The organism is uncultured Chloroflexus sp. (genome assembly GCF_938091255.1).
Classification (GTDB): Bacteria; Chloroflexota; Chloroflexia; order Chloroflexales; family Chloroflexaceae; genus Chloroflexus.
The window spans coordinates 1-44,087 of record NZ_CALLJH010000018.1; the positions used below are offsets into that span (position 1 = coordinate 1).

Annotated in this window: 39 protein-coding genes and 2 tRNA genes; 8 read left to right on the forward strand and 33 right to left on the reverse strand. The window is 60.5% G+C overall.

Annotation, left to right across the window (positions count from 1 at the left end; genetic code table 11):
* Positions 1-110: 110 nt before the first annotated feature.
* Together Q1A00_RS07280 and Q1A00_RS07285 are read right to left on the reverse strand one after the other, a co-directional pair.
* Positions 111-196, reverse strand: a tRNA-Tyr gene (locus Q1A00_RS07280).
* A 12-nt stretch (positions 197-208) separates the two neighbouring features.
* Positions 209-284: transfer RNA gene (locus Q1A00_RS07285), tRNA-Thr, on the reverse strand.
* A gap of 196 nt (positions 285-480) precedes the next feature.
* Here Q1A00_RS07285 and Q1A00_RS07290 point away from each other — a divergent pair.
* Complete coding sequence (locus Q1A00_RS07290) at positions 481-798, forward strand: hypothetical protein (protein WP_299644457.1); 318 nt, start codon at positions 481-483, stop codon at positions 796-798.
* 81 nt (positions 799-879) lie between these two features.
* On the opposite strand, the gene Q1A00_RS07295 is transcribed toward Q1A00_RS07290, so the two are convergent.
* Positions 880-1,215 carry a cupin domain-containing protein gene (locus Q1A00_RS07295; protein WP_298405782.1) on the reverse strand — a complete coding sequence of 112 codons (336 nt, stop codon included), beginning with the start codon at positions 1,213-1,215 and terminating at the stop codon, positions 880-882.
* Positions 1,216-1,400: 185 nt separating this feature from the next.
* Between Q1A00_RS07295 and Q1A00_RS07300 the strand changes: the two genes are divergently transcribed.
* The 3 genes from Q1A00_RS07300 to Q1A00_RS07310 all read left to right on the forward strand — a co-directional run bounded on the left by Q1A00_RS07300 (position 1,401) and on the right by Q1A00_RS07310 (position 3,954).
* The gene (locus tag Q1A00_RS07300) at positions 1,401-2,807 is read left to right on the forward strand and encodes a glucose-6-phosphate isomerase (protein ID WP_298405780.1); all 1,407 of its coding nucleotides are present in this window, start codon (positions 1,401-1,403) and stop codon (positions 2,805-2,807) included.
* A 71-nt stretch (positions 2,808-2,878) separates the two neighbouring features.
* Positions 2,879-3,265, forward strand: coding sequence for a hypothetical protein (locus Q1A00_RS07305; protein WP_298405778.1), 387 nt, complete (start codon positions 2,879-2,881; stop codon positions 3,263-3,265).
* Positions 3,266-3,435: 170 nt separating this feature from the next.
* The gene (locus tag Q1A00_RS07310) at positions 3,436-3,954 is read left to right on the forward strand and encodes an adenylyltransferase/cytidyltransferase family protein (protein WP_298405776.1); all 519 of its coding nucleotides are present in this window, start codon (positions 3,436-3,438) and stop codon (positions 3,952-3,954) included.
* Positions 3,955-4,143: 189 nt separating this feature from the next.
* On the opposite strand, the gene Q1A00_RS07315 is transcribed toward Q1A00_RS07310, so the two are convergent.
* The 20 genes from Q1A00_RS07315 to Q1A00_RS07410 all read right to left on the reverse strand — a co-directional run bounded on the left by Q1A00_RS07315 (position 4,144) and on the right by Q1A00_RS07410 (position 31,224).
* Positions 4,144-7,359: a DUF6519 domain-containing protein gene (locus Q1A00_RS07315; RefSeq protein WP_298482790.1), complete on the reverse strand. Its 3,216-nt coding sequence runs from the start codon at positions 7,357-7,359 to the stop codon at positions 4,144-4,146.
* 179 nt (positions 7,360-7,538) lie between these two features.
* Positions 7,539-9,707 (reverse strand): phage tail protein, encoded by a 2,169-nt coding sequence (locus tag Q1A00_RS07320; protein ID WP_299755981.1) that lies wholly within the window; start codon positions 9,705-9,707, stop codon positions 7,539-7,541.
* 93 nt (positions 9,708-9,800) lie between these two features.
* The gene (locus Q1A00_RS07325) at positions 9,801-12,314 is read right to left on the reverse strand and encodes a putative baseplate assembly protein (protein WP_298482788.1); all 2,514 of its coding nucleotides are present in this window, start codon (positions 12,312-12,314) and stop codon (positions 9,801-9,803) included.
* On the reverse strand, positions 12,311-14,812 hold the full coding sequence (locus Q1A00_RS07330) for a putative baseplate assembly protein (RefSeq protein ID WP_299755985.1): 2,502 nt from the start codon (positions 14,810-14,812) through the stop codon (positions 12,311-12,313). Before Q1A00_RS07330 ends, Q1A00_RS07325 begins: the two co-directional genes overlap by 4 nt.
* 113 nt (positions 14,813-14,925) lie before the next feature.
* Positions 14,926-15,276, reverse strand: a complete 351-nt coding sequence (locus Q1A00_RS07335; protein WP_299755987.1) for a GPW/gp25 family protein — start codon at positions 15,274-15,276, stop codon at positions 14,926-14,928.
* Positions 15,276-15,596 carry a hypothetical protein gene (locus Q1A00_RS07340; protein WP_298405762.1) on the reverse strand — a complete coding sequence of 107 codons (321 nt, stop codon included), beginning with the start codon at positions 15,594-15,596 and terminating at the stop codon, positions 15,276-15,278. Before Q1A00_RS07340 ends, Q1A00_RS07335 begins: the two co-directional genes overlap by 1 nt.
* Positions 15,596-16,081, reverse strand: a complete 486-nt coding sequence (locus Q1A00_RS07345; protein WP_298405760.1) for a phage baseplate assembly protein V — start codon at positions 16,079-16,081, stop codon at positions 15,596-15,598. The genes Q1A00_RS07340 and Q1A00_RS07345 overlap by 1 nt, the downstream gene beginning before the upstream one ends.
* Positions 16,078-17,205 (reverse strand): hypothetical protein, encoded by a 1,128-nt coding sequence (locus Q1A00_RS07350; RefSeq protein ID WP_298405758.1) that lies wholly within the window; start codon positions 17,203-17,205, stop codon positions 16,078-16,080. The genes Q1A00_RS07345 and Q1A00_RS07350 overlap by 4 nt, the downstream gene beginning before the upstream one ends.
* Before the next feature lie 6 nt (positions 17,206-17,211).
* Positions 17,212-17,508: a hypothetical protein gene (locus Q1A00_RS07355; protein ID WP_298405756.1), complete on the reverse strand. Its 297-nt coding sequence runs from the start codon at positions 17,506-17,508 to the stop codon at positions 17,212-17,214.
* 29 nt (positions 17,509-17,537) lie between these two features.
* Positions 17,538-18,170 (reverse strand): hypothetical protein, encoded by a 633-nt coding sequence (locus Q1A00_RS07360; RefSeq protein ID WP_299755991.1) that lies wholly within the window; start codon positions 18,168-18,170, stop codon positions 17,538-17,540.
* A 17-nt stretch (positions 18,171-18,187) separates the two neighbouring features.
* Complete coding sequence (locus Q1A00_RS07365) at positions 18,188-19,129, reverse strand: DUF4157 domain-containing protein (RefSeq protein ID WP_298490397.1); 942 nt, start codon at positions 19,127-19,129, stop codon at positions 18,188-18,190.
* A 4-nt stretch (positions 19,130-19,133) separates the two neighbouring features.
* Positions 19,134-23,435 (reverse strand): DUF4157 domain-containing protein, encoded by a 4,302-nt coding sequence (locus Q1A00_RS07370; RefSeq protein ID WP_299755994.1) that lies wholly within the window; start codon positions 23,433-23,435, stop codon positions 19,134-19,136.
* 133 nt (positions 23,436-23,568) lie between these two features.
* Entirely contained in the window at positions 23,569-23,823 is a 255-nt protein-coding gene (locus Q1A00_RS07375) for a hypothetical protein (RefSeq protein ID WP_299755997.1), read from the reverse strand.
* Positions 23,824-23,840: 17 nt separating this feature from the next.
* Positions 23,841-25,775, reverse strand: a complete 1,935-nt coding sequence (locus Q1A00_RS07380) for an ATP-binding protein (RefSeq protein WP_299756000.1) — start codon at positions 25,773-25,775, stop codon at positions 23,841-23,843.
* Complete coding sequence (locus tag Q1A00_RS07385) at positions 25,772-27,085, reverse strand: DUF4255 domain-containing protein (RefSeq protein ID WP_299756003.1); 1,314 nt, start codon at positions 27,083-27,085, stop codon at positions 25,772-25,774. Before Q1A00_RS07385 ends, Q1A00_RS07380 begins: the two co-directional genes overlap by 4 nt.
* The gene (locus tag Q1A00_RS07390; protein ID WP_299756006.1) at positions 27,082-27,855 is read right to left on the reverse strand and encodes a hypothetical protein; all 774 of its coding nucleotides are present in this window, start codon (positions 27,853-27,855) and stop codon (positions 27,082-27,084) included. The genes Q1A00_RS07385 and Q1A00_RS07390 overlap by 4 nt, the downstream gene beginning before the upstream one ends.
* Positions 27,833-28,531: a hypothetical protein gene (locus Q1A00_RS07395; RefSeq protein WP_299756009.1), complete on the reverse strand. Its 699-nt coding sequence runs from the start codon at positions 28,529-28,531 to the stop codon at positions 27,833-27,835. The genes Q1A00_RS07390 and Q1A00_RS07395 overlap by 23 nt, the downstream gene beginning before the upstream one ends.
* A gap of 71 nt (positions 28,532-28,602) precedes the next feature.
* The gene (locus tag Q1A00_RS07400) at positions 28,603-29,127 is read right to left on the reverse strand and encodes a phage tail protein (RefSeq protein WP_298407979.1); all 525 of its coding nucleotides are present in this window, start codon (positions 29,125-29,127) and stop codon (positions 28,603-28,605) included.
* A gap of 47 nt (positions 29,128-29,174) precedes the next feature.
* Complete coding sequence (locus tag Q1A00_RS07405) at positions 29,175-30,722, reverse strand: phage tail sheath subtilisin-like domain-containing protein (RefSeq protein WP_298407976.1); 1,548 nt, start codon at positions 30,720-30,722, stop codon at positions 29,175-29,177.
* Between the two features lie 109 nt (positions 30,723-30,831).
* Positions 30,832-31,224, reverse strand: coding sequence for a hypothetical protein (locus Q1A00_RS07410; protein ID WP_298407975.1), 393 nt, complete (start codon positions 31,222-31,224; stop codon positions 30,832-30,834).
* Between the two features lie 1,404 nt (positions 31,225-32,628).
* On the opposite strand from Q1A00_RS07410, the gene Q1A00_RS07415 reads away from it, so the two are divergent.
* The 3 genes from Q1A00_RS07415 (at position 32,629) to Q1A00_RS07425 (ending at position 34,491) form a co-directional block, all read left to right on the forward strand.
* Entirely contained in the window at positions 32,629-33,279 is a 651-nt protein-coding gene (locus Q1A00_RS07415; RefSeq protein ID WP_298407973.1) for an AP2/ERF family transcription factor, read from the forward strand.
* Positions 33,280-33,448: 169 nt separating this feature from the next.
* Positions 33,449-34,081 carry a cupin domain-containing protein gene (locus tag Q1A00_RS07420; protein WP_298407971.1) on the forward strand — a complete coding sequence of 211 codons (633 nt, stop codon included), beginning with the start codon at positions 33,449-33,451 and terminating at the stop codon, positions 34,079-34,081.
* Positions 34,082-34,098: 17 nt separating this feature from the next.
* On the forward strand, positions 34,099-34,491 hold the full coding sequence (locus Q1A00_RS07425) for a hypothetical protein (RefSeq protein ID WP_298407959.1): 393 nt from the start codon (positions 34,099-34,101) through the stop codon (positions 34,489-34,491).
* Positions 34,492-34,822: 331 nt separating this feature from the next.
* On the opposite strand, the gene Q1A00_RS07430 is transcribed toward Q1A00_RS07425, so the two are convergent.
* The 6 genes from Q1A00_RS07430 to Q1A00_RS07455 form a co-directional block, all read right to left on the reverse strand.
* The gene (locus Q1A00_RS07430; RefSeq protein WP_298407946.1) at positions 34,823-35,653 is read right to left on the reverse strand and encodes a DUF2085 domain-containing protein; all 831 of its coding nucleotides are present in this window, start codon (positions 35,651-35,653) and stop codon (positions 34,823-34,825) included.
* A gap of 15 nt (positions 35,654-35,668) precedes the next feature.
* Positions 35,669-36,148 carry a metallophosphoesterase family protein gene (locus Q1A00_RS07435; RefSeq protein WP_298407932.1) on the reverse strand — a complete coding sequence of 160 codons (480 nt, stop codon included), beginning with the start codon at positions 36,146-36,148 and terminating at the stop codon, positions 35,669-35,671.
* Positions 36,149-36,278: 130 nt separating this feature from the next.
* Positions 36,279-36,713, reverse strand: coding sequence for a low molecular weight phosphatase family protein (locus tag Q1A00_RS07440; protein ID WP_299644415.1), 435 nt, complete (start codon positions 36,711-36,713; stop codon positions 36,279-36,281).
* An 88-nt stretch (positions 36,714-36,801) separates the two neighbouring features.
* Entirely contained in the window at positions 36,802-37,911 is a 1,110-nt protein-coding gene (locus tag Q1A00_RS07445; protein ID WP_298407911.1) for a C45 family peptidase, read from the reverse strand.
* On the reverse strand, positions 37,908-38,879 hold the full coding sequence (locus Q1A00_RS07450; protein WP_298407903.1) for a GNAT family N-acetyltransferase: 972 nt from the start codon (positions 38,877-38,879) through the stop codon (positions 37,908-37,910). The genes Q1A00_RS07445 and Q1A00_RS07450 overlap by 4 nt, the downstream gene beginning before the upstream one ends.
* 72 nt (positions 38,880-38,951) lie before the next feature.
* Complete coding sequence (locus tag Q1A00_RS07455) at positions 38,952-39,932, reverse strand: GNAT family N-acetyltransferase (protein WP_299756018.1); 981 nt, start codon at positions 39,930-39,932, stop codon at positions 38,952-38,954.
* A 163-nt stretch (positions 39,933-40,095) separates the two neighbouring features.
* On the opposite strand from Q1A00_RS07455, the gene Q1A00_RS07460 reads away from it, so the two are divergent.
* Positions 40,096-40,779, forward strand: a complete 684-nt coding sequence (locus Q1A00_RS07460) for an HAD family hydrolase (protein ID WP_298407877.1) — start codon at positions 40,096-40,098, stop codon at positions 40,777-40,779.
* Positions 40,780-40,873: 94 nt separating this feature from the next.
* Here the strand turns inward: Q1A00_RS07460 and Q1A00_RS07465 are convergent, their stop codons facing one another.
* The 4 genes from Q1A00_RS07465 to Q1A00_RS07480 all read right to left on the reverse strand — a co-directional run.
* Positions 40,874-41,239, reverse strand: coding sequence for a cytochrome C oxidase subunit IV family protein (locus Q1A00_RS07465; protein WP_298407865.1), 366 nt, complete (start codon positions 41,237-41,239; stop codon positions 40,874-40,876).
* 9 nt (positions 41,240-41,248) lie between these two features.
* Entirely contained in the window at positions 41,249-42,022 is a 774-nt protein-coding gene (locus Q1A00_RS07470; protein WP_298407854.1) for a cytochrome c oxidase subunit 3 family protein, read from the reverse strand.
* A 123-nt stretch (positions 42,023-42,145) separates the two neighbouring features.
* Positions 42,146-43,804, reverse strand: a complete 1,659-nt coding sequence (gene ctaD, locus Q1A00_RS07475) for a cytochrome c oxidase subunit I (RefSeq protein WP_298407820.1) — start codon at positions 43,802-43,804, stop codon at positions 42,146-42,148.
* 4 nt (positions 43,805-43,808) lie between these two features.
* Positions 43,809-44,087, reverse strand: a 279-nt coding sequence (locus Q1A00_RS07480; protein ID WP_299756023.1) for a cytochrome c, incomplete at its 5' end; no start/stop codon positions are given.

The window sequence follows — 44,087 nt, forward strand, 5'->3', positions numbered from 1 at the left end:
TACGACGGGACTTGAACCCGTGACCTCGTCTTTACCAAAGACGTGCTCTACCGACTGAGCTACGTAGGCATACACGAATAGAGTTGCGCTAGCGCTTCTCTATTCGATTGTGGTGGGCCGGGCAGGATTCGAACCTGCGAAGGCGTAAGCCAGCGATTTTACAGACCGCCCCGTTTGGCCACTTCGGTACCGACCCATTTCGTTGCGATGGAGCCGACGCAGGGACTTGAACCCTGAACCGGCGGTTTACAAAACCGCTGCTCTGCCAATTGAGCTACGCCGGCGCGTACCGACAGCGTCGAGCCATCGCTCAGCGCAGTGCATTCTAGCACAATCTGCGGTTTTGTGCAAATGGGATTCGGTTCGCAGTTCCGCTGCGCTTCAACAAGGGCAAAACGCCGTTGGCGGGCCATTTGCCGGCCAGCAGCTTGTGCGCTATGATGAATTGCATCGATAAGCAAAGGGCACGGGAGCGAAGCGATGCAATGGCTGCGGCGATTGTTTGGGCAGGCGGAAGAGGCCCCTTTTCTGTTGCTGCACGCGCGCTGCGCGCGGTGTGGCGCAGTGGTACAGACACGCATTAATCTCTACAATGATTTGTCGGTCGAATATGATGATCGCGAAGAGCCAGCCGGCTATTGGATCCGCAAGGAACTGATGGACGACCGCTGTTTCCGGCTGATGACCGCTGAGTTGCGGTTTGACCGCCGGCGCCGCCTCATGAGCCAAGAGGTTATCGGCGGTCAGATTATTACCGCTGAAGAGTATGCAGCGGCGCGAAAACAAACGAACGGTTAGCATCCTAGCTCAGCAATGACAGCCGATAAGAGCAGCAGAGCAGTCCTGCGACATTTGTCTAGCAAGCGCCAGAAACCTCACTTATGCCTCGGCTTGTCGCTGCAACAGATCGGCACGCACCGGATGGAAGATGTCAAAGAAGGTTGCATCCTCTTCCATCACTGCTTCGTGCTCGACCCCACCGGGAATATGGACAATGTCGAGTGGGCCGAGTTCACGCCATTCTTCACCTACCCGAAAGCGCAAACGTCCGGTGACGACCAACGTCATCTGCTCGTGGGGATGGCTGTGGGCCGGCGCGACCGCCCCTTTGGGCGCATCGATCCGCACCGCCATCAATTCATTGCCGGCAAATGGACGCAGTGTCATCGCACCGATCATGAAACTCTTGATATCGGCGGTCTGGGCAGTAAGCATCGCATATCTCCTTTCAAGCTGATCAATCCCATCTTACCGTTGCTGCCGCATGAACGCAAGCCGGAGCGGGCCAGCAGAGATGTTATACTGAGGGGGCAAGGCGGCGTATGGCCCTTCGCCAGAGGACGTAGCGGCGCTGTGTCCGTGCAGGGGATACGCTTTGATGACAACCTAAGGAGAACCGTATGCGCCACGAGGATGCAGGTTGGCGAGAAACGCAACGGATCCGGTTGGACGTGAATAATGTGTTCGGGCCGAACGGTCTTACTCCGGCGGAGTTGGAGGCCGCAGCGGCGCGGGCTGCCGAGGCGATCGCGGCGGTGCAGCGCCGGCGCGAGGAACTTGGTTGGCCGTTGTTACCCGAACAAGACGTAACGCCGTTCGAACAGTTTGCCGCCGCGCACCGCGACCGGATCGACACGTTTGTGGTGCTGGGAATTGGCGGCTCGGCGCTAGGCAATATCGCGGTGCAGACCGCTATCAACGGGCCGTTTTACAATCTCTTGCCGCGCGAACAGCGCGGTTGGCCGCAGTTGCTGGTGTTGGATAATTCCGACCCGGAACTGAACGCCAGCGCGCTCCGTATGCTTGATCTACGGCGCACGATGTTTAACGTGATTAGCAAGAGCGGCACCACCGCCGAGACGATGGCTTCGTTCCTGTACTTTCGGCAGGCGCTGGTTGAGACGGTTGGCGAAGAAAAGCTCGGCGATCACATCGTGCTGACTACCGACCCCAGCAGCGGTTTCTTGCGCCAGATTGGGCAACGCGAGGGGTGGACAATGTTCGACTTGCCGCCGAAAGTGGGTGGGCGCTTCTCGGTGTTGACCGCGGTTGGTTTGCTCTCGGCAGCGATGACGGGGGTCAATCTCCGTGAGCTGTTGGCCGGCGCGGCTTACGGAGGCGAACGAGCGGCTAATCCTGATCCATTGCGCAACCCGGCAGCATTGGGTGCGCTGGTCAACTACCTTTGCTTCCGCAAAGGCAAGCCGATTGTGGTGATGATGCCCTACGCCAACCGGCTACGCGATGTGGCCGATTGGTTTGCCCAGTTGTGGGCCGAGAGTTTAGGGAAAGCGGTTGACCGGCAAGGAAAGCCAGCACGAGTCGGGCAGACACCGGTCAAGGCGCTTGGCGCAACCGATCAGCATTCGCAAGTTCAGCTTTATATGGAAGGGCCATATGACAAGCTGATTAACTTCATCGCGGTCGAACGGTATGCTGACGATGCACCAATTCCGACAGCGTATGCTGATTTGGAAGGGGTGAGTTATCTGGGTGGACACACCATGGCCGAGCTGATCCAAGCCGAGCAGCAGGCCACAGCGATTGCGTTGAGCGAGGCCGGCCAGCCGAATATGACCCACATCTTCCCTGAGATCAACGCCTTTACGCTCGGCCAGTTCATCATGTTGATGGAGATGCAGACGGCGATTGCCGGCGAGTTATACGATATCAACGCCTTCGACCAGCCCGGCGTTGAGGCAGGCAAGATCAACACGTATGCGTTGTTAGGCCGGCGCGGGTTTGAAGAGCGGCGGGTCGCGATCGCGGCGCGGGCGCAAGCGTTAGATTCGCGGTGGGTGGTGTGATCGTAGAGCCGCATGGCTGTGCGGCTCCGCACGACCGTGCGGCTCCACCACCCAATCACAAGGATATGATTATGTCCACATGGTTCTCACCCCCATTGTGGGTATCATCAGCGGTATGCGCCGTGATCGGCTTGATCGGCGGCAGCGCCTTCTGGTGGGCATCACGGGCATGGAGCATCTTCATCGCCGCGTTTTTGTGGGCGCTAATCGGGACGGTGGGCACCGTAATCGGGCGCAGTGCCAGCGAACGGCTGCGCTATGGCGATTGGAAGCATGCCACCCGGCTGGCACCGGTGCAGACCATTGTGCCTATGGGCGGATTTCTGGGTGTTGCCTTACTGACCGGCGCGCCATTGAATGCCGACCAGATTGTGGTCGTGTGCGGGATTGTGCTGGCGCTGGCGGTGCTGTTTTGGATTGGGTTACCGCTCACCTCGCCGTTTCGGGAACGGAAGTAAGCGGAGCGCCAAGGTCGCAGAGCGCGCACAGACTTGAACCCAACGGCACAATGACAGCAGGGGCGACAAGGCTAGGCAGGCATCCCGCTGATAGGGAGGATTGCTGCGGGTGCATAGCGCCTTCACAATGACAAGAGACTCCCTGCGCACAAATACAGAGAGGCATCGTGATGGATCACCCACCCCCATTACCAATCTACCCTCTCACCGAATTAGCCGCCTTGCGCGCCGAATGGCGCGCTGCCGACTTGAAGGTAGTGCTAACGAATGGGGTGTTTGATCTGTTGCATATCGGTCATGTGAACTATCTAACGGCAGCGCGCGAGCTAGGTGATCGGCTGATCGTAGCGATTAACAGCGACGAATCCACCCAACAGCTCAAAGGACCGCTGCGCCCGATTGTACCGGCAGCGGAACGCGCCGCGATCATCGCTGCGTTGCGCTGCGTTGACGCAGTGACGATCTTTGCCGAACGCACTGCTGAGGCAGTGGTAGCGGCGCTCGCGCCTGATGTGTACGTGAAGGGCGGTGATTACGGGCACGGCGCTGCCATCGACGAAGCCCGCTTGCCGGAAGCGCGAATTGCACGCGAACGCGGCGGCGAGGTGCGGTTATTGCCGTTTCATGATGGTCACGCCACAACCCGGTTGATCGAACGGATTGTGGCGCGGTACGGCAGCAGGGTGTAGCGACAAATGTGGAAAGCCACGGATTGACCCGGATCGGGATGGATGTAATGTGTGATCCGTGAATATCCGTCACATCCGTGCCCATCCGTGACCCATGCACCAGCCATTAGTCACCGATCAGCACAAACTCGGAAAAGATAGGGCACAGATCAGCCAAGAACGATTTTGGCCCCCTTACCTCAACCCTATTCAGACAATCTGAATCTGCAAATTCGCTGCCCGTTCAGCAAAACGCGAAATATCAAACAGGCTTGCGTTTTGAGCTTGGCCCGATCCGTGATTACCAATGAATGTTGCAGCATCGGCGAGGCACCAGCCTAGGAACGAAACAGCCACTCCTGCAACGGTGGTAACGTTCAAACGACCACTTGGAGCAGCCATAGCGGTGAAGGTATTAGCCTGCACAATCACATTCCGGCTCAGTGTTAGGTTCGCTACTCCCTCGATAACGTTGCCATCAAGCAACAGACGCGCGCACACATCATCGTTCAAAGCAAAGGTTGCCTCACCGTCAGATTGACGCAAGATATCTTCTAGTAACGCAAACCCAATGCTCAATCTAACCAGATGGTTGCTACGAAGCTGAACGGTACCCATATAGGCTGTATTGATCGCCATCCGCGAGCCGCCCGGTGCGTTGGGTTGTCGATCGAGCTGGAGCAGATTGGCGGCGCGTGACGCAACCAGTTCAACCGGCGCGGGCATGCCATACAGGCTAACGACGCCGTCAATGCGATTGTGTTCGAGCACCACCATATCGTCCTCGTCGAGCAGATCGACGATCGCGCCGAGGTTCTCTTCGTCGACGGCGCGCCGCTGATGAAGCATAAGCGCGGTGCCGGGACGAGATTTGACCGCAGCGGCGCGCAGATCGAACAGGATGTCGATCAGCGCAACGGTGTTGGCTTCGGCTTGATTGAGGGCAAATTCCAGCTTGCGGAGTTGGAGGAACTCGGCAAGGGGAGATGACCCTATCATTTCCCGGAGGGGAGCTTGCAATTCGCGGAGCAAAAGCGCGCGTTGATCAAGCGTCAGTTGGGCTAGTTCCACCGCGGCCTTGACCGCCGGCTCGCGCCATTCCGGCGCAAGTGCCAATCGCTCATCGGCGAAGAGATCGGCGAGCAGCGTGATTTGGGCTTTAGCGAACAGATTGTGCAACGGCCGGAAGGTGCGCTCGGGCACTGCCGCGGTGAAGGTATTGCCGCTCAGCCGCACATCGTCGCCGCCGGTGATAGCAACGAGAGCACTGCCATCAATGAATTGCGCTTGGTTGAGCCGGCCCGGCAGAGTGAGGCCACTGATCGCGCAATCGGCAATGATCACCCGCAGGCAACGATCAAACGAGAGGGCCGCCGTCCCGGCTTCTGGGATGAAGGCGATGTCGAGCGTGAGATTACGCAGCACAACCGAATCAAGTCCGCTCAGGAATAGCGGGCCGCCGAGGCGCACACTAGTGGCCGGGCCACAGCCTTTGATTTCGAGTACGAACGGATCGTTAGCGAGCGCCGGCTCGAGACGGATACTCCCGGCAGCGTGACGGCCAGCGCGCAAGCAGAGACAGATGCGGCGTTCGCCACGAGCGAGCAGCTCTTTGAGAGCCGTTTCGAGATCGGGAAAATCGCCGCCGTCGCCGATGCTCACGCAACAGCCGCCGCCACGGGGCCGCTGGCAAAGGATGTCAAGCGCCTCTTGGACGGTGCGGGCATTGGCCAGATCGGGACACATGCCGGGATCATAGGCGACATGGCTGGCGCGGCTGAGGTTGGCGTTGAAGAAGACGCGCGGCAAGACCGGTTCGCCGGCGCTATCAAGGAACGGCTTGCCATCGATCTCGACCAAGAAGGCTTCGACACGCTGGTTCTGGACAGTGGGACCAAGTTGCCACTGGCACGCGTAAATACCGTTTGTGCCGGCAGTCACATCAACACTCTTGCCGGTGACACCGCCAGCAGAGAGCTGGCCGGCAGCAGTTTGAGGCACCATCCGAAAGCGCACGCGAGCCGTGTTCACCGGTTGCTGGCCGTTGGTAACAGCCACTTGCAGCGGTTGGGTGAGGGTCGCGCCGGGCAGCGCCTCTTGACCATCGCCACCGATGGCATAGAACTGGATCAGCTCCGTCAGAGGCGGAAAGAGCCGGCGACAATCGTTGCGTTTCGTCCATCCGCTACCATTAAAGTCGAGCAGAGCTAATTTGCAATAGGCGTGGTGGATGCCGTGCGGACGCTGCGGCACCGGTTGGTTGCCAGAGCGCGGCCACTCGATATCGCCGGTGATGGCGCGGGCCGGAATGAGCCAGTAGTCGCCGGGGCGGAACGTACCGTTCTTGAGCCGGATCTGCACCCCTTGTTCGAGGTCGGTCCACGTCGCCGCATTAGTGGTAACGATCACCTCGCCGGTATCGGCAGGCATATCCCAACGACGCAGTTTGGGGTTGGGACCGAACGTGCTATACGCGATCGTTTGCCCGCCCGGATCGATAGTGACAACATTGCCTTCAACTTGCAGCAACTTGACCAGCAGACCCGATTCGCTCCACTTGTCACGCGCATCGTCGGTTAGCTCGACCCACTGGTTGGGTGCGAGGCCCAACACCTCGTCGCGACCAATGCTAGCGACAGTCAAGCGATTGGGATTAAGCGGATCTTGCCCGATCCAGCCAACTGCTACCGAACCATTTTCGCGCGACCACTTGAGCGCGATGCGGGTAGCTGAAACGATCCGATGCACTTCAACGCGGTAGAGCTGATTTTCTAGCCCGCGAAAGCCGGCTTGGGCCGGTACGACGCAGGGATCATTGACGGCCGGATCAGGCTCGGCGCGGGCTTCGAGCATGCCGCTGCTCCCGACCAGTAACGCATCCCACGCCGCATTGGGCGAGGCGCAATCGAGGGTGGCACCGGGATCGCCGACGCGCAACAGCTTAACCTGTGCCATCACCTGCAAGCGGGTCGTGGTGTCGGGACCGCCGAGGGCAACTTCGCGGAGGTTGGCGTCTTCGAGCGCGGTCACGTGGCGCTCCCAGACATCAAGGTAGGCAAGGTAAACCCCGGCAGGCAGCGTTGCATTGGCGGCCAAACTAGCCACCTGCGTTAGGGTTGTGACGGGCAGATCAGGTTGAGCGGTGATAGCGACCGTCTGCTCGTTCTCGACGCGGATGCCGGCGACGTAGTAGCGACCGGCGGTGATGTTGAGCATGCTGCCGGCGACAACAATGTCGAAGCCGGCTTGGCCCTGCGGGCCACCACACAGACCGATCAAATCAGCGCGAGCCACGCGCTCATCGTTGAGTTCGATCGCGATTTGCTCGTTCCAATCAGCATCGAGGGCGACACGCCCCTGTTGGTTGAGCACGCTACTGTAGTGTCTCGTGCGGTCGAATGTCCATCGGGTGAAATCACCGCGCATACAAAGCTCCTTTAGGGTAGAGGCACAAACGAGGCAGAGAGGCAAAGCGGGCAACGGCGCGAAGGGTGATAACGTAACGGTGCAAAGGGCGCAGAGGGTTTTGTTGGGTGATAAAAGAAGCCATACTCACACCTTTACGGTTTCACATCGTTAGCCTGAAATGGCGGCGCAGTCTGGCGTCACGAGGTGAACAAGACTCCGGCTTCAAGGCCCACCCGCAGGTACTCGGTAAGGGCAAGGCGCACGTTGGCGAGACGTTGGGTCTGTTGCACGAGATGAAATACACCTAATTCACCGCCGTCTTCAGTGCCTTGGGTGATGGCAGTGGGGCACGAGTGAGCCAGTTGCATGTAGGCAGGATGGCCGAACTGGGTGCTGGTGCAGGAGGGTGTAACTGAGAGGATCACGGCATTGCGCTGGGCGGCGGTGAGGGCAGCGATGGGCCGGTTACGAGCAGCAGCGAATGCAGCGAGGGCGAGATCGGGTTGGCAGCGAAAGCGGCGCGGCACCCGCGAGCCTGCGGCAAGGAAGCTGAAGCGGGTGCAACCGATCTGGTGGCGTGCAACCAGCACGCGACCGAACATGATGCTTTCAGAGATGAGATCGATCTGGCGCACGCGGACTTCACCGCGCACTGTGCAGCGAATAACACTTGCCGGTGGCCCAATCCTCTCGCCATTGGAGGCCGCGCAGGCGGGTACGGCCGGCGCGAAGGCGTCGAGGATTGAATCGCTGGCCATCAGACCGTCCGAATCTTCCGCCAGATGCACCGCGCCACTGATGCTCCGGGCCAGTTCGAGGCGCAGATCAGGATTGGGCGCGGCAGCGTGGATGCTGGGCCGGTTGGGAAACTGGGGGCTACCGGTAACGTCGAGGCGCCAGCCGGGCACGAGGGTGCAATGGCGGATGACCAACCGTTCGAGGCTACCGGCGGCTAGATCGATCCCGCCCTCGATCCAGCAGCCATCGAGCGTGAGTGACGCCCGATCGCCGTTACCGGTGACGCGCAGGTGATCGGCGAGGCGGATGAGCGGACGCCGGCCATCGGCGGCTTGAATCACGAGCGCCCGGCCGGGGGTCATGGTGATCGCTAGATCTTCGGCGTAGGTGGCACTGTCGAGTACGGTGATCACGCCGGTGGTCACAGATGAAGCTTGCCACGCCGCAATGGCCGCGGAAAGCGTGGTATGATCGCCGCCGCTCCGTTGGGCAACGGTGAGGGCAAGATCGTTAGGAGCAGCAATGGCGAGCGTTGCGCGGCGGGAATAGGGACCACCACCAATGTCAGCAGAGAAGCCGTAGGTGTAACTGACTATCAGATCAGAAGGCACGACGCCAGCGGGGAAGGCAAGCCGGCCACGCTGCGGATCAACCGCGACGCGGATTGGCAGCGACTGGCCAGCGTAGGTCTTGCTGGTTGGCGGGTGCCGCCAATCACCGAGATCGCAGATCAGGATCTCGGCGGCGGGGATCGGGACAAACTGGCCGGTACCGTCGGGAACGGCGATCTGGAAGGCAGGACGGGCAGGATCGAGATAGATGCTCTTTACTGGATGACCGGCGGCAATGCCGGCGCGCACCGCTTCGAGATCGTCGTACAATGCACGGCGACGCAATGGCAAAGGGAGATCGGGTTCGACGGCAAGCTGGGTAATTTCGATTTCGGTGCGTGGACGATTAAAGAGCGGAATGTCGTTGCCGAGCGGGCTAAAGAAGTAACGGCCATCGGGCGGATCGCTGGCCGGCTGGGGCGAGACGCCTTGCACAACATACGGTTGGAGTCGGCAGACAAACAGACCAACGTTAGAGATGTTGTAGCGACCGCGACCAGAAGCGATCCGACGCACTTCAGCGGTATGGTTGACGGTTTCGAGCGGGCCGCCAATCAATGCGAGCGCGTTCGCGTTGCGCAACGAGGCGGTGGCCGGGCTATGCAGACGCACGTGGTTGAGATGCTGGGTGGTTGCCAGCCGCTCGAAATACTCAACAACGCGGCAAGGCCACCCGGTAACATCGCGGGCCAACTGTTCGAGCACCGGCGCAGTGCCTTTGCGGCGGCGGTAGCGCAGGGTATTGGCAACATAAGCGCGCTGGCTGAAATCGACCACTTCAGACAACTGGCGCAAATGGCGCACACCGAGCAGATCGCCAATGTAGGGAACCACCCACTCGGCGCAAGTCTCGATGAACCAGTCCGCGTATAGATCGGCAATATCGGTTTCGATCCGGGCCAACTCCTCACCGATGATTGTAAGCAGCGCGCGTAGCGGCTCGCCGCGCTCGGCATCACGGGCGCGGTAGAGGGCCGGCAGGAGTTCATATAGACGGTCGCGGGGCGATGGGTTCATAGGATTCCTTTGGGGGATTCACCCCCAGACCCTCTCTCCCACGGGGTGGAAGGAGAGGCACTGCTGAGCCAGCGGATCAGATAATACCGGCACTCATAGCGACACCACCTCAACAGCATGCATCACCAACTCGATTCCGGCTGGATCGAGCAGCAGCAACTCGGCTGGGATAATGGCATGGCCCGCAGGGCGCGCTGGCGAGGCGGCCAGCAAGGTGGGATGCGAACCGGTGCGCCCGCTGGCATAGGCCAGTTGGTCGAGATCGATAGCAATCACCCCGGCCACTGGCTGCATCACGGCGATCACTTCAGCGGCAGTGACCGGTTGGGCAAAATCGCGCTGGGTGAAGGAGAAGGCCGCGAACAGGGCTTGCGCGATAGCCGCTTCCACATCGTGAGCGAGATAGCGCGCGTCGTGACGAACGGTCGCCTTGAGCCGAAAGGTCAGCGGGATGAAACTGGCGAGTTCGACGGTCACCGTAGGATCGCGCACGGCATCGATCGCGTTCCGCAGACTGGCGAAAAGCGGATCGGATGGCGCAATCGGGTTGCCGCTGGCGCTGGCGACGGTAAGATGGACAACAAGTTGCTCGCTGCGGCGAAACGCTTGCGCCTGCGCCTTGCCGATGCCGGCGAAAGCCTCAGCAAAATCGGTAAAATCCTGCAACGAGACGATGCGATCAAGAGTCGATACCGTCTGCGGCGCGTTAGTGCGCGCGCTATCGAGCGTCTCGGGGTCTGCAGCCCCGCCGGCAGCGAGCGGGTTGGTCACACTGCGCGCGCCGGGAGGGCGGGTTTTGAGCAGGGCAAGCGCGCCGGCGCCCACTTCACCAGCCATACCGATCCCGAAGCGATAGGTCGCGGTGACATTTTCGGCGCCGGTTGGCAGGCGCGCACCATGCATACCATCGCCGAACTGGATGGTCGCCGAACTATCGTCGTTAAGGCGCACGATATAGGCTTCGTCGTGAGGGCCGGCGAGATAGAGCGACGGCACTTCGCGCCATGCCACACCATTGACACGCACGGTGAGAGTCGAGACGACACCAGACGGTGTACTGGCCGAGATGGAGGTCAACGGTGACTTCTTGAGCGTAAAGCGTTGATGGGTCTGACTACCATCACCACTGCCGATCGGGGTCAGCGGCACGGTTTCGCCGTGGGTTGCGACCACGACGTTGGCGTAGATTAGCGTGGTCGAACGGATGAAGCGCGTTGCGCCCAACCCCTGATCGCGCAATACGATGGTGGTAAAACCGGGATTGGAGTAAACTGCCTCGATGAAGACAACCACTGAGAGGGGCTGTTCGTCATCCTCGTTAACCTTACCGCTAACGATCAACGGCTGGCCCTTGACCAAATCTCGCACCGCCCCGGCAATCTCGATCTGATTGCCGGTGACCGGATCGGGAATTGGCTCTTCGGCCAGCGGCAACGGCTCGCTCTCGGCCAACACCACTGTCTCGCGGCGCTGAAAGCGGGCGATATTCTCATCTGTATCGACGGTCACGCGGGTGACCTGCCCAGAAAGACCAAAATTGGCGACGCCAACCGTCTCGTTGCGAGTAACGCGGTAAAGTTCGGCGTAGCCGGGAGTAAGCAGTGCCAACCAACTCCCCGCCACGATCTTGGGATAGGCAGCATCGAGTTCGATCTGACGTTGGCGACCATCAATCGCAAAGCCGGGCCACTCGTTCGACGCCCTAGCACCACCATACGCTCGCTGCACCTCTGCCGACATCAACCGCCAATCAGGGGCATTGAAGCCAAAGCGACGCGCGCTGCGGCGCAACGCAAAGGCCTGCGGCTGAGCCGCCGGCAGCATAGACGGGCGGTTCGAGCCGAGGCCGGGTTCCCATGTGACGACGGTATAGCCCCCGGTAGCGTCAGGATAGGTCTTGACCGACAGCACGCGGCGCAGGTCCCAACGTTCGTTGCCGGGATCGCGCTCGCGTTCGGCGCCAACCAGCAGCAGATAATCACCCACCTGCAAGCGCGTCTCGACGCCAGCCAAATAGAGCGTCGTCGCCCCCTTGCTCAGGTCTTGGGGCCGAGTTGGGCGCGGGCGCAGCGCATTCCACGCCTTGCGTGCGACAAACTCGACGTTAGTCTCGAAGGTCTGTGGCAGCTCGCCCTGTTTGGCCGGGATGCTCTGGACTTGGGTACCGGCAGGAATAACCGTCTGCGCTGGCGAGGCAGACGTATCGTCGAGGGTAAAAGCAAGATAGACCGAGGCCGCTACACCGGGTTTGAGTTCGTAGCCGATCGCGCGAGCCAACTGCAAGACTGAGAAGCGTTCGGTCGCGGTGCGGAGAAAGCCCTCGTTGGCGATCCGTTCTTGATAGAAGGTCAGCACATCAGCCAGCGTCGCGGCGGCGTCAAGCAAGGCGAGCGAAGGATCGGCGGCAGCGCGGGTGGCCAGCGCGGCGAGCGGACGCTGGCCGGTCGAGGTCACCTGTTGCGATAAGCGCGCCGCCATTCGGCGCAGAAACGAGCGGTGCGCGCCGAGCCGGTAGCGCAGCGCAGGTTGGCCGGGCGGGTTGGCATGCGGCGAGGGTGATGGCTCACGCTCGTCGCAACCGCACGGGGATGGTTTGGGATTGGTCATGAGCCGCCCTCCATAATGAACTCGATCCGGCCATGTTCAGGCCGGTTGGGGTTGTTATCACAGCGGATAATCTCGCGCTGGCCAACGTCAAGCTGGCCATTGGCCAACTCGCCGCGCGGCATTTTCCCCCAGCGCTGGAAACGTACCCGCGTTCCCGCTGTATCGATCCAGCGCACGCCGGGAATGGCCATCGCGGTGGCGATAAGGTGGCTAAGGTAGAGGGATTGGCCAAAGGTGAAGTTGTCGGGATGGAAGAACTGGCGAGTACTGAAGCGTTCGAGCAGCGCAGCCTTGACATTGGCGGCGAAATAGCCAGCCTCGACGCAGACAACAAACGCCAGATCAAGCGGCACATAGATCGGCCCGTCAATCTCGATATCTTGCCCGGCCATGCGGTAACGTTCAAGGAAAGCGCGCAACTCAGTTTCAAACGCCGCATCAACCGGCAAGCCGCTACGCCGGTCAATGGTGATAAAAATCGTGTACCAGCTTCCCGTCCAACGGCGGGTAGCAACCGCGCGCTGCACGGATGGATGGCGTTCGGCCATTGTTGCGTAATCAGCGGGCGTCACTGCCCGTTCTTGGCGGCGAAAGGCGTGCGGCGCATACTGGCGAATCGCCTCAGGCGACTCTGGATCGCTCCCACCGAGGGCCGGCAGTGGGTTCCGCACACCGCGAATGCCGCTCTCGTTGGTAACGATGTGCGCCAGCGCATCAGCGCCGATATTGCCGGCTGACCCGCCGCCCACCCGATAGCGCGCCGCCAACGCCTCGCCTGCCGCCGGCGCGCGCCCAGTACGACCGTCGCCAAAGCGCAGGTACAAGCGACCGTCGTTCTCAAGTTCACCGACAAATTCGGGTTGGAAGCGATTACTGCTAAGTAGATCAGGCACGGGTCGCCACAAACCAGAGGCACTCGTGAGTGCGACGACGGGCAGAGTCCGCCCGGGTTCGGCGGAGCTCACCAACCGTGAGGCCGGGGTTGTGCGATCGACTGGCTCGAATGGCGCGGCAAAGGTCACGCCAACTTGCGCCAACGCGGGTCGGTAGCGAAGCGGATCGACCACCGGCGGCAACGTCTCGGCAGGGAGGGTCGCGCCGTGATCGGCCAGCACAATATTACCGAGCGCCACGCTCGCCGCTTGGCGCAGCTCACCACTCTCATCACGATCATCAGGCGGCACAGAGACAACGGTCAAATCGAGGATAAAAGGCAACGCATCGTCATCCATCCACTCGATTTCGGTCACAGCTAGCGGGTTGTTAGATGGCGGATCGGCAAACTGACCGCCGAGTGGATCGGTCGTCGCGATGACACGGGTCAGGCGCACAGCGTAGCGGCGAGTTGGATCAGCATCGGCGCGATAGCCGGTTTGCGGGTGGCGTTGCTCGATAAAAACCAGCACATCGCCGGGGCGAAGCGTGGCGCTGAGATCGCCGCGTAGCGTAGCGCGGGTACTGCCGGCAGGCAGACAACACTCTTCATCGCCCCAGAGGTAGAAGTCGATCTGGTTAAGCGCCGGATCAAGGTGCGCGCAATGCATTGTCTCAAAGACGAGCGGCTGCTGTTGGCGAGCAAGGGCCAGTTCGGTTGAGTTAGGCAGCAAACGGAGCGGCGCACCACCCATCTTGGTGAGCATGGGGGTACGGGCCGACAGCGTGAACGGTGCATCAACCTGCACCTGTACCCACACCCGCGCATTCGCGCCATCGTGGGGCGCATAATCGAGCAGGCGCGCATGGCGGCGCAACGACACCCGGCGGCGAGCTGTGCCGAGGTAGGCTTCAGTGGCGACTGCATCTTGATAGTAGCTGAGATAATCGCCAATGTAGGCCAACCCCTCAACAATCGCCACGCCGAGATCGGCCGGATTGCGTTCGCGCCAATCGGGTGAGACAGTCGCAAGCCGGTCGAAGAGCAATTGGCGCAAACTGGCGTAATCGCGGGCCAGATAATCGATTGGCGGCGACTCATCACTCTCTGGCGGGCAATCAACAGCCGGAGCGCAATCAAATTCGCTCGGACACTCAACCTTGAACGAGAACTCAATGCTGCTGAGGATGGGATCAAAGCCGGCGGGCGGGATCGGATCGGTGGGCGAACGGACAAGGCGCAGCGTGTAGGCTGAAAAGTCACCGGCCTGATTGACCCGCACCACTAAGGTGCGATCAGCCGCAGCCAGACCGTTGTAAAATGTCCGCTCGGCATTGGTGATACGCCCGGCGGCAATATCGGCGGGGCCGGCATCGGCGGCGCGCAAGACCCAGATCGCTTGAATGCCAGCGACACGCACACCGCCGGTTATCTGCACATTGGCCACGCTGAGACCCAACGGTGCCGACTTGATCATCTGCACCAGCAGCGTCTGTTGCGGTGGCGCGCCAGCCGGAGCGTCGCGGTCGAGCACTTCGAGCAGATCGATCCCATTGAGCGGGATCGCAGCAGTACTCAGCACTTGTGCCCGGCGCGGATTTGCGCAGCGGAATTGGATACTCATAGCGTTACCCTGTTATGCTGTGGCGCTCTCACCCCGTCCCTCTCCTCGCAGAGCAGGGAGAGGGGGAATAGCCTTTTTCCCGGCCAGAGAGCTGCCCTCGCTGTGACCATCGTTCAACTTGCCAGTTCAACCACCCGGCGCTGCTGAATACGCTGCACCACATACTGCACCGTCACCCGCAACGTTGCCTCCTCGGCCTCGATCGTTACCGACTCAACCCGGATCAACTCGCCGAGATACTCTTGCAACGCGCCTTGCACCAAAAACTCCAGCGCTGCGGCCAGTTCGGGGCTATTCGGCGCAAAGAGCAACTGGTGCAAACCAGCACCGAAACGAGGTCGGTTCACCCGCTCGCCGGGAGCAGTGAAGAGCAATTGTTCGATCATTTGGCGAATGTGGGCCTCGTCATCGGCGCGCGCCGTGCGCCCGCCACCGTCAATCGCATAAGGAAACGCGATCTGCATCATTGCCCCCTGACCCGGATCTGGGTCATCACAACATTGACCGGCGTGCCATTTGGCACACAGGTAGCTTGGCTATCTTGCAACAACACAGGTTGCCCGCCGGCACGCACCCGAGTCGCGCCCGTCGTCCATTGAGCGGTTACGCAAGGCATCGGATTCGTGCCGGTAGTGAAAGGGCAACCGGCAACTGTATGCGGCGCGCTGAGCGTCACCACCGGTTGGCCACCCACCCGCACCCGTGGATTGGGCGCAGTGGCTTGGGCCTGACCGCCATGCGCACAAAGGATAGTCGCGCCAACGTGGAGCAGAAAGCCGGCCATCACGTCACCTCCAACGCACCGTCGTTGAGCGAAATCTGCGGCCCGCTCAGCTTGATCGAACCGCCTTGGCCGTTATTAATCTCGATACCTGTCGCGGTAATCGCAATCTTGGCCCCGGTCGCCGTCTCTATCGTAATCCCGCCAACTCCCGGCAGTTCGTTGATCGTGATCGTGCCGGTATTCGTCTTGAGCACCTTCATCTCAGCGACTGCCGGCGCAGCCGGCGCTTCACCGGTGCCCCAGAAACAACCGCTCCAGATCGGATAATCGGGATCGCCGCCTTCAAACTCAACCCAAACATTAGCGCCGGTGGGCGGGATGAGGAACAAACCCACGCCATTGCCGGCAAAGGGCACGCACGGCATCGCCCAACTAGCCCGGCCCTCACCAAGCACGGCGGGCACGCTTACTTGTACGCGGCCCTGTTGCAACGGATCGAGATTATGCTCGACTTTACCGCGATACTTCCCGAAAAACTGGCTCATGGCAACACCACCGGTACCGTTGAACCCAGCCCCTCACGGGTAAGGGTAAAGTTCTGTTTGAACCCGTCACGGCTAATTTGATGCTTCACCTGTTTGACGTAGTAGAGACCATCGTAACTAAAGCCGGCACCGCGCAGACCAACCAACCCGCGCGCCTGCAAAAGGCTGCCGTAGCGTGCAGTATCGAGTTCACCTTCAACGGTCAGCACATCGCTAGAGGCGTCGGTGGCGGCTTGCGCTTGGGCCAGCGCCTGCATCGCATTCAGGCCGGCGCCGCGAAAGATCGTGCTGCGGGCAAACGACCCTAGCGCCGGCAGGCTGGCGAGCGGCGGGCGAAGACTGGCGAACGAGCGCACCGGAATGTTTTGGCCGGTCGTGCGATCTTGCACCTGCCCGGCCAGCGTGGTCGCGGTGAGCGGATCGTGCTGGAAGTTGATCGAAGTAGCATTCGTGGCCGGCCCCATATTGACGGTCAGCGCCCGTTGCGGCACCCCGATGCGCACTGGCGGCCCCCAGTAGGCAGTGTTAGTGAGCGGCGCAGGACCGGGAGCGACGTAGAAGACGTAAGCAAAGCGTTCGGCCATTTGGCGCAGATAAGCCAGATCGGTCGCCTGTTGCACCGGTGTGCGCTCGATTGGCAACGGCATATCAACGGTTGGCGGCGGAATGACCAGCGGAATGAGACCATACTGGGCATAGCTGGCGATAATCTTGAGCGCGATCACCGCTTCGGATTGGGCTGGATGCTCAACCGACTTCTCTTCCCGATCCATCGCTACACTCACATCCTCGCCGGTGATGGTTAGAGTCGCCGAACCGGGTTGGTCGCCGGGTTGCAGTTGCTGGTTGGTAATCAGACCATCCATCACCACCTGCGGCAACGCGCCAAACCAGACAATGAGCACCACCCGATTGCCGACACGCAACAGCGGCCCAGCGAGCAAGGCATAATCGAGCAGATCGCCACGTTCGCGGCCAAGTTGAAAGACCATCTGAAACCCAGAGCGCCCCTCGTCGCGGTGCGTCACCTCGGCGCTGGCGAGTGCAGCGAGCAGCGATGGCGGCGCCGGCACAGGAATGGTCGGGCCGATCAAGATGGTCAAGCGAGTACTGAGCAGGGTCATTGCGTTCTACCCTTCAAAGGTTGGCACTGCTATCCGCAGCAACTGACCAATCTCAGCGGTGAGATCAAACGGATTCATAGCGTCGTTGGCGTCGCAGATGCGCCAAAACTGTTCGGAGTCGCCAAACGCACGATCTGCGATCAGGTCGAGCCGGTCGCCGCCGGTGACTTCGACGTCGGCCAGCAACGGCATCGCGGCGCCGGCAGGCAACAATCGGCGCCGCAGATAGACAATCTGGCGACCATCGGCAGTCGTGAGGGTAGCGGTTGCGATCCGGTAGTAGCGGCTATTAGGATGCAGCACAGCAGTGCCCCTTTCGTGCAGGTGAGCAGTTACAGCAACTTCGCCCCGGCACCGGCAGCGTCGAGCGAGCCGGTGCGGGCAATGGCCGCCATCGTTTCTTTGACGATCTGGTGGGCGAGGAAGAGATGATAGCCGGGGTTGGCTGCCGGCAGGTCGTTGTAGCTCAGTACACGCAGCCCAAGCGACACCTTAGCCCGGATTGGGTTAAGCTGCGGATCATACGCCTCTTCGGTAATACTGAACTCGGTCAGGCGCACCGGCAGCACCCGCTTTGGCCCCCAGATAAAGAGCGTAAAAGGCGCTTGCGGCGGCAGAATCTCGATTGTGCCGGCGTTGAGTAGGGCAGTATTGGCGATCACTAGCGCGCTCTTAGGATAGATCAACACCTCGAGCGCCGCCAGTTGCGGATGCAAGCCGATGGCCGCCGCACCTTGTTCAAGCTGGTCGGTAGCATCGAGTTCGCTATCGAGCTTGATCGTCTCGACCGGTGCGCCCTTGATACGCAGCGCATCAGCCCCCTCGCCGCCGGTTTGCGCTTCGAGCGTGCGCGACAACGTATCGGGGTTGTATTGGAAGACAATCACCGCCGGCTTGGGGTTGGGCAGATCGAAACTGACCAGTGCGCCTTTGAGCAGGCGGGGTGAACGGGGAAACGTGGTCATAGAGTCTCCTCGGCCAACTACGGGCAGCGCAACACTGCGCCGCGAAACGGATCGATTGCATCTTGGGCCGTCTGCGCATCGGCTTGCCATTGCTGTTGCAATGCGGCGACGCGCTCCTGCGCCTGTTGCATCGCATCGCCGGCATCGCTGCCGGTGACGGTGAAGTTCACGCTGCGAAAGCGCTGCTCGAGCGTCGCCCGCCATTGTTGACCAATCCGGCGATGTTCGGCCTCGTGCGCGTCGAGCGTGGCGCGCATCGCGTTCCACGCTGCTACCTCAGCGGCACGGTTGGAGCGTTCGGTCGGGTTCCATTCCGGGCGATCAATCGGGCAATCGACCATCACCGTCGCAGTAGGCATGCCGCGCGCTGTTATCCGCACTTGTCCATTGCGCAGGGTCTCGCTACGGGTCTGCACACCGCCGGTGAAGGCGTAGGTGCAGCGGGTTTCAGCCCACTCCGGGGCATACGGCGAATTGGCGTCCAGCCAATCAACCACCTCGTTGCAGCGCAACGATCCGGGCACACGGTAGCACTGGAGCAGTGGTTGGGCTGGCACGGGCAACGGGCGCAGCGGGCCAAGCACAGGCGCGCCGGCTGTGGCCCGTTGGTCAGCCTCGGCTTCGAGCGCAGCGGCGCTGCGCCCCTGCGCGCCTTCGGCCTGTTGTACGACATGCGCCAGTTCGTGCGCCAGCAGGCGTTGCCCGGCAGCGGTGTACGGCGCGTACTGACCGGCGCCGAAGTGGATGTGCTGGCCAACGGTATACGCCGCTGCGCCGAGGTGGGCCGCCAGCGCCGCCGAAGCAGCATCGCGATAGATGCGCACATCGCGCAGGTCATAGCCGAAACGCGGCTCGAAGCGCGCGCGGGTGGCAGGGTCGAGAGAGTGGGGAACGCGACTCACACTGGCTCGCAGCGGTTGATCAAGGTGGGATTGGAGTTGGTGAATAAGTGTGGGCATACGCCTATCCTCTAGAAGATTCTTCATCACGTTGGATAAAGAGATCGCGCGATCTCTCCGGCTGTCCACCGCCAACTAACCCTTCGCGCCGCGCTTGGCCGATGGTAAAAGCCAAACGCTGGCGTGGATCGAACGTCTGCTGAAAGATGACTTGATCACGGCCATCGCTAGTACGACGACCAACCGTTGCTGTGATCGCTTGAGGGATGCGTTCAAAGACCGGCGCCACAGTGAGTTGCTGCAACGGTGTCAAACTGCTAATCCCGGTTTCGCTCATCAAACGTGCAAACGCATTGCCGCCGTAACTAGCATTAATATCGGCGTAGATCGCCTCACCGACATCAACGTGCGTCTGCACTCGTGCTTCAAAAGCACTAAACCAACTGCGATTCATCCGCGCTTCCATCGGCACTAAGTTACGCCAACTACCATCGCCGCCATAGCGACTAGCAATGAGGTGACCAGCATCAAAACTGGCATTGATGGTGACACCTTGGGTTTGCAAATCGGTAATTGCTCGATTAAGCGGCCTTGACACACGGGCTTGATCTTCAGGTTCACGGTGCGCTTTCTTACCAAGCCAGCCATGCGCGCGCCGCGCCCGATCACCTTGCGGGTTGTACTGAATGTGGCCCGGCGCGAAATCACGTGGCACACTGCTAGCCCAAACCATCACACCTGACAACGCCGCAATGAGTTGGTCGAGCTGGCGTTGGATATTCTGCTCTGTTGGCAGACCCGGCCCGGCAACACCTTGCGCCTGTGCCGCGCGGTTAGCTGCCTGAGTCTGCTGCGTTTCGACCGTGGCAGACAGTTGGCGAGCCTGTGCAAGCTGCTGGCTAAGACGTGTTTTGTTGGGGCTATCAGGCAACGCCTGAATCCGCTGCGCCAAATCGTTAGCGAAACGGTCAAAGTCTTGTTCATTGCTGGCCACCGACATAACTGCTCGCCGGTTGACAATACGCACGTAGAGGTGGTGTTGGCCGGCAGCGGTGAAGGGAACTGTCAATGCTCCTACCTCCCACGTCAGCGCAGTTTCCGCTGCCGCCCGACGCTCAGCCCCGCTCCCGCTGAACATGTTCCGCACCCGGTCGATCAGGCGGTCGATGGCGCGATCAACCATCCCGCGCACCCGCTCGATGATCTGGCGCACGTTGTTGCCCACGTTGCCCAAACCGAGCAGGCGGGCCAGCAGATCTATCGCCAGCGGCAGCAGACGGGCCAGCGTCTCTTCGACCCGCTGTGCCGCCGGTTGGATGATGCCGCGGGCAATGTCGCCGATCGCGTTGACCACCGTCTGCACCACTTCGATGATCCGCGCCAGTTGATCACGCAAAAACGTGAACAGGTTATAAGCGGCCAAAATCAGATTGACAATGGCGCCGACCGGGTTGAACATTGTGGCAAGACGGGTGATCGCCGCTATGACAATCCGTTCGAGCAGAAAACGCTTGATCCCTTCGAGCACCATTTCGCGCAGACTGGCCAGATCATCGCGGATCCGCTGCCAGAGCGCATCCCAGCCGCCTTCGATCAGCGTGCGTAGGTAACCGGCGACAACCTCGATTACGGCGACGGCCCGCTCGCCGATTAGGCGCACCGCCCGCGTGCGTAATCGTTCCCACGTCAGCCCAAGGATCTGCTGGATCAGGCTCAGCACCCCCATCAGGTCGAACCGCTCGGGCAACGTGATCCCCGCCCCACCGAGCGAACCGGTTAACCAGCCGATGATGCCAGCTTGCAGATGGGTGAGGATGTTATCAGCGAAGCGGCGCACTCCATCGAGGAAGGCATCGACCAGATGGCCGACAAACTTGCCCGGATCGGCGAGAATGAGCTGGAAGGTCTCTTGTGCTCGCCCGATGAACTGGTAGAAGGTGGCGGGATCAATCCCGGCCACCTTCAGCACCGCTTCGAGCGCCATGCGCGCCAGCGCCGCCCAATCGCCGGTGAGCGCCGCTTGCACGGCAGCCAGCGCCAGTTGCACTGCTGCCTGATAGATGTTGATGATCGCATTCAGCCCGGCGCGCAGTCCTTCGACCAGCGCGGCGATGCCGGCTTTGAGACCCTCGGCGGCGGCGGTGACCACACGCTGCGCGAAGGCCACTGCGTTGTCGATGGCGGCATTGAGCCGCGCTGCCAGTTCGGGGAAAATGCTGCCGATGAGAGTATCGACCAGCCCTTTCAGCAATTCGCCGAAGGCGGCAATCAGGCCATTGACAAAGGCGGCAGCGGCGTCAATGATCTGCATCGCCAGCGCCTTAGCCGCATCGAGAATCGCGTTGACCGCGCGCCGCACAGCGTCGAAGATGGCACCGATCGCTCTGGTGAGGGCGGCGAAAGCATCGCGCACGAAGTTGACCGCCCGATCCCACCAGCTCTGCTCTGCGGCTTCGCGTTCGGATCGTTGCCGTTCGGCTGCGGCTTCCCGCTCGCCATCGGCTACCTCGGCGCGGGCATCACGCTCCGCTGCTGTGTAGTGCTGCTCGATCTGGGATTCGTCGGCGTGCACCCGCTCGTCGATATCGCGCCTGTGGGCAGTGCGCTCGGCAGTCGCCTGTTGCTCGATGTCGCCCACTGCCGACTGCTGCGCTGCCAGCGTCTCTTGCCGCGCGTCCTGTATCTGCGCACGGGCTTCGATCACGCCGGCTCGTTGCTGCTCATCAGCCTGCGCCGATTGCGCTTGCGCCTGCGCTTGCGCTGCGGCCACCGCCTCGGCCCGCTGCTGATCGCGTTCGGCGCTCGCTGCATCCACCTGCGTTCGCGCTTCAGCCAGACTCGCCTCCATTGCCGACTGGTGCTGCTGATCGAAGGTGATCTGAACCTCCGGCGGCAGGTCTAGCTCAAGATACGCCTGCGGTTCGGCAGGCATTGCCGGCGCGGCGATCTCCGGCTGCGCCAGTTCACCTACTGGGTACGCTGCATCGAGTGCGACCGGTTGGGCCTGTTCCGGCCCCGGCCCGTTGATCACCGCCTGCGCCGCCTCGTCGCGCATCTGGCGCGACTGCGTGATCCCTTTGGTGATCTGTTCGTCGAGTTGCGCCGGGTCGGCCCCCTCGGTTAACGGCACGCGCGGCAGTGCCCCGGGTGAGGTCGCAACACTGGCATCGCTGGTTTGCACTGCGCGCAGTTGCGTGGCAAGGCTGGCGGCGCGATCATCGGCCTCGCCGCTCAGCAGCCGCGACACATCGGCAGTGACGCGGTCGTTGGCAGTGTAGCGACCGGGATCGGGCGTTGGCGGCAGTTCAACCCGCGGCACTGCTCCTTCAACATCTAGGTCGAGCGGGCGGGCATCTGGCGGGGCAACGGCCAGCGGCGGCGGGGTTTCGACCTGCGTGTTGAGTTCGGCATGCAGATCGGGCAGTTCGGCGCTAAACGCGGCTTGTTCTTCTTTTGCCAGCCGGTTGGTCTCGCTGCCCAATGTTGCAGCGTGTTGAGCCTTTATCGTCGGCGGCGCAGCGGCAAAGGCTACCATCAAGGTTTCCGGCCCTTCAGCAGCAGCCAGCGCCGCTGCGGCCTGCGCCTGCTCAGCCTCGCGGGCCGCGACATCTGCTTCGCTCACGCCGGGCGCTGATGGTGGCGGCAGCTCGCACGGCGGTTGATCTGGTTCGATGGCTGGTGGCACCGTGGATGGAACTGGCGACAGAGCTGACACCGGTCGCGGAGTTTCGGGCGCTGGCGCCGCTGGGCGGTGCTTGCGTTCGGCGGTGCGACGGAAGGTCTCAGCCGCCGGTTCGTTGGTGGGCGGGGCCGGGGTCGCAGCGCGGCGCAAGGCTACCGCTGCCGGCGGTAAAGTCGTGGTCACGACCAAGGGCGGCACGAGCGGGGTAGCAGTCACGCGCTGCGCCTGTGCAGTCAGCAGCGTCGCCTCGTGCTCGGCGGGTGCGGTGGCGGGGACAATTGGCGCCTCGTGCTGAACAGCGCCATCTTCTGACCACCCCGTTCCCGCACCCCCAATCGCTGCTTCACCGGGTTGCGGGCTGGCGTCTAATGCTCCACTCCTCATCTGCAACACATGCACCACCTCGTGGGCAACCACCTCCAGTGGCGGGTGTGGATCAGCGAGGAAGATGGCCCCCTGATGGGTGAGCGCCTCGGCGTGCAAGAAGGTCAGCGCCGCTTGCGCCAGCGGCCCGGCATAGACAGCAATCTGGTCGAGCCGACGGCTAAACCGCGCCTCAAGAGTAGCCCGGTAGGGTAGCGCGACCGCCGGTTGCGCGGCGGCCTGCGCTAGCAAGGCCGGAACATCGGCAGCGCGGGCCGGTGCAGGGGCGCGGGTTGGTTTGCGTATGGCAATTTTGATCATAGCTGTTTTGTTCACAGAGGTTGGGATGGTAGCCTCTCTGGCTCGCAACCGGTCGATGTTCAAGGGCGATGTGGTGCGACCGTTCAGATGCCCTCCGCGCCCCGCTCATGTCAACCGACACTTCCCCACGCCCCTACCGCCACCCCCGATAGAGCACCAGTGCGATCTGCTGGCCGATCTGCTCAGGCCGCATCCCCGGCGCTAACCGAAACGCGCCGCCGTTAAGCGTCGCGACGATCCGATCGCTATTCAGGCCCTCCGGCATGCCCTCTTCCGTCAGCAACCGGCTCAACTCGGCAACCAACGCCGCTTTGACGCGCTCGCGGTTGAGTCGCTCAAAGCCGATCAGGGCTATTTCATCTATCTGAATCTCAATCTCAACCGCCATTGCCCACCCTTTCCGGCCTATCCGTGCGTCAATCCCCCCCACCCGCGCAATTCCGTCTCGGTCAGCGGTTTGTCTAATTTGGCGTATTCGCTGTGCGCCGCGCTCAAGAGATGGCGCATCGTCACCGATTCGCCGGCATCAGCGGCCAGAAAAGCGGCATTCAAGGCGATGCCGCGAATGTTGCCACCAGCTAGATTCAGTTGCGCTAGCCGCGCCCAATCCAGCTCGGCCAGCGGTGTAGCGGGCGGAAAGACCCGCTGCCAGATGCGCCGGCGTTGCGCTGCGTCGGGAAATGGGAAGTTCACGATAAAACGAATTCGGCGCAAGAACGCGGCATCAATCGCTTGCTTCATGTTGGTGGTAAGAATGGCCAAGCCGCGGTACGCCTCCATCCGCTGCAAGAGGTAGCTCACTTCAAGGTTAGCGTACCGATCGTGACTGTCTCTCACTTCGCTGCGGCGGCCAAACAGCGCATCGGCTTCGTCGAACAGCAGAATCGCGCCCCCGCCTTCGGCAGCATCGAAGATGCGGCGCAGATTCTTTTCGGTTTCGCCGATATACTTACTCACCACTGCACTAAGGTCAATGCGATAGAGATCGAGCCGCAGTTCGTTGGCTAACACCTCGGCAGCTAACGTCTTGCCGGTGCCGCTCGGCCCGGCAAAGAGCGCGCTAATCCCCAACCCGCGTTCACCGCGCAGGCCAAAGCCCCACTGCTCGTACACCCGATCCCGCTGGCGCACATGCGCTACCATCTGGCGCAGCGTTGCGATGTGCTCGTCCGGTAATACGAGATCGTCCCAACTCACCACCGTCTCGATCCGCTGTGCCAACCCATCGAGACGGAGACGGGCCTGCGCGCGGCAGGCTCCCCACCAATCAGCAGCCTGATCAGTAGAGACCGCTAATCCGGCAGCGCGAATGGCGTTAGCATTGAGGGTAAACTGCTCCAGCAGCGGTTCGAGTTGGCCGTTGAGAGCTAGACCTCGTTCACCCAGTATCTGTTGCCAGAGCGATCGTTGCTCGGTTCGATCGGGTTGTGGTACATCAAACCGTACAATCAGCCGATCGCCGGACGGCAACGGATCGGCGCTCGCCAACAACACCATGCCCTGTACCCGTTCCAGCCAGCCAAGCCACGCCCGCGACGTTTCGCCATCGTCCACTGCAATCAGCGCCAGCGCGCCGCTCAGCGCCGCTTCCCGTTCCCACAGGCGGGCCAACAACTCTTGCTCGGCAGGGCCGGCAGGCACATCCTCGGCCCGCAACAGATACACTACCCGCCCCAGTCGCTCGCCTGTCGCTGCGGCAATCGCCTGCCGGCTGAACGAATCGCTGCCGCAGATCTGCACCGGCGGCGGTGCAGGTTGCTCTTCCCACAGGGTTGCAATCCGTTCCACGAGTTGCCGATGCGAGGCCGGCAGCGCCGCTGCCGGTTCTAGCAGACGTACCAGCGGCTGCAGGCGCCGGTCGAGCGTCGCCACACCGAGCAGGTAGTGCAATACTCGCTCGTCAATCCGTAACGGCGCAGTCGCGAGCGGCTCACCCTCGGCCACCTCGATCAACCGCCAGTGGCGCAACGGCGCAGTCGGCGTTACCGCGCTCCAGTGAGCAGCGGGTAACACTGCCAGCGCCAGCCCGATGGTCGGACGGTAACGCTGCGGATCACCCTGCGCCGCCGTACAGAGCGCCGCCACGCTACTATCGAGTTCCACAGCCGCGCAGAACAGCAGCAGTTCGGTCTCGAACTCGGTCAAGCCAAAGATGATGCGCAGCTGCTCAAGCGCCGGCAGCGCGGGCATAGCAACGCGGGCTGCCGCCAATGCCTGTTCGGCTGCACGCAACCGTGCCTCATTGCCCTTCCCGACCAGCCGCTGCTTCGTCACGTCGAGCGCTGCATTGAGGTAGCGCTGGTTGGCTGTCACCCAATCGATTGCCGTGGCCGTGCTCATGGGATGACCACCGTTGGCCCGCTAAATCCGCTTCCGCTTACGTCAAGTTGACTCTCTGCCCCATCTACCTGCACCCGTACCAAATAGGTGCCCGCCGGCACAATGTCTGTCGTGATCGTGAGCGTCGCATCAGTATCGTTGGGTGGAAGCGCAGGCACGCGCGCCGGCAGCGGCAACGCGAACGAGCGCGGTGGCCGATTGGCCGGCGGCGATGTTTCGTCGAGCAAGAGCGTCACCCGCTGCTGTTTGCCCACCGGCGGCGTGAGGGTGAGGGTGAGCGTGACATTGCCGTCGCCATCACGTGGGCCGGCGGTAGCGCTAATCATAGGGGACAAGATGAACGCCGCCACATTCGATTCGCCCCCACGGTGCGGGGTGGGTGGCGTGCCGAGTTGCAGCCGGTGAACGACCTGCACCGCCTGTACGCCGGCCCGTAAGCTCGCCGGCAACGCGACGATGATCTGGGTATCAGTCATCTGAGCCGGCAGTACCGCCACTTCAGTCTCGCCAATCCGGATCACGACATCTTCACCGCGTAACTGTTGGCCACGGATCACCAGTCGGTAACCGGGCAAGATCGGCTGCTGGAAGCTCACCGGATCGGTTGCGGTGGCTTGCGCGCCAAGTTGGGTGATACGCGGCTGGCGGAAAGGCAGCACATACAGATTGCGCCGGCGCACCGGCAGCGCCTGCCTAGTTGGTCGCCGACTTTCGATCAAGACCACCGATGCTTGATAGGCCACGGTGGGACGGTACGGCGATTGCACGCTTGACCAGATTTGCGAGACCTGTTCGAGGCTCAGCGGTTCGGGAGTGATTTTGATCTGTTCGATTTGATCGGCCAAATCAGATGCTACCAGACTGGCGCGAGCCGATCCCGGCAAGGCAACGCCGCTGACCGGCGCAGGCGGGGCGAGCGCAATGCGGATGGCATCGCGGGCTAGCACTGGCGTCTCGTGCAAGAGCTGCATCGCATAGCCCAGCAACAGTTCAGCCAGATAGTCTTGGTCGGTGTAGGCGGTCAACAAATAGTGCAGATCGAGTGCTAACGGCGGATCGCTGATCAAATCGCCGCGCCCCGAACGCGACGGTAAACCGTGGTTGCGCCAGCCGGGGTTGTAGCTCAGGTGGTAGAGAAAGAGGTTGAGTTGGCCGCTGTTGGGGGTGAAGACGGCGAGGGCCTGCGCCGGCGCCACAACACTCACCGTCACATCACCGAGCGCGCCGGTGAGGTCGTGATCGATCAGACCGTCTTGCAACAGATCACGCAAAACAGCAGTGACTGCGGCAATCGCGAGCGCGTTGCTCATCGCGTTCCTCCCTCACGCCGGCGCAGATATTCGTCAAGGCTGAGCTTCGGGGCCGGCGGTTGCAGTCGTGAGCGTGACGGCGACGATGGCGTTGGTACGGCACGCACCTCCACCCGCCCAATTGTCACGGTGATGCGCGGCGGATGGGTTGGCGCTACCGGTTTACGCGCTATAACCGGCGTCGGCGCAACAGGGTGCCGGGTGGCCGGCGCTACCGGTGGTTCGCGCGGCGTATCTGGAGCGCTGGCCGGCTGGAACGAAATGGCAGGCGCTGGCGGCATCGCAGGCAGTACAGCGGCAACCTCCGGCAACCGTAGCTGATCAACGACGCTGGTCGGCTCCGGCAACCCGCGCAAATCGACGAAACGTGCTATACCTGCCGGCGCAGTGCGCTCGCCGTTCGCTTCGCTAGGGCCACGATCCGGCGAGCTAGGCGCTGGCGCATCAGAGTACGACGTAGGGATAGACCGCATCTCGCTGCCGATAATTGGCGGTTGCCCCCATGCCGGCGGCGGAGCTACCGGCAACGGCGGCGCCTCCCGGCGTTCAACCGGCACGATCGCGCTGGCGGGTGACGCAGGTGATGACTCCACCCGCTGCACCGCCGACGGTGATCCCGGTACAGCCCGATCATCCACCCGCACTGGCGTCACCTCGCCACTAAGTGGCGCAACCGGCTCGAACCGGGCCGGCAGGCGCGGTTGCACCGCACCGGCTAGGTGCTCGCCGAAACTGCGCGCCAACAGATTAGCTAGCGGATCGTTCATCATTCACCAATTGCAAATACAACGCGCGCCGTTGCGGGCTTAGCGCCAGAATCTCGCGCTCATGCCACCCATACGCCCGCGCCAGCGTATGGACATCACGTAACAACTGTCGCGCCCACCAATCTAGTTCTTGCCAGACAAATCCCGCTATATCGAACGGCGTGGCCCACGTGTGGCCACAATCAGGGCAAGCCAACTCGATCTGCAGATCGAGCAGCGGGTCAGCCGCCGCCATCGCGGTTGCCGCCGCCGCCAATGCCTCATCAGACAGCACAGCCGGCGCATCGATCAAACAGCGTTCAATCAAGCGGCGGGTTGCAGCCGGGCCGGGTGGCAACGCCAGCAGATCGGCGCTAGCCGGCAGGCGAACGGCGAGTTGTTGGCCGCCAACGTCAAGTGATTGCACTGCTGTCGTCGGCGCTAACGCGCGCAAAGCCGTCGTCGCTAACGTAAACTCTAACCGGGTCGTGCAGGCCGGGCACATTGCAACACACTCCATCTGCACCCCAAACAGCCATTCCCGCACCAACAACAGCAGCGCATCGCGCGCGCCTACCGGCAACTCAGCGACGGCTGTCTCTGGGAACAACGGCGCTAACAGCGCCAGTGCCCGCACCAGCGGCGGTTGCGCCGCGCCTGCCTCCCAAATATCGAGCAACATCGCTGTGGAAATGGCCATCGCTCACCTCGTGAACACAACAGTGCCAAGCGCAGCGTTGGGCGCTGAATCAGTGTGCCAATTCCCCCACCTCACTGCGGCTCGGTGAAGCTTGGCTCGTCCGGCTCGCCAATATCGTAGTCGCGCTCCCAACCCTCGTTCTCCAATTTGATGCTCTGGATCGCGACTGCATTGGCATTGGCGTCGAGTTCAGGCAGCGCCTGATACTCCGATACCCAACAGCGGTACACTTTATAGGCAATCGCCAACTGGCCAGCTTCGTTATAGACCTCGATAATGATGTCTTTGCGAAAATCCTTCAGCGAGACTTCGGCCCCCAGTCCAGAACCGTAATTCCAAACCTTATTCGCCCACTTCTCGAACTCGGTATCGTGCGTCACGCCCCGCTCGAGCGTAATTGGCTCGAATTTGATCCGCCCCGGCGACTTGCGAATGCTGCTCGAATCGCCTCCTTCGCGATGCTCGACCACCTCAGTGGTGCGCTTCAACGCCGACACCTTGCTAACCCCAGCCACATACCGGCCATCCCACTTGATCCGGAACTTAAAGTTCTTGTACGGATCGAACCGCTGCGCATTCACGCTAAACTGAGCCATACCCTATCTCCCTCGTCTGGGCGCAACAAATTACGTCCCCTCTGTCCTTACTCCACCTGCCCGGCCAACTGCTGAATCTTGATAATCACAAACTCAGCCGGCTTGAGCGGCGCAAAGCCGACGACAATGTTGACCACACCCATATTGATGTCGGTCTGGGTTGTTGTCTCACGGTCGCACTTCACCAGATAGGCTTCGCGCGGTGAACGGCCCTGAAACGCGCCTTGCCGGAAGAGGGTCTGCATAAACGCGCCCACGTTCAGCCTGATCTGCGCCCAAAGCGGCTCATCGTTCGGCTCAAAGACCACCCATTGCAGGCTCCGGTAGAGCGTCTCTTCGATAAACAGCGCCAACCGGCGTACCGGGATGTACTTCCATTCCGAAGCCAACTGATCGGCTCCACGATAGGTACGCGCCCCCCAGACCACATTGCCGCTCACCGGGAAAGTGCGCAGACAATTGACACCAAGCGGGTTGAGTTGGCCCTGTTCGCCATCGGTCAAGTTCACCGCCAACGCCCGCACGCCAAACAGCGTTGCGTCCTGCCCTGCCGGCGCCTTCCACACCCCGCGCTGAGCGTCGGTGCGGGCAAAGATACCGGCCACCGCGCCACACGGCGCAAACTCTTCCAGCCGGTTCTCGCGCAACGGATCAGGAATGCGTACCCGTGGAAAATAGATCGCCGCGTGATCATCACGCGCCACTGCCGCGCTAAATGTGCCGATCCCTCCCACCGCAGTGGCGATGCTCCGCCAACTCGATGGCGCATCAACAATCAGAAACGCCCGCTCGTCGCGGCAAAAACGCAGCGCCGCCGTCCATACCGCCTCGCTCACATCATTCTCGCGGGTAACCGGCGGAATACAGAGCAGATTAAAGAGATCGGCTTTGCGCAAGGCATACATGCCGGTCTTGGCATCAAAATCGCCCAAATACTGAGTGTGACTCAACACACTTCCATCAGTACCATTCGCCGCCGGCAGAACATCGGCCACGACCGCTGGCCGCACCGTCGGAAAGGCACCGGGATGCGGATCGGGGATGCGCAGCAGCAGCGACTCTTGCGCTAGCACCGTCCCTACATAGCGCGACGCAGTCGGATCGATCGACACATTGCGAAACGTCTCGCGCCGCGCCGCCTGCACTGGGTTCGTCCCCGGAATAATCTCGACAACCATCAAGTTAAACTCATCGAGTTGCAATGGTTCGCGAGTCGCGTGATCAATGCTGATCCGCAGATTATTGCCCCATGCGCCTTCGTTGCTCGCATCCAGCGTTAGATTATCGGTTCCGCTCGCGGGCGACAGATTGAAGCGAGCCGCAGTCGCGCCATTAATGAGGCGCACAATGAGTGCATCGGTGCCGCCGTTGAGAAAGAAATGCTGCACCGCATAACTCATCGTGCTCGCTTCCCATAACCCGCCAAAGAGCCGCTCGTAATCACCAAAATTTTGGATCCGCACCGGATCATTCACCGGCCCGCGCCGCGCCCGCCCGACAAAAGCGGTAATCGACGTCGCCACCCCGGTGATTGTGCGCACACCGCTTGGCACTTCCTCAATGTAGACACCCGGATACGACAAAGTGACCGGCATACTGTTGCTCCTTGCGATAGCCCGAAACGCTCGCTCGTTCGCCACCATGTGATGATGGCGGCGTCACCTGCTTGTGAGGACGCATCATGCCGCCGTTGGCAGTGGCAGCTTACGCTGCATCACGCCCGATCAGCACCTCAACCGTAACCGGCTGCGTCGTTGGATTGGAAAAGACAATATCGAGATGAGCCGCGCCTAGCAACGCCACTGCCCCGGCGCCGATCAACAGATGCGGGCCATCGAGCGTGATTGCACTACCGCCATCGACGGTATAGGTCAATGGTGGCGTGGCGTCATACCGGCTCGCCGAAATCAAGACAAAGCGCACCGTCCCGCCGCCCGACGGCGCGACAAAATTGGCTTGGCCCGGCGTGGAGCCGCTAGCCGCTGCAATCTGCACTTGGCCCTTCAGATAGACATCAACCGGCAGCGTCTGAGATTCAGTCTTCCGCGGCCCCCCGGCCACAGCCACGCTCAGCGTCCACTGAATACTTTCCGGCATATGCAACCCTCCTCGCACACACGTCACGGCGGACAACAAGGCATCGGCGGGCACTGCCTGAAAGTATCAGGCGGATATCAACTAGGCTGGAGTATGACCGAGAAAAGGGTGAGTGAGGGAGGTAGTGAGAGAGGATTGCCAATAGCGAAATTTCTCGGCGTCTAGATCGCTCTTACATTATATGTATGCTGTCAAGACATAAATAATATCAACCTATCAAATGTAACGGCATGCGCCTTATTTCAAAGAACGCAACCTCAGCGCCCTTTTTGCCGCCAACATCGTGATATCATTGCGCGTCACGTAGGGGCATCGCGCTGCCATATTCCGTGCGGCGACGGTATCTCCTCCGAATGCGAGAGCGATGCGCTCAGGCATCCTTCCCGCTGAAGCGGGAGATTGCGGTGGACGTTACCCGCCCTCGCAACGACAGCAGGGGAGCGTCCCTCGCCACAAAGCCGGGCCTCGTCACTCCTCGCGCCCCGTGGTCAGCGTAGATCTGTGCCTCCCTCTCCCGCTGGGGGAGGACTGAGGCGGGGGCTATGCCCAACGCAGGTGCTCCGCCCCTCCTCACTATGAAGCCGAGCCACACCACCCGCTCGCCCGACCCGCTCCCTGCGGACAGAGAGGCGATGTGCCTCCCGCCCCTCGCGGGTTCAAGGGCGGACAGAACGTATAAGCGGAGATGAGGTTGACGGCCTTGAGATGCGCCGGCTCACGCTCACCCTTAGCCCTTCTCCCACTGGCGCGGGCAAGGGGAGCGTGGTGCCGGGTTTTGAGGCATCTAGCAGGAAACGGTTGTACTTAACCGAATGTTCCGCTCGTCCCTCAACGTTACGGAGAGGGAGGCTATTGCATTCCGTGTGAGCGATGCCTGTCCCGTTTACCCAGCACGGCTCCCCTTCTCCTGCCGTAAGGTGGGAGAAGGAACGGGGGGAAGAGGGCCATCAACCCGCACAGCGGGCCTCGCAAGCATAGCCCACCCCTGAAGGGCTGAGTTCCTAGCCCAGCAGTAAACGACTGTTCTAGATCATACACACTGCCCGCACGCTCGCAACGACAGCAGAGGAGCACACGCTCGCAATGACAGCAGAGCTGTGACCGCTCAACACCCCACCCACCCCACCTGCCCAACAGTTATTCACCACCTGACAGTTGAAAATGGAACCTTTACCCTAGCGATTTTGTGACAAAAACCACAATTTTATTCAAAATTTGTGCGTTTCATCACAATCGTTTGTTATCAAATCAGACGCTCTATCCAACCAAATTTGTACTTTTTTGCCCAGTATTACTGTGCAGCGAATGGACAAAATGTGGTAAGATAGAAATCGGAGGTTTCAACCTTCGAGGCAATCACTAAATGTACAAGTTCGACCACGTTTTTAAAAGGAGCAATCAGCAATGCCCCGCCGACACGCTGTCCGGCCGGCCAATCTGCCGGCTATTGAGCCGACAACTGCTGCGGAGGAAGCAACGACGCTGCCCCCGACCGAAGATCCGATGGCCGTACTACGCTACGAGCCGCTCCCCGATCTCGACCCAGAACAGGCGCGCCGGCTGCTAGCCACCCCTGCCGAGCAGCCTGTGGTCGAGACGAAGAAGCTGCCGGCTCGTCTCCGCCCCAAGACCACCAAGCACAAAGGGATTACCCGCATTGATCACCCGGCTAAGCGCACCTTTGGCTATTTTGTGCGCGTGACGTGGAACAAGCAGCGCCGTAGCAAGTTTTTCTCGGATTCGGTGTATGGCGACCGGCTCGCCGCTTTGGCTGCCGCGATCGAATGGCGCAACGCTACCGAGCGCGAGCTAGGTAAGCCACGCACCGAGCGGCAAGTGATTGGCGTTTCCCGCACCAGCACTGGCATTGTTGGCGTGCGCCGCACCATTAAAGATGGCCGTGAGGTCTACGAGGCGACGTGGCGCGACGGCAACCGCATCCGCCGCACCTCGTACTCGATCGCCAAACACGGTGAGCGCCGCGCCCTCGCTCTTGCCCGCCGCGCCCGCGAGAAGTATGAGCGGATGCGCCAGCGCACCCCCACCGGCGACTGATCGCGCGCGTCTTTGTTGATTGCTTCCCAGACCTCTGCGCCTTGTAGTGGCGCAGAGGTTCTGTTTACGCTGGCAACTGTTACTAGAACGCAACCAATTTACTGGGTGGCAAATCACAAATCTGTCTTATAATAATGAACAGATCTAGCGCAACCAGAAGGAGAGAGTCGTGCGTTCTGAGGTCGAACTTGCCAGTGCTACTCACGGCATCGGGGAAGATGTGAGGATTGACGTTGGTAGCCGTCTGCGCGCCTTGCGCGAGCAGCGCCGGATGTCAATCCGCGCGCTGGCCGAAGCGAGCGGGTTGGCTGTGAATACGCTCAGCCTGATCGAAAATGGTCGTACCTCACCGAGCGTCAGCACACTCCAGCGCCTCGCAATGACGCTGCAAGTGCCGATCAGCGCCTTTTTTACGCCTGACGTGCCTCAACAGCGCGTCGTCTTCACCCCCGCCGGTCAGACGACTGCGACCCTCTTTCCGCACGGCGCACTCACCGATTTAGCGCCCGGTTTGGCCAATCGCACCCTTGAACCGCTGTTGCTCACGCTCAATCCCGGCGCTGGCAGCGGTCCCGAGGCAATCGTCCATACCGGCCAAGAGTTTGTGTTTGGGTTGAGCGGCCAGATCTTGTATACCGTCGCCGATCACACCTACACGATCGGTCCCGGTGATAGCCTGTTGTTCGAGGCAGGGTTGCCCCACCGCTGGCATAATCCCGGCCATGCCCCGGCGCAGGCATTGTTGGTCTTGTGCCCGCTCGAATTACCACGCAGCGCTCTCGAGCGCCACGGTCGTTTTTAAGCGAAGGAGTTGGTGGTGTGCAGATCAGAACCTTGCATCTGAGTGAAGATGGCGTTAGCCGTACTGATGACGCGATCACTTTGATCCGCCATGCACCCGGCCAGATTACGCTTAACAATCGAGAGGTATTGGCGATCCGCCCACTCGACCGCTGCACGCTGGCACTTGAGCTGCTCGGCGAAACGCGCTATCTGGCTTCAGCCGATTATTGGCACGCCCCCTTCGGTCCGCGCAATGCCGAAGCGCGTGAGGCTGGCTGTCTGCTCGGCCATCTCGATAGCCTTGCGATCGCGGCTCATCGGGTGCTCGACACCGTCACCGGCCTTGATCAGCTTCCGCCTGAAGCGCGCGTCGCCCTTGACGACCTACGCACTGCGCTGAACGATCTGAAGGTGACGATACCGCGGTAATTTCAGATGAAGCTGCCCGGCCTTCCCAGAGCCTGCATCGGCAAGCCTTTGGATGAAGGCGGTTTGCTACCCTTATTCCTCTGCCCCATTTTTCCGCATGCGCGAAGAGAGCCGAGGTATAAGGGCAGTAATAGCATCAGGATGAGGTCATGCTTGTCGCACCAAACTGCGCTCCCCTACGAGCCGCGTGAGACGTGGACCGCCGGCTCGCTCATCACGATTCTGCCGGTGTTGAGCCACGTGGACGTGCGACTTGACAAGTGGTGAAGGTGGTCTTCTGACTATTCACAAACCGTGTCGAGCCACACTGACGTCCGACTTGACAAGAGGGCTACTCTGGGATCAGTGGCGGCGGCAGCAAGCCTGACACCTCTAACCCGATTTTCCAGCGTGCTAGCACGACCAACAACAATAGTGCCACCAGAAACCCAGCTATGCCCGGTAAGGCCAATTGCCGAATATGCCGCACTCGCCCGCTGAGGCCGGCGAAGGCGCTGACCGGTAAGGCTACGGCAAAGGTCATCACCCCCGTCACCCCGATCACGCTCAACAAGACCAGCGGCCATGCCAATACTGCTTGGTTGGCGGCAATTGCTGCCATTACCAACCCCAATGCGCCAATCACGATCCCCAGATCGCGCCAGCTCCCGATTGGCGCCTGCTCGGCAGCCAACCGATCGGGCGGCAGAAAGGTATGATTGGCGACCAATAATAGCCCTACCGCCAATGCCGCGCCAAACCCCAGCCCGGTCACAAGGCGCAGATCGTTACGTGGCGGGTAGGCTGGCAAAAAACCCAGCTCGGCAACGGTTGAATTCAGCCCATCAATCCCCATCACCGCCATCAGCCCAATTAGCGTCAAGCCGATTGGCAGCGGCGGCAACCTCCCAGCCCGCATCCGGCCCAAGGCTGCCATCACTCCCAGCGTAACCATCAGCCCAAGGTAGATGCCGCTATCGCGGGCGCACAGCGGAAATTGCACTCCACCTGAGATCAGATTGTGGCTCTGCGCGCAGATGCCATGCACCGCAAAGAAGAGCCGTCGCTCCCAATCCAATACCGTTGCAATCGTCGGGAGCAACGCGAAAAGGATGATTAAACCAAGCCCTACAACCGGCCCGCGCCAATCGAGTCTGCGCTGGGCTGTCGTGGTTGAAGCCATAACGCCCTCTCGCCCTCATCTCTCCAACTCAATAATCGCTGCCCTAGCTTGCCCATTGGCCACTGTTAACCTCGCCACTGACAACCCTGCCCCTCGCGGCGCACCGGCAGTTCCCGGATTGAGAAAGAGCACCCCATTGTACATTTCATACAATGGCCGGTGGCTATGGCCAAAAATATAGACCTGCGGCGCCCGGTTATCAACCGTCTTCGGTAACGATTGCACAAGATGGCGGGGCTGGCCACCAATGTGGGTCATATAGATCACAACACCCTCGCGCTCGATCCAGCGGTGCGCCGGATAAGCGCGGGCCAGCGCCGTTCCCTCATCAGTGTTGCCATGAATGGCTAGCACCGGCGCGATGATCGCGAGCCGGTTGAGGATAGTTTCATGGCCAATATCGCCGGCGTGCAAGATCAACTCAACTCCGGCTAATGCTGTTAGCGCCGCCGGCGCCAGCCGACCATGCGTATCCGAAACGACGCCAATCTCCATGGATTCCCCTCACCTGTTGTAGCCGACCCGCCTTGCGTGCGTCAAACGCCGGTACCCCTCACGCACGCCTACCCTCGCGTGCAATGCCGATAGCGAGCGCATCTTTCCGCCCACTCACAGCAGCCCACGCCTAGCCCGCCGTTTGCCAACGGCTCAGTTCCGCAATTAATTCAACCACTCCCGTTTCAATTCGGCGAAACGCCTCATCGGCGGGCAAGAACGGCACGTCAGGCGTTTGCCAGTAACGGATTCGCTCCACCCACACTGGAAAACGTTGCTGCATCAGCGGACGATGCTCGCGCTCATCCAAGGCAATCGCCACGGTCGCTCGCCGCAGATCGGGTTCGGTCAAGGCCATTGGTGGCCGGATTTCGGATGGCGGCGGAAAGCCGCGTTGTTGTAATTGCACAAGAACGTTGGGCCAGATCGGCCCCCGATTGGTAGCCGAGAGCCGCAAACCGCGCGAATCAGCTTGCCAGCCTGATACCCGCATGGCGTTGAACAACAGTTCGGCGTAGCGGCTGCGGTAGTAGTTGCCGGTACAGATAAAAAGAACAGTACGCATTGGTCGCCTTTGCCTCGTGATCAGGCCGCTTCCGATCATTGCGAGCGCAGTTTTAGCATGCAACCCAAACCGGCATTGTCGCCTTGCGTTATGATGCTTCCACCCTAGCCTTCAACCGGTATGGCACATATGCGCGCTCGCATGGCGGCCCATCAGTAGCATACAACGTTTGGGCCGTCACATCCATGATGATCGACGCCACCGTTTCGTAATACTCATCGGGCGGATCGGCGGGATCAATGTGGAAACAGACCGAATAGGGATGGCGATCATGGTCGCGCAATGTTGCTTGTACGCTCGCCAGCGATTGCGGACGCGGCGCTAACAACTCTTGTAAACGCGCTTGCCGCCACTGAGAATGCGGCACCCGCTCGATCGCGCGTTCGACAATGCCCAAACTAGTCGGATCGTAAAAATGGTTCGAGTGGATCAGGCAACCGTTGGCGCAATTGCTCAGCGCGATGGCATCCGGCGCCGCTTCGATATTGACTACCTGATCGGGCGTTTGGGCGATCAGGAAATTGGCCGAACCGGCCCGCGCTTCCGCCGTGATCACCGCCTGCGCATCAGCCAACGTGCGCGCGCGCAAGATTTCGTAACAGCGCACGTGAAATGGTCGCCGCAGACTCGCCCAATCGTCAGCAGTGCTACTCAGACCGTTAATTAAGAGCGCCAGCCCAGCCGAATTCAAACCAATTTTGCCGCCAAAAATGCCGGCTTCAGTAAACGCAAGTGTGCGATGGCCATCGGGTTCGTTCGTTCGCACAATTGCGCCACGCACGCCGGTGATCCAGTCCCAGTTTTCACCAACCAGCAGATGGCCATCCGTCGTCTCGGTTGGCAGCAAGGCAAAGGCAGTACAACCATCGGGCTTACCATTGATACGATCATACTCACGGAAGTACTGGTAAAACAGTTCATACCGCACATTGAGCGCCGCAATCGCTGCCAGCTCCATGCCCGCGCCATCAGCAATCCCGCGCATTCCGGCGGCATAGTCCGGGTTCTGCCCGGCAATTGCGTCCGCATACCGCAGAGCGCGCTGCCACACCTCGGCTAACGGTATACGCAATTCGCGCTCGAAGCGCGCGGTATAAATGCGCAGGTTGGCAGCAATCGCCGCGCGCAAGACGCGCCCGTGCCGCCAACCCTGTGTGTAGGCATCACCTGCCAACTCAACCAATGGCAACCCTCTCACGTCAGCTCCTCGATCTGCTCACACCGGCGTAGGATGATCCACACCGCCCCCCGTTGAAAGCCTAACCGTTGATTAATCTGCCACATTGGCTGATTGATGCTGTCGTTGTCGGTGCGAATCCCGGTCACACCCATCGCTTGGGCATACGCAATCGTACACAGCTTCAGCGCCAGTGCAATCCCGCGCCCGCGGTAGTCGCGCCGCACCGCTGTAAAGCCTACTTCCAGATCGGTTTCGTTATCAACCGTCTCGAGTGTGCTGATCCCGACCACTTGCCCATCTGCAATCGCCGCAAAACTGCCTTCCCACACCGCGCCATGTTCAGGTTGGTAGAGCTTGATCCATTGTTCGTAGGGCGGTATGGCGACCGGAAATGCTGATGGCACATCGCAGGTTGTGTGCTGTTCGAACTCATACAACTTACGCCAAAAGCCGGCATCGGCAGTAGCTAGCGCTGCAAAGCTGTGGATTTCAATCTGCTGCGCCGTTACCCGCTCAAGCGCACCACTGAAGGGAGCAGGATCAAAGCTCGCCACATCAAGTCGTGAGAGCCACACCCGCCGGTCTTCCTGAAAACCGCGCCGCACGGCAAAGGCGAACCCAGCCCGCCAATCTTCGCGCACTTTTGCCAACACGTAGCGCGGCTGCAACGCCTGCCAAGCCTGCTGCACGTGTTGCCAGAGCGCCGCACCTAACCCGCGCCCCTGATACGCCGGATGTACGCAGACCAACGTCTCAATATGGTACGGATCGGCGCACCACGTTGGCTGATAATATTCGGCATAACCCGCCGCAACGCCATCAAGCTCGCCGATCACTCGGTAGAGCGCCAATTGCGGATTATGCAACTTATCGCGCACTTGCCATTCGGTTGTATTGAGCGGCGCGTCCGGCACCAAGGCGCCGTACACTGTCGCCATTACATGATAATCGGTTGCGGTAGGTTGAGAAGGTCGAATTGTAATCATACATAATACTGGTATACGTAGGGGTATTGCGCTGCAATGTCCTTACCTTGCGTCGCAATGTCCCTGTTCCCCTCACGACACATCCTTCACAAATTCGATCCACGCCGGTTGTTTCACGAACCCCAACGTTTCGTTGATGCTCAACATCGCCCGGTTGGTGGTGGCGTTATAGGTGCGCACCTCACGGTAGCCAGCAGTTTTGGCGAAGATCAACGCATGCACCTTCAGAGCCAGCGCCAACCCCCGCCGCCGGTAGCGCCGGCGGGTTGCGGTGATGCCGGTCATCAACACATCCGGCTCGGCATGCTTCCAAAGCTGGCTCACCGCCGCAATCTCATCACCGTTGAGCGCCAAGAAATAACCCTCCGGGTAGAGGTGTGGATTGTCAAACACCGTTCGTTCCCACGTCGCCATTTCAACCGGCGTGAACGGTTCGGGTTGCGGCACATCAGCCCGCATTTCGATCGTCGCCTCGTACAGGCGCTGGCGCGCATCTGGCTGGCGCTGCAACCACTCCGCCAAGTTGCAAATAGTAAACCCCTGCGCAACGGCGCGCGCCGGCGCATCAGCAACCGGAGCCGGGTCAAACGTGCGCAAGTCAAGCCGCGATTCCCACGTGCGCATCTCTTCACGAAAGCCGCGCTTGGCAAGAAATTGCATACTGCGCGCCTGATCCTCGCGGCAGTTGCTTCGCACCTGCAATGGCTGATGCCGTTCGACCAGCTCGCGCATCAGTTCATCATAACAATAGCCGCCGATCCCTTGCCCCTGCCATTCAGGTAGCACCGCGATGCTGATAAAGAATTTACGCGGGTGATACATCCACGGAGCATGGAAGTATTCGGCTGCCGCCACAATGGTCGTACCAACTTCAACAAGCCAGCGCACTAGCGTGCAATGCGCCGGACGCGAAGCATCCCAGTGTTGAATATCTTCTACCGTCTCGCTGTAATCGGGCAAAATTGCTTGTGCAATCGCTGCCAGCGCAGCATAGTCGGCTGTCGAACCATTAAACGGTCGCAGACGAAAACTCTTTGCAATACTGCCTGTCATCGCCAACATCCTCCTCGATAGAGCTGCGCTACGTTTATCGTAACCGATTACAAGGCGTATACCATCAGCCCATAGGCGCAATATGATGCTATAATTAGTGTGGTAGGCTCACACGACTATATGTTCCACCCCCTCATTATCACAAGTTCAACAACTTTGTATTATGCCTATCCACGCCTTGATTTTCGATTTCGACGGCCTGATGGTCGATACAGAAACGCCGGCCTTGCAGAGCTGGCAAGAGATCTATGCCGAATACGGCGTCACCCTGAGCGTTCACGATTGGGCGGCGACGTTAGGGGCAAACGCTGGCTTCGACGCCCACGCCCATCTAGTCTGCTTGCTCCGTAAGCGCGACCCCTTGCTAGCCGAGCGCGTCATCACCGAGCGCACGGCGATTCTAGCCCGCCGGCAAGCCCGCAAGGATGTGCTCAGCGCTGATCAGCCACTCTTGCCCGGTGTCGCCGAGTTGCTGGCCGAAGCACGTGCTGCCAGCCTGCCGTGCGCCGTTGCCAGCAGCAGCAGCCGGCGCTGGGTCGAAGGATGGCTGCGGCGCCTCGACGTATACCACGCCTTTGCCACAGTTGTGACCGCCGATGATGTCGTCGCCACCAAACCGGCGCCAGATCTGTTTCTCACCGCCGCGGCCCGGCTCGGCCTGCCGCCCGCCGCCTGCCTCGTACTGGAAGACTCGCCAAACGGCATCCGCGCCGCCCGTGCCGCCGGCTGCCCGGTCGTCGCCATCCCCGGCGCCATTTCGCGGCAGGTACCATTACCACCTGCCGATCTGACCTTGCCGAGCCTCGCTCATACCAGCCTTGCTGCGCTGCGCCAGCGGTTTGGGTAGAGAGCGGGCCAAGCATGGGTTGTCAGAGAAACAGTAAGGGCGGGTTTGATACCCGCCCTACCTGTGCCGATCAGACCAGTTGCGTCAATACCACCTACGGCAACGGCCCGGCTTGCGGCGGCCAGCCCCGGGCTATATAGTCACCCATTGTAATCACAAACAAAATCATCAGCCACACAAATGCACCCGCCGCATAGATCTGCGTCATCCGGCTGCTGATCTTGACGTGCATAAAATAGAGCACAATCAATACCGTCTTGGCAATCGCGATCGACATCGCAATGGTCACTGCTAGCCAACCCGGCATCTCGATCAGGTTCTTCTCTACCCACCACGCGGCGACGGTCAACACCATCAACACCATCAGCGCCGCAAAGACGCGGTAATAGGTTCCCCGTGAAATATGGGTATGCTTATCGCTGTGGTGATGCGCATGAGCATGTGTATGCTGTTCAGCCATCGTGCCCTCCTAAACCAGATAGAACAGTGGGAAGAGAAACACCCAGATGATGTCGATCAAGTGCCAATAGAGACCGCCAATCTCAACCGGCGTGAAGTAGGTCGGTGAGAAGCGGTCGCGCAAGGCCATGACCAAGATCGTCGTCATCACCCCCAGACCAATAATCATGTGGATCGCGTGCAGACCGGTTGCACTGAAGTAGAGCAAGAAAAAGAGCTGGTGGCCAGATTGCATTGTCACCGTCTTGGCTGCGCCGTGCCCGCCGCTCGCTGAGCCATGCTCATCGGGGAAATGGAATCCGCGGCCCGGCACCAAACACTCGTGGCTCTCGTGCAAATCGCTGCCAGTGATCCAACTGATCGGATCCTTCGCGCCGGCGCAATGAGCAAACTTCTCGCTGTACTCATACCCCTTAATCACAAGGAAGGTCAAGCCCAGCACAATCGTCAGCACCAGCATCGTGATCAGCCGCCGCTTCTTCCCCTCTTCAGCGGCATTCACCGCCAACGCCACTGTCAACGAACTCACCAGCAGCACAACCGTGTTGACGGTAGCGAGCGGGGTATTGAGCATTGCCGCCGCTTCCTCCCACGCCTCCGGGAAAGCCCAGCGGTAGACGATGTAGGCCATAAAGATACCACCGAAGAGCATAATTTCGGTGACAAGGAAGGCCCACATGCCTAGTGTGGCTGCCTCTTTCTGCTGCTCCGGCGTCTCGAACTGGTGTTGCAGCTCGGGACCGTGCGTATGCGTATGCGCTTCTTCGTGAGTGATGGTTGCCAACGCTCTCTCCTCTGCGTCCAATCGCTACTGCGTTTTCTCTGCCCTTCCAATGTGACGCCAGAATGTCCGAACTATGGAGCGACATTGCTCCAGAATGTCGCTCCACGGCACCGCCAGCGCAATTTACAGCGGCGAACCGGGCCGCCACGCCGCCGCATCACGCTCAGCTGCTTCGGGCGGATAAGCATACGCCTCTTCGGTCACAATCGGCGTCTTGTCAAAATTGAACGTCGGCGGTGGCGAGGAGGTCTTCCATTCAAGACCGGTCGCACCCCACGGATTATTGCCGGCAATCGCCCCCTTCCACAATGAAATACCGAGGTAAATCAGCGGCACAATGAACCCGATGGCAAGAATGCTTGCCCCTGCCGTGCTCATCACGTGCAGGACTTGGAATTCTGGTGGATAGACGTGGTAACGGCGCGGCATACCCAGATAGCCAAGGATGAACTGCGGGAAGAAGGTCATGTTAAAGCCAACGAAAATGATCAGGGCGGCAATACTGCCCCATATCTCGTTATACATCCGGCCAGTCATCTTAGGCCACCAGAAATGGATGCCGCCCAGATAGGCCATAATCGTGCCACCCACCATCACATAGTGGAAGTGAGCCACGACAAAATAGGTGTCAGTCACGTGCAGGTCAATCGCAGTGACTCCGAGGAAAATACCGGTCAGACCACCGATCACGAACAGGCCGATAAAGCCGAGCGCGTAGAGCATCGGTGTCCGGTAACTGATCGACCCCTTGTAAAGTGTCGCCGTCCAGTTAAAGACCTTAATCGCCGACGGGATCGCCACCAGCATCGTGATGAACGAGAAGATCAGCCCAGCGTAAACCGACTGGCTGCTGACAAACATGTGGTGACCCCAGACGAGGAAGCCGAGAATGGCGATGGCAAGGCTCGAAAACGCGATAAACTCGTAGCCAAAGATACGCTTGCGCGAGAAGGTGCTGATCAACTCACTGATCACACCCATCGCCGGCAAAATCATAATGTAGACGGCCGGATGCGAGTAGAACCAGAAGAGATGCTGAAAGAGCAATGGGTCGCCGCCAAGCGCCGGGTCGTAAATCCCTACGCCCCACAACCGCTCAACCACTACCAGCAGCAGCGCAATCCCCAACACCGGCGTGGCCAGAATCTGGATGATGCTAGTCGCGTAGTTGGCCCAAATAAAGAGTGGCAGGCGGAACCACGTCAAGCCGGGGGCGCGCATCTTGTGGATGGTAACGATAAAGTTCAAACCGGTCAGAATGGACGAAAAGCCCATAATGAACGCACCGGTAATCGTCATCACCACATTCGAGTTGGAATAGGTCGAGCTAAACGGCGTGTAGAACGTCCAGCCGGTATCAACACCGCCAAAGACAGATGCGATCAAGGCGAATACGCCACCGATCATGTAGAGGTACCAGCTCAGCAGATTCAGACGCGGGAAAGCTAGATCGCGCGCCCCAATCATAAGCGGCACCAAGAAGTTTCCTAACACCGCTGGAATCGCCGGGATTAGGAAGAAAAAGACCATGATAATGCCGTGCAGGGTAAACGCCCGATTATAAACATCGGAAGACATCAGGTCACCCTGCGGAGTAATCAACTCAACCCGTACCAGTGTCGCGGCAAGACCACCAAGGAGAAAGAAGAAATTGATCGACAACAGGTAAAGGATCGCGATCCGCTTGTGATCGACTGTCAACAACCACGACTTCAGCCATTCGGCAAATGTGCGTGATCGATCGTGGATGTAGCTCGTTTGTGGAAGCGAAAGTGTGCTCATAGTCTTAGTTCCCCGTGGCGTTGAGAGACTTAATGTACTCGATCAACTGCTTCAGCTCATCCTCACTCAGTTGCCCTTCAAATGACGGCATCATCGGTGCATAGCCATCAGCAACCTTTGCATTGGGGTTAAGAATGGACTCGCGCAGATATTCCTCATCAGCCGCAACCGTTGAGCCATCAGCTAACGGTCTGGTCATACCATACAGACCGTGCAGATCCGGGCCTACGCCACCACCAGCCGGGTGACAACTCATACACCCAAGACTAGCGAAGAGCTGACC

What these genes read in the sequence shown, in the direction of transcription:
- Q1A00_RS07290 (WP_299644457.1), top strand. Translation starts at nt 481, where the DNA reads ATGCAATGGCTGCGGCGATTGTTTGGGCAGGCGGAAGAGGCCCCTTTT.
- Q1A00_RS07295 (WP_298405782.1), bottom strand. Translation starts at nt 1,215, where the DNA reads ATGCTTACTGCCCAGACCGCCGATATCAAGAGTTTCATGATCGGTGCG.
- Q1A00_RS07300 (WP_298405780.1), top strand. Translation starts at nt 1,401, where the DNA reads ATGCGCCACGAGGATGCAGGTTGGCGAGAAACGCAACGGATCCGGTTG.
- Q1A00_RS07305 (WP_298405778.1), top strand. Translation starts at nt 2,879, where the DNA reads ATGTCCACATGGTTCTCACCCCCATTGTGGGTATCATCAGCGGTATGC.
- Q1A00_RS07310 (WP_298405776.1), top strand. Translation starts at nt 3,436, where the DNA reads ATGGATCACCCACCCCCATTACCAATCTACCCTCTCACCGAATTAGCC.
- Q1A00_RS07315 (WP_298482790.1), bottom strand. Translation starts at nt 7,359, where the DNA reads ATGCGCGGTGATTTCACCCGATGGACATTCGACCGCACGAGACACTAC.
- Q1A00_RS07320 (WP_299755981.1), bottom strand. Translation starts at nt 9,707, where the DNA reads ATGAACCCATCGCCCCGCGACCGTCTATATGAACTCCTGCCGGCCCTC.
- Q1A00_RS07325 (WP_298482788.1), bottom strand. Translation starts at nt 12,314, where the DNA reads ATGACCAATCCCAAACCATCCCCGTGCGGTTGCGACGAGCGTGAGCCA.
- Q1A00_RS07330 (WP_299755985.1), bottom strand. Translation starts at nt 14,812, where the DNA reads ATGAGTATCCAATTCCGCTGCGCAAATCCGCGCCGGGCACAAGTGCTG.
- Q1A00_RS07335 (WP_299755987.1), bottom strand. Translation starts at nt 15,276, where the DNA reads ATGCAGATCGCGTTTCCTTATGCGATTGACGGTGGCGGGCGCACGGCG.
- Q1A00_RS07340 (WP_298405762.1), bottom strand. Translation starts at nt 15,596, where the DNA reads ATGGCCGGCTTTCTGCTCCACGTTGGCGCGACTATCCTTTGTGCGCAT.
- Q1A00_RS07345 (WP_298405760.1), bottom strand. Translation starts at nt 16,081, where the DNA reads ATGAGCCAGTTTTTCGGGAAGTATCGCGGTAAAGTCGAGCATAATCTC.
- Q1A00_RS07350 (WP_298405758.1), bottom strand. Translation starts at nt 17,205, where the DNA reads ATGACCCTGCTCAGTACTCGCTTGACCATCTTGATCGGCCCGACCATT.
- Q1A00_RS07360 (WP_299755991.1), bottom strand. Translation starts at nt 18,170, where the DNA reads ATGACCACGTTTCCCCGTTCACCCCGCCTGCTCAAAGGCGCACTGGTC.
- Q1A00_RS07365 (WP_298490397.1), bottom strand. Translation starts at nt 19,129, where the DNA reads ATGCCCACACTTATTCACCAACTCCAATCCCACCTTGATCAACCGCTG.
- Q1A00_RS07370 (WP_299755994.1), bottom strand. Translation starts at nt 23,435, where the DNA reads ATGATCAAAATTGCCATACGCAAACCAACCCGCGCCCCTGCACCGGCC.
- Q1A00_RS07375 (WP_299755997.1), bottom strand. Translation starts at nt 23,823, where the DNA reads ATGGCGGTTGAGATTGAGATTCAGATAGATGAAATAGCCCTGATCGGC.
- Q1A00_RS07380 (WP_299756000.1), bottom strand. Translation starts at nt 25,775, where the DNA reads ATGAGCACGGCCACGGCAATCGATTGGGTGACAGCCAACCAGCGCTAC.
- Q1A00_RS07385 (WP_299756003.1), bottom strand. Translation starts at nt 27,085, where the DNA reads ATGAGCAACGCGCTCGCGATTGCCGCAGTCACTGCTGTTTTGCGTGAT.
- Q1A00_RS07390 (WP_299756006.1), bottom strand. Translation starts at nt 27,855, where the DNA reads ATGATGAACGATCCGCTAGCTAATCTGTTGGCGCGCAGTTTCGGCGAG.
- Q1A00_RS07395 (WP_299756009.1), bottom strand. Translation starts at nt 28,531, where the DNA reads ATGGCCATTTCCACAGCGATGTTGCTCGATATTTGGGAGGCAGGCGCG.
- Q1A00_RS07400 (WP_298407979.1), bottom strand. Translation starts at nt 29,127, where the DNA reads ATGGCTCAGTTTAGCGTGAATGCGCAGCGGTTCGATCCGTACAAGAAC.
- Q1A00_RS07405 (WP_298407976.1), bottom strand. Translation starts at nt 30,722, where the DNA reads ATGCCGGTCACTTTGTCGTATCCGGGTGTCTACATTGAGGAAGTGCCA.
- Q1A00_RS07410 (WP_298407975.1), bottom strand. Translation starts at nt 31,224, where the DNA reads ATGCCGGAAAGTATTCAGTGGACGCTGAGCGTGGCTGTGGCCGGGGGG.
- Q1A00_RS07415 (WP_298407973.1), top strand. Translation starts at nt 32,629, where the DNA reads ATGCCCCGCCGACACGCTGTCCGGCCGGCCAATCTGCCGGCTATTGAG.
- Q1A00_RS07430 (WP_298407946.1), bottom strand. Translation starts at nt 35,653, where the DNA reads ATGGCTTCAACCACGACAGCCCAGCGCAGACTCGATTGGCGCGGGCCG.
- Q1A00_RS07435 (WP_298407932.1), bottom strand. Translation starts at nt 36,148, where the DNA reads ATGGAGATTGGCGTCGTTTCGGATACGCATGGTCGGCTGGCGCCGGCG.
- Q1A00_RS07440 (WP_299644415.1), bottom strand. Translation starts at nt 36,713, where the DNA reads ATGCGTACTGTTCTTTTTATCTGTACCGGCAACTACTACCGCAGCCGC.
- Q1A00_RS07450 (WP_298407903.1), bottom strand. Translation starts at nt 38,879, where the DNA reads ATGATTACAATTCGACCTTCTCAACCTACCGCAACCGATTATCATGTA.
- Q1A00_RS07455 (WP_299756018.1), bottom strand. Translation starts at nt 39,932, where the DNA reads ATGACAGGCAGTATTGCAAAGAGTTTTCGTCTGCGACCGTTTAATGGT.
- Q1A00_RS07460 (WP_298407877.1), top strand. Translation starts at nt 40,096, where the DNA reads ATGCCTATCCACGCCTTGATTTTCGATTTCGACGGCCTGATGGTCGAT.
- Q1A00_RS07465 (WP_298407865.1), bottom strand. Translation starts at nt 41,239, where the DNA reads ATGGCTGAACAGCATACACATGCTCATGCGCATCACCACAGCGATAAG.
- ctaD (WP_298407820.1), bottom strand. Translation starts at nt 43,804, where the DNA reads ATGAGCACACTTTCGCTTCCACAAACGAGCTACATCCACGATCGATCA.